54 protein-coding genes, 1 tRNA gene, 1 other RNA gene and 1 pseudogene (2 of these 57 cut by a window edge) are annotated in these 57,671 nt (G+C 54.8%); 32 read left to right on the top strand and 25 right to left on the bottom strand.

The genetic code is table 11. The features are described from left to right. From J8G15_RS03450 to J8G15_RS03430, 5 genes are all read left to right on the top strand, one after another. Positions 1-474, top strand: partial view of a PAS domain-containing sensor histidine kinase gene (locus tag J8G15_RS03450; RefSeq protein WP_210546167.1) — the 3' end only. Its footprint begins 2,055 nt before the window's first position; only the last 474 of its 2,529 coding nucleotides appear in the window; its start codon lies beyond the left edge, outside the window; its stop codon occupies positions 472-474. 2 nt (positions 475-476) lie between these two features. Then, a complete protein-coding gene (locus tag J8G15_RS03445) occupies positions 477-1,103 on the top strand; it encodes a response regulator transcription factor (RefSeq protein ID WP_210546164.1) in 627 nt (208 codons plus the stop codon). Between the two features lie 74 nt (positions 1,104-1,177). Beyond that, positions 1,178-2,038, top strand: coding sequence for a bifunctional methylenetetrahydrofolate dehydrogenase/methenyltetrahydrofolate cyclohydrolase FolD (gene folD, locus J8G15_RS03440; protein ID WP_210546163.1), 861 nt, complete (start codon positions 1,178-1,180; stop codon positions 2,036-2,038). Between the two features lie 67 nt (positions 2,039-2,105). Beyond that, positions 2,106-4,148, top strand: coding sequence for a M3 family metallopeptidase (locus J8G15_RS03435; RefSeq protein ID WP_210546161.1), 2,043 nt, complete (start codon positions 2,106-2,108; stop codon positions 4,146-4,148). A 54-nt stretch (positions 4,149-4,202) separates the two neighbouring features. Then, positions 4,203-4,808: a glutaredoxin family protein gene (locus tag J8G15_RS03430; protein WP_240538538.1), complete on the top strand. Its 606-nt coding sequence runs from the start codon at positions 4,203-4,205 to the stop codon at positions 4,806-4,808. A gap of 12 nt (positions 4,809-4,820) precedes the next feature. Here the strand turns inward: J8G15_RS03430 and rpiA are convergent, their stop codons facing one another. Beyond that, the gene (gene rpiA, locus J8G15_RS03425; RefSeq protein ID WP_210546159.1) at positions 4,821-5,525 is read right to left on the bottom strand and encodes a ribose-5-phosphate isomerase RpiA; all 705 of its coding nucleotides are present in this window, start codon (positions 5,523-5,525) and stop codon (positions 4,821-4,823) included. A 58-nt stretch (positions 5,526-5,583) separates the two neighbouring features. On the opposite strand from rpiA, the gene J8G15_RS03420 reads away from it, so the two are divergent. Beyond that, positions 5,584-6,660 carry a quinone-dependent dihydroorotate dehydrogenase gene (locus J8G15_RS03420; protein ID WP_210546157.1) on the top strand — a complete coding sequence of 359 codons (1,077 nt, stop codon included), beginning with the start codon at positions 5,584-5,586 and terminating at the stop codon, positions 6,658-6,660. A 296-nt stretch (positions 6,661-6,956) separates the two neighbouring features. On the opposite strand, the gene phaP is transcribed toward J8G15_RS03420, so the two are convergent. The 3 genes from phaP to J8G15_RS03405 form a co-directional block, all read right to left on the bottom strand. Then, positions 6,957-7,499 (bottom strand): phasin family protein, encoded by a 543-nt coding sequence (gene phaP, locus J8G15_RS03415; RefSeq protein ID WP_210546156.1) that lies wholly within the window; start codon positions 7,497-7,499, stop codon positions 6,957-6,959. A gap of 306 nt (positions 7,500-7,805) precedes the next feature. Continuing rightward, positions 7,806-8,255 (bottom strand): ribonuclease HI, encoded by a 450-nt coding sequence (rnhA, locus tag J8G15_RS03410; RefSeq protein ID WP_210546154.1) that lies wholly within the window; start codon positions 8,253-8,255, stop codon positions 7,806-7,808. Between the two features lie 14 nt (positions 8,256-8,269). After that, entirely contained in the window at positions 8,270-9,052 is a 783-nt protein-coding gene (locus J8G15_RS03405; RefSeq protein ID WP_210546152.1) for a class I SAM-dependent methyltransferase, read from the bottom strand. A gap of 43 nt (positions 9,053-9,095) precedes the next feature. Between J8G15_RS03405 and gloB the strand changes: the two genes are divergently transcribed. Both gloB and J8G15_RS03395 read left to right on the top strand, forming a co-directional pair. Continuing rightward, positions 9,096-9,818 carry a hydroxyacylglutathione hydrolase gene (gene gloB / locus J8G15_RS03400; protein ID WP_370627481.1) on the top strand — a complete coding sequence of 241 codons (723 nt, stop codon included), beginning with the start codon at positions 9,096-9,098 and terminating at the stop codon, positions 9,816-9,818. Next, positions 9,818-11,338, top strand: a complete 1,521-nt coding sequence (locus J8G15_RS03395; RefSeq protein ID WP_210546149.1) for a transglycosylase SLT domain-containing protein — start codon at positions 9,818-9,820, stop codon at positions 11,336-11,338. Before gloB ends, J8G15_RS03395 begins: the two co-directional genes overlap by 1 nt. Before the next feature lie 12 nt (positions 11,339-11,350). Here the strand turns inward: J8G15_RS03395 and J8G15_RS03390 are convergent, their stop codons facing one another. The 5 genes and pseudogenes from J8G15_RS03390 to dnaX all read right to left on the bottom strand — a co-directional run bounded on the left by J8G15_RS03390 (position 11,351) and on the right by dnaX (position 15,885). Next, the gene (locus tag J8G15_RS03390; RefSeq protein WP_210546148.1) at positions 11,351-12,397 is read right to left on the bottom strand and encodes an ABC transporter substrate-binding protein; all 1,047 of its coding nucleotides are present in this window, start codon (positions 12,395-12,397) and stop codon (positions 11,351-11,353) included. 98 nt (positions 12,398-12,495) lie between these two features. Next, positions 12,496-12,908: pseudogene (locus J8G15_RS03385) on the bottom strand (MAPEG family protein). Between the two features lie 23 nt (positions 12,909-12,931). Further along, positions 12,932-13,522: a recombination mediator RecR gene (gene recR, locus J8G15_RS03380; protein ID WP_210546147.1), complete on the bottom strand. Its 591-nt coding sequence runs from the start codon at positions 13,520-13,522 to the stop codon at positions 12,932-12,934. Between the two features lie 40 nt (positions 13,523-13,562). Further along, a complete protein-coding gene (locus tag J8G15_RS03375) occupies positions 13,563-13,895 on the bottom strand; it encodes a YbaB/EbfC family nucleoid-associated protein (protein WP_210546145.1) in 333 nt (110 codons plus the stop codon). Between the two features lie 79 nt (positions 13,896-13,974). Continuing rightward, positions 13,975-15,885 carry a DNA polymerase III subunit gamma/tau gene (dnaX, locus tag J8G15_RS03370; protein WP_210546143.1) on the bottom strand — a complete coding sequence of 637 codons (1,911 nt, stop codon included), beginning with the start codon at positions 15,883-15,885 and terminating at the stop codon, positions 13,975-13,977. A 13-nt stretch (positions 15,886-15,898) separates the two neighbouring features. Between dnaX and J8G15_RS03365 the strand changes: the two genes are divergently transcribed. From J8G15_RS03365 to J8G15_RS03315, 11 genes are all read left to right on the top strand, one after another. Further along, on the top strand, positions 15,899-16,246 hold the full coding sequence (locus J8G15_RS03365) for a DUF1508 domain-containing protein (protein ID WP_240538423.1): 348 nt from the start codon (positions 15,899-15,901) through the stop codon (positions 16,244-16,246). After that, positions 16,206-17,435: an IS256 family transposase gene (locus J8G15_RS03360; RefSeq protein WP_210546141.1), complete on the top strand. Its 1,230-nt coding sequence runs from the start codon at positions 16,206-16,208 to the stop codon at positions 17,433-17,435. Before J8G15_RS03365 ends, J8G15_RS03360 begins: the two co-directional genes overlap by 41 nt. Beyond that, positions 17,410-17,670, top strand: a complete 261-nt coding sequence (locus J8G15_RS03355; protein WP_210546139.1) for a YegP family protein — start codon at positions 17,410-17,412, stop codon at positions 17,668-17,670. Before J8G15_RS03360 ends, J8G15_RS03355 begins: the two co-directional genes overlap by 26 nt. Before the next feature lie 17 nt (positions 17,671-17,687). Next, an RNA gene (ffs, locus tag J8G15_RS03350) (signal recognition particle sRNA small type) lies at positions 17,688-17,784 on the top strand. 242 nt (positions 17,785-18,026) lie between these two features. Next, a complete protein-coding gene (locus J8G15_RS03345) occupies positions 18,027-19,256 on the top strand; it encodes an IS256 family transposase (protein WP_210546137.1) in 1,230 nt (409 codons plus the stop codon). A 627-nt stretch (positions 19,257-19,883) separates the two neighbouring features. Next, on the top strand, positions 19,884-21,140 hold the full coding sequence (locus J8G15_RS03340; RefSeq protein ID WP_210546135.1) for a site-specific integrase: 1,257 nt from the start codon (positions 19,884-19,886) through the stop codon (positions 21,138-21,140). Continuing rightward, the gene (locus J8G15_RS03335) at positions 21,137-21,802 is read left to right on the top strand and encodes a hypothetical protein (RefSeq protein ID WP_210546133.1); all 666 of its coding nucleotides are present in this window, start codon (positions 21,137-21,139) and stop codon (positions 21,800-21,802) included. Before J8G15_RS03340 ends, J8G15_RS03335 begins: the two co-directional genes overlap by 4 nt. Positions 21,803-22,272: 470 nt before the next feature. Continuing rightward, a complete protein-coding gene (locus J8G15_RS03330) occupies positions 22,273-22,518 on the top strand; it encodes a hypothetical protein (protein ID WP_210546132.1) in 246 nt (81 codons plus the stop codon). A gap of 10 nt (positions 22,519-22,528) precedes the next feature. Further along, positions 22,529-22,879: a CHC2 zinc finger domain-containing protein gene (locus J8G15_RS03325; RefSeq protein WP_210546130.1), complete on the top strand. Its 351-nt coding sequence runs from the start codon at positions 22,529-22,531 to the stop codon at positions 22,877-22,879. Next, positions 22,872-23,426: a bifunctional DNA primase/polymerase gene (locus tag J8G15_RS03320; protein WP_210546128.1), complete on the top strand. Its 555-nt coding sequence runs from the start codon at positions 22,872-22,874 to the stop codon at positions 23,424-23,426. Before J8G15_RS03325 ends, J8G15_RS03320 begins: the two co-directional genes overlap by 8 nt. Before the next feature lie 5 nt (positions 23,427-23,431). Continuing rightward, positions 23,432-25,051 (top strand): DUF3987 domain-containing protein, encoded by a 1,620-nt coding sequence (locus tag J8G15_RS03315; protein WP_210546126.1) that lies wholly within the window; start codon positions 23,432-23,434, stop codon positions 25,049-25,051. A gap of 1 nt (position 25,052) precedes the next feature. Here J8G15_RS03315 and J8G15_RS03310 read toward each other — a convergent pair whose 3' ends face one another. The 3 genes from J8G15_RS03310 to J8G15_RS03300 all read right to left on the bottom strand — a co-directional run bounded on the left by J8G15_RS03310 (position 25,053) and on the right by J8G15_RS03300 (position 26,873). Further along, positions 25,053-25,253, bottom strand: coding sequence for a hypothetical protein (locus J8G15_RS03310; RefSeq protein ID WP_210546124.1), 201 nt, complete (start codon positions 25,251-25,253; stop codon positions 25,053-25,055). Between the two features lie 161 nt (positions 25,254-25,414). Further along, complete coding sequence (locus J8G15_RS03305) at positions 25,415-25,855, bottom strand: terminase small subunit (protein ID WP_210546121.1); 441 nt, start codon at positions 25,853-25,855, stop codon at positions 25,415-25,417. Positions 25,856-25,940: 85 nt separating this feature from the next. Continuing rightward, entirely contained in the window at positions 25,941-26,873 is a 933-nt protein-coding gene (locus J8G15_RS03300; protein WP_240538422.1) for an HNH endonuclease, read from the bottom strand. 596 nt (positions 26,874-27,469) lie between these two features. On the opposite strand from J8G15_RS03300, the gene J8G15_RS03295 reads away from it, so the two are divergent. The 6 genes from J8G15_RS03295 to J8G15_RS03270 all read left to right on the top strand — a co-directional run bounded on the left by J8G15_RS03295 (position 27,470) and on the right by J8G15_RS03270 (position 40,304). Beyond that, complete coding sequence (locus tag J8G15_RS03295) at positions 27,470-29,599, top strand: class I SAM-dependent DNA methyltransferase (protein WP_210546119.1); 2,130 nt, start codon at positions 27,470-27,472, stop codon at positions 29,597-29,599. A gap of 100 nt (positions 29,600-29,699) precedes the next feature. After that, positions 29,700-30,755 carry a restriction endonuclease subunit S gene (locus tag J8G15_RS03290; RefSeq protein ID WP_210546118.1) on the top strand — a complete coding sequence of 352 codons (1,056 nt, stop codon included), beginning with the start codon at positions 29,700-29,702 and terminating at the stop codon, positions 30,753-30,755. 18 nt (positions 30,756-30,773) lie between these two features. Next, positions 30,774-32,534, top strand: coding sequence for a DUF262 domain-containing protein (locus tag J8G15_RS03285; protein ID WP_210546115.1), 1,761 nt, complete (start codon positions 30,774-30,776; stop codon positions 32,532-32,534). A 153-nt stretch (positions 32,535-32,687) separates the two neighbouring features. After that, positions 32,688-36,086, top strand: coding sequence for a type I restriction endonuclease subunit R (locus J8G15_RS03280; protein WP_210546113.1), 3,399 nt, complete (start codon positions 32,688-32,690; stop codon positions 36,084-36,086). A 574-nt stretch (positions 36,087-36,660) separates the two neighbouring features. Then, positions 36,661-37,617, top strand: coding sequence for a hypothetical protein (locus J8G15_RS03275; protein WP_210546111.1), 957 nt, complete (start codon positions 36,661-36,663; stop codon positions 37,615-37,617). Beyond that, positions 37,617-40,304: an ATP-binding protein gene (locus tag J8G15_RS03270; protein WP_210546109.1), complete on the top strand. Its 2,688-nt coding sequence runs from the start codon at positions 37,617-37,619 to the stop codon at positions 40,302-40,304. The genes J8G15_RS03275 and J8G15_RS03270 overlap by 1 nt, the downstream gene beginning before the upstream one ends. A gap of 88 nt (positions 40,305-40,392) precedes the next feature. Here J8G15_RS03270 and J8G15_RS03265 read toward each other — a convergent pair whose 3' ends face one another. The 3 genes from J8G15_RS03265 to J8G15_RS03255 form a co-directional block, all read right to left on the bottom strand. Next, positions 40,393-40,545, bottom strand: coding sequence for a hypothetical protein (locus tag J8G15_RS03265; protein ID WP_210546107.1), 153 nt, complete (start codon positions 40,543-40,545; stop codon positions 40,393-40,395). An 84-nt stretch (positions 40,546-40,629) separates the two neighbouring features. Beyond that, positions 40,630-40,842 carry a type II toxin-antitoxin system HicA family toxin gene (locus J8G15_RS03260; RefSeq protein ID WP_240538421.1) on the bottom strand — a complete coding sequence of 71 codons (213 nt, stop codon included), beginning with the start codon at positions 40,840-40,842 and terminating at the stop codon, positions 40,630-40,632. Between the two features lie 95 nt (positions 40,843-40,937). After that, positions 40,938-43,151 (bottom strand): ankyrin repeat domain-containing protein, encoded by a 2,214-nt coding sequence (locus J8G15_RS03255; RefSeq protein WP_210546106.1) that lies wholly within the window; start codon positions 43,149-43,151, stop codon positions 40,938-40,940. Positions 43,152-43,904: 753 nt separating this feature from the next. Here J8G15_RS03255 and J8G15_RS03250 point away from each other — a divergent pair. From J8G15_RS03250 to J8G15_RS03230, 5 genes are all read left to right on the top strand, one after another. Next, entirely contained in the window at positions 43,905-44,180 is a 276-nt protein-coding gene (locus tag J8G15_RS03250; RefSeq protein ID WP_210546105.1) for a hypothetical protein, read from the top strand. A 75-nt stretch (positions 44,181-44,255) separates the two neighbouring features. Beyond that, positions 44,256-44,636, top strand: a complete 381-nt coding sequence (locus J8G15_RS03245) for a hypothetical protein (protein ID WP_210546104.1) — start codon at positions 44,256-44,258, stop codon at positions 44,634-44,636. 143 nt (positions 44,637-44,779) lie between these two features. After that, positions 44,780-45,688 (top strand): ArdC family protein, encoded by a 909-nt coding sequence (locus J8G15_RS03240; RefSeq protein WP_210546103.1) that lies wholly within the window; start codon positions 44,780-44,782, stop codon positions 45,686-45,688. A gap of 195 nt (positions 45,689-45,883) precedes the next feature. Next, the gene (locus J8G15_RS03235; RefSeq protein ID WP_210546102.1) at positions 45,884-46,501 is read left to right on the top strand and encodes a DUF1071 domain-containing protein; all 618 of its coding nucleotides are present in this window, start codon (positions 45,884-45,886) and stop codon (positions 46,499-46,501) included. Further along, positions 46,498-47,355: a lambda-exonuclease family protein gene (locus J8G15_RS03230; RefSeq protein WP_210546101.1), complete on the top strand. Its 858-nt coding sequence runs from the start codon at positions 46,498-46,500 to the stop codon at positions 47,353-47,355. The genes J8G15_RS03235 and J8G15_RS03230 overlap by 4 nt, the downstream gene beginning before the upstream one ends. Positions 47,356-47,489: 134 nt before the next feature. Here J8G15_RS03230 and J8G15_RS03225 read toward each other — a convergent pair. The 10 genes from J8G15_RS03225 to uvrB form a co-directional block, all read right to left on the bottom strand. Beyond that, positions 47,490-47,564: transfer RNA gene (locus tag J8G15_RS03225), tRNA-Val, on the bottom strand. Between the two features lie 39 nt (positions 47,565-47,603). After that, positions 47,604-48,305 (bottom strand): DNA polymerase III subunit epsilon, encoded by a 702-nt coding sequence (gene dnaQ, locus J8G15_RS03220; RefSeq protein ID WP_210546100.1) that lies wholly within the window; start codon positions 48,303-48,305, stop codon positions 47,604-47,606. A gap of 29 nt (positions 48,306-48,334) precedes the next feature. Next, complete coding sequence (gene fdx, locus J8G15_RS03215; protein WP_210546099.1) at positions 48,335-48,673, bottom strand: ISC system 2Fe-2S type ferredoxin; 339 nt, start codon at positions 48,671-48,673, stop codon at positions 48,335-48,337. 22 nt (positions 48,674-48,695) lie between these two features. Next, positions 48,696-50,552, bottom strand: a complete 1,857-nt coding sequence (gene hscA, locus J8G15_RS03210) for a Fe-S protein assembly chaperone HscA (protein ID WP_210546098.1) — start codon at positions 50,550-50,552, stop codon at positions 48,696-48,698. Positions 50,553-50,589: 37 nt separating this feature from the next. Further along, positions 50,590-51,111: a Fe-S protein assembly co-chaperone HscB gene (gene hscB, locus J8G15_RS03205; protein WP_210546097.1), complete on the bottom strand. Its 522-nt coding sequence runs from the start codon at positions 51,109-51,111 to the stop codon at positions 50,590-50,592. After that, positions 51,108-51,431 carry an iron-sulfur cluster assembly protein IscA gene (iscA, locus tag J8G15_RS03200; protein ID WP_210546096.1) on the bottom strand — a complete coding sequence of 108 codons (324 nt, stop codon included), beginning with the start codon at positions 51,429-51,431 and terminating at the stop codon, positions 51,108-51,110. The genes hscB and iscA overlap by 4 nt, the downstream gene beginning before the upstream one ends. 1 nt (position 51,432) lies before the next feature. After that, on the bottom strand, positions 51,433-51,831 hold the full coding sequence (gene iscU, locus J8G15_RS03195; RefSeq protein ID WP_210546095.1) for a Fe-S cluster assembly scaffold IscU: 399 nt from the start codon (positions 51,829-51,831) through the stop codon (positions 51,433-51,435). A gap of 19 nt (positions 51,832-51,850) precedes the next feature. Then, on the bottom strand, positions 51,851-53,071 hold the full coding sequence (locus J8G15_RS03190) for an IscS subfamily cysteine desulfurase (RefSeq protein WP_210546094.1): 1,221 nt from the start codon (positions 53,069-53,071) through the stop codon (positions 51,851-51,853). Between the two features lie 45 nt (positions 53,072-53,116). Next, positions 53,117-53,653: a Fe-S cluster assembly transcription factor gene (locus tag J8G15_RS03185; protein WP_210546093.1), complete on the bottom strand. Its 537-nt coding sequence runs from the start codon at positions 53,651-53,653 to the stop codon at positions 53,117-53,119. Positions 53,654-53,850: 197 nt separating this feature from the next. After that, positions 53,851-55,959, bottom strand: coding sequence for an excinuclease ABC subunit UvrB (gene uvrB, locus J8G15_RS03180; RefSeq protein WP_370627480.1), 2,109 nt, complete (start codon positions 55,957-55,959; stop codon positions 53,851-53,853). A gap of 109 nt (positions 55,960-56,068) precedes the next feature. Between uvrB and J8G15_RS03175 the strand changes: the two genes are divergently transcribed. Beyond that, on the top strand, positions 56,069-57,265 hold the full coding sequence (locus J8G15_RS03175) for an amino acid aminotransferase (RefSeq protein WP_210546092.1): 1,197 nt from the start codon (positions 56,069-56,071) through the stop codon (positions 57,263-57,265). 93 nt (positions 57,266-57,358) lie between these two features. Beyond that, positions 57,359-57,671, top strand: partial view of a Rossmann-like and DUF2520 domain-containing protein gene (locus J8G15_RS03170; RefSeq protein ID WP_210546091.1) — the 5' portion only. 524 nt of this gene lie beyond the right edge of the window; only the first 313 of its 837 coding nucleotides appear in the window; its start codon is at positions 57,359-57,361; its stop codon lies beyond the right edge, outside the window.

Below are 57,671 nucleotides of genomic sequence, written 5' to 3'. Positions count from 1 at the left end.
CTCGCCGAGATGGAAATGCGACGCCGCAATGTGCGTTTGATGCACTATGTCGCACCCCGCTTGCCTCAAACGATGGTCGATCCCATCTTGATTGAGCAGGTATTGTTAAACCTGCTGAAGAACGCTGCAGAGTCGGTAGACGCCGCGCAACGCCCCACCGCACACCGCCTTGTCAAGCTCCGGGTTGCATCCGCTCAAGTCGAGGGAAAACCGGTGATTGAGTTCATGGTGACCGACTCAGGTAACGGCATTTCGGCAGAGGCCATGCCCCGCCTTTATGAAGCCTTCTACTCCACCAAATCCGACGGCATGGGAATTGGTTTGAGCCTGTGCCGCTCCATCGTTGAGTCGCATCAGGGAAGGATGAAAGCGGAGAACCTCTACAATGGTGCAGAAGTAACAGGGTGTAGCTTCACGTTCTGGATCCCCATCCCAGAGCCCCTGCCCACTGAAAAACAAGGACGTCAGAGCTGAATATGAGTTTGATACCTAAAAAAGGAACGGTTTACGTTGTTGACGATGACGAAGCCGTTCGAGATTCGCTACAGTGGCTATTGGAAGGCAAAGATTACAGGGTTCGCTGTTTTGAATCAGCCGAATCCTTTCTGAGTCGCTATGACGCCCGTGAAGTCGCCTGTCTGATTGTGGACATTCGGATGGGTGGCATGACCGGGCTGGAGTTGCAAAACCGCCTGATCGAAAACCGCTCCCCCTTGCCCATTGTGTTTATCACCGGCCATGGCGATGTGCCAATGGCGGTCGACACCATGAAAAAAGGCGCGATGGACTTTATCCAGAAGCCTTTCAAAGAAGAGCAATTGCTCAGTTTGGTCGAACGAATGCTCGATCACGCCACCGAAGCCTTTGCAGACTACCAAATAGCCCAAAACCGAGACGCCTTGATTGCCCGCCTCACGCTGAGGGAATCTCAAGTGCTGGAGCGCATTGTTGCGGGACGCCTGAACAAGCAGATCGCCGATGACCTTGGTATCAGCATCAAGACGGTGGAAGCCCACCGCGCCAACATCATGGAAAAGCTCAACGCCAACACCGTGGCCGACCTGCTGAAAATCGCTTTGGGCCAAACACCTGCCAAGGCATAGCGCTATCTAATTTATAGCTGCCCGCGCTCCTTTAACAAGGGCTGGCGGGCTTTTTTACTTATGGAACTGAAGTAATGACCAATCAAGTCAGCGCCCAAAACATTGACGGAAACGCGCTTTCCACCCAAATGAGAACCGACATTGCTACCCGCGTGGTTGCGCTGAAATCCAAGGGAGTCACCCCTGGTTTGGCTGTGATTCTGGTCGGCGAGGATCCTGCCAGCGCGGTCTATGTTCGCAACAAAATCAAGGCCTGTGCAGACACAGGGGTGCATTCTGTCTTTGAAAAATATGATGTTGCGCTGTCCGAGGCTGATCTGTTGACCCGTATTGCCTCGCTCAACACCGACCCAACGATTCACGGCATTCTGGTGCAGATGCCACTGCCCAAGCACATCAACCCGCACAAAGTGATCGAGGCGATCTCGACCGCCAAGGACGTGGATGGCTACGCCACCTTGAGCGCTGGCGAGCTAATGACCGGTCAACCGGGCTTTCGCCCTTGCACACCCTACGGCTGCATGAAACTGATCGAAACCACGGGCATCGACTTGCGTGGCAAGCACGCCGTAGTCATCGGCCGCAGCAACACCGTGGGAAAACCCATGGCCATGCTGCTGTTGCAAGCCAATGCAACGGTCACCGTCTGCCACAGTGGCACCGCCGACATCGGATTCCACACTCGCCAGGCTGATGTGGTGGTCGCCGCCGTCGGCAAGCGCAATGTGCTGACCGCCGACATGGTGAAGCCAGGCGCGATCGTGATTGACGTCGGCATGAACCGCAATGACGACGGCAAGTTGTGTGGCGACGTGGACTTTGCGGGCGTGAAAGAAGTGGCAAGCTTCATCACGCCGGTCCCTGGTGGCGTCGGCCCCATGACCATCACGATGCTGCTGGTCAACACCCTGGAGTCAGCCGAGCGCACAGCCTGAATTGGTACGAACGGCGCCTCAACCGGGCGCCTCTTGAATTGACGGTCCTTGCCGCAAAATAGAGCTTATGAACAATCCCCTGCTTTCTTTCACCGACCTGCCACTGTTCGACCAAATCACGCCGGAGCATGTCGCACCAGCCCTGGAGGTTTTGCTGGCAGACGCGAGCCAGGCTCTTGAAAAAGTGACCTCACCAGACTTCCCCGCTGGCTGGGCTGACATATCGGCGGTATTGGACGTCTCGACGGAAAAGCTCGGGCGCGCCTGGGGCGCCGTGAGTCACCTGAACAGTGTGGCTGATACCCCCGAGTTGCGCGCGGCCTACAACGAAGCGCTGCCAAAGATCACCGAGTTTTTTACCCGCCTGGGTGCCGACGAGCGCTTGTTTGCCAAGTACAAAGCGATTGACACAGCTTCGTTGAACGCAGAGCAGCATCAGGCGCATACCTACGCGATTCGAAACTTTGTGTTGGGTGGCGCCGAATTGACAGGCCTTGCTCGTGATCGCTTTGCGGCCATTCAAGAGCGAAGTGCAGAACTGAGCCAAAAATTCAGCGAGAACGCGCTTGATTCCACCGACGCCTTTGCACACTACGCAAGTGCTGATGAGTTGAACGGTGTGCCTGACGACGTGAAGCAGGCCGCACGCGCAGCCGCGAAAGCGGAAGGCAAGGAAGGCTTCAAGCTCACCCTGAAACTGCCCTGCTACCTGCCTGTCATGCAGTTTGCCAAAAGCAGTGCATTGCGAGAAATACTTTACCGCGCCTATGTCACGCGGGCATCGGATCAATCTGACGAATCGACCCGCAAGTTTGACAACTCGGCCTTGATCAACGAAATGTTGGCTTTGCGACTCGAGGAGGCTCAGTTGCTGGGCTACCGCAACTTTGGAGAACTGTCAGTAGCGCCCAAAATGGCAGAATCGCCCGAGCACGTCATCACCTTCCTGCGAGATCTGGCCATCAAAGCACAGCCCTTTGCAGAACAAGACTTGGCTGACCTGCGTGAATACGCCAAGGAGCACCCTGGCCTCCCAGAGCCTCAGCCGTGGGATTGGTCTTACATCGGTGAAAAGCTTAAAGAAGCCCGCTACGCGTTCAGTGAACAAGAAGTCAAACAATACTTCACAGCGCCCAAGGTCAAAGCAGGCTTGTTCAAAATTGTTGAAAGCTTGTTTGAAGTGAAAATTGAGCGGGGCACCACTCCCGTTTGGAATTCAGGCGTCGAGTTCTACCGCATTGAGCGTGCCGGCCAGCTGTTGGGGCAGTTCTATCTGGACTCTGCCGCGCGCAAAGGCAAACGCGGTGGCGCGTGGATGGACGACGTTCGGGGCCGCTGGATGCGACCCGACACCCACCAGTTGCAAACCCCTGTGGCGCATCTGGTCTGCAATTTCGCGGACGGAGTGGATGGCAAACCGCCACTGTTAACCCATGACGACGTGACTACTTTGTTCCATGAATTCGGTCACGGCCTGCACCACCTCTTGACCCAAGTGAATGAACGGGATGTCTCCGGTATCAGCGGCGTGGAATGGGACGCCGTGGAGCTACCCAGCCAGTTTATGGAAAATTTCTGCTGGGAATGGGAAGTTCTCAAGGACATGACCGCCCATGTTGACACCGGAAAGGCCTTGCCACGCGCGCTTTTCGACAAAATGTTGGCGGGTAAGAATTTCCAGAGCGGCATGCAAACGCTGCGACAAATTGAGTTCTCCCTGTTTGACATGCTGCTGCACACGACCCACAACCCGACACATGACGTGATGCCATTGCTGAACCAGGTTCGCAAAGAGGTCGCAGTGCTTCAGCCGCCGAGCTGGAGCCGCCCGGCCCACACATTCAGCCATATTTTCGCTGGTGGCTATTCGGCCGGCTACTACAGCTACAAATGGGCAGAAGTGTTGAGCGCCGACGCCTATGCAGCATTTGAGGAAACCATTGGGAAGGACGGCTTGCCAAATGCCGAGACTGGTAGAAAATACCGGGAAGCCATTCTGGAGGCTGGCGGCAGCCGCCCGGCAATCGAGTCGTTCAAAGCTTTTCGTGGTCGCGAACCTGCCCTGGACGCCTTGCTTCGCCACCAAGGCATGGCAGCAGAACAAACCTGATGAGGACACGCTTTGAAAAACGCAATGAAGACTACCGCGCGAATTGCTCTGGTCATGATCTTGACTGCATGGATCTCTGTCGGGCCAGCGTCGGCCCAAACGATTTACCGCGTGGTGGGCCCTGACGGAAAAGTGAGTTTTTCGGACAACCCCCCCGCCAATATTGGCAACGCCACGACCCAAGAGATCGGGGCCAACGCCGCTGACAACGCAAACCCTGCCCTCCCCTTTGCTCTTCGTCAGATTGTTGCGAAATACCCGGTGACTTTGTACTCTGCTGACAACTGTGGCCCTTGCGGATCAGGACGGACATTGTTGATCAGTCGTGGCGTGCCCTTTACCGAGAAGACGGTTAACACCAACGATGACGCCGAGGCCTTGCAACGAATCAGCGGTACCAATACCATTCCATTTGCAACCATTGGTGGCCAGCAATTGAAGGGCTATTCAGACTCCGAGTGGACCCAGTTCTTGAATGCGGCGGGCTATCCGAAGACATCCGCCCTGCCCGCGAACTATAAGAATCCGGCAGCAACCCCACTGGTGGTGGTTAAAAAACCGGCGACCCCAACTGATGTAAAAGAAGCAACCGCAGCGCCAAGAGCTCGATCTACTCCCGCACCAGACACCAGCAAGAATCCCGCTGGCATTCGATTCTGAATTGGTTGAAAGTTAGTAGGTAATTGTTTTGACTCCGCTGGCGGTGCCCAACAAGCACACTTTGGCCTTTTGGAACGCAAACACGCCAACGGTGACGACGCCTGGCCACTGACTGACCTTGGCCTCAAAAGCCAAGGGGTCGGTGACAGTCAGGCCAGTCACATCCAGAATCCACTGTCCGTTGTCCGTCACCAGCGGAGCGTTGCCTTTGAGTCGTACTTTCGCTACCCCACCCATCACTGAAAATTGGCGAATTAGCTGCTGCGCGGCCATTGGAATGACCTCGACAGGCAGGGGAAACCGACCCAATGTCTCAACCAACTTCGAATCGTCAGCAATGCACACGAACTGGCGAGATTGGGCCGCCACAATTTTTTCACGAGTGAGCGCAGCGCCACCGCCTTTGACCATATGACCTTGTCCGTCAATTTCATCGGCACCGTCAATGTACACAGACAGCTCAGACACCTCATTGCAATCGAAGACGGGGATGCCCAATGCCAGCAAACGCTCGGTACTGGCAACCGAACTCGACACCGCGCCTTTAATCTGATCTTTCATCGTTGCTAACGCATCAATGAACTTATTGACCGTTGAACCTGTTCCAACACCGACGATTTCGCCGGGCACTACATACTTGAGCGCAGCTTTCCCCACCAATGTTTTAAGTTCATCTTGAGAAAGAAGCGGGGTGGATGGTGAATTTTGATTGGTCATCTGGGAAAATCGGGTGTGTTGCGGAAACGTAGTTCAAACCTTAAGGAGGAATTATCCAATGTCTCTCGTCCCCTATGCATTAGCCCGCCCGTTTTTATTCAGCCTGGATCCTGAAACCGCTCATGAAATCACCTTGCACGGCCTTGCAGCGGCGCAAGGCACCCCATTGCAGATGGCCTATTGCAATGGTCGCATCGAAGATCCGGTTAAGTTGGCGGGACTGACCTTCCCCAATCGCGTCGGACTGGCTGCGGGCTTGGACAAAAACGCTCGGTGCATCGATGGCCTGGGCGCCATGGGGTTTGGTTTTGTTGAGGTCGGAACTGTCACACCAAAAGGTCAACCAGGCAACCCAAAACCCAGAATGTTTCGCCTGCCCAAGGCCAATGCGCTCATCAACCGCCTTGGCTTCAACAACGACGGCCTGGAGGCCTTTATTGCGAACGTCAAGCGATCGACCCACTACGCACAACGCCAGAAAAATGCAGGGACTGGGCCTGCCATGCTGTTGGGACTCAACATTGGCAAAAATGCCGCAACACCCATCGAGAACGCCACAGAGGACTACATAACCTGTCTAAATGCCGTCTACCCGTACGCGGACTATGTGACGATCAACATCTCCAGCCCCAACACGAAGAACCTCCGAGCACTTCAAGGTGATGAGGCCCTCGATCAACTTCTTGGCGCATTGGCCCAGCAAAGAGAGAAATTAGCGGCCGAGCACGGCAAGCGAACGCCCTTGTTCGTAAAGATTGCCCCTGACTTGGATGAAGCACAGGTGTCCGCTATTGCCGCAATACTTCAGCGTCATGCCATGGATGGCGTGATCGCATCCAACACCACGCTAAGTCGAGATGCTGTCAAAGGCATGACACATGCCGAGGAAACCGGTGGACTCTCAGGCGCACCTCTCCTGGCCATGAGCAATCGCGTTATCGCTCAACTGCGCGCCGCGCTTGGCCCTGCGTTTCCTATCATTGGTGTTGGCGGAATCCTAAGTGCCGAAGATGCGCTCAGCAAAATCAAGGCTGGCGCAGACGTCGTTCAAATTTACACAGGCTTAATCTACAAAGGCCCGACATTGGTCAAGCAATGCGCTGACCTCATTCATCGTACGGTGAAGGGCAAATAAGTCGGTGTAGGTCCGGTCATGAGAATGCCCCACTTCCCGGCTATTTCCATCAACCCAAGAATCATCCAGCAATAGACTGCCGACCCTGGTTCAAACAAAAAAAGGGCTAGTCTTGCGACTAGCCCTTAAGGAGTCCCTGAACCTGAAGGTTTCGAAAGGACCCGAGGAGACAACCAATACACCGTGCTCAAAAGAACAGGTTTATTAAGTCTAGTATGTCAGGGTTTTCCCTATTTTTCTAGGGTTTGATGCCCATTTTTTCCCTGACAGACAAATATTTGTCCGATTGTTGTAAATCAGCGCTTTTTCGCAGTCGGCTTAGCGACATCAGCGGCGGACGTGGCCACAGACTTGAAGTTGGATTCAGCAACCTCAGTGGCTTGTTTGACTGCATTTTGGACTGACTCCAAGGCACTATTGGCAGCCGTGACCGCATTGCGCATCACAGCGACGGCGGACTCTGATCCGGCTGGCGCATTCTTGGCAGTGCTGTCAACCAAATCCATGAACTTTTGCTGCGCTTCGGCTGCTTGACCTTCAAAAGCTTTACTGAACTCAGCGCTTGAGCCGGAGGCAATGTCATACAAGTGCCGGCTGTAGGCTGCGGACTTTTCAGCCAAGGGTTGCAGCATGGCTGATTGAAGTGCAATCAACTCTTGCGCATCTTTAGCGCTGAGCAGGGCTTTCGCATTCTCACTGGTCTCAGCGAGCGCGGCTTTGGAAGCGGTCAAATTGAGTTCAACAATCTTTTCCACGCCTTCGAAAGCTTTGGAAGTCAACCCAAGCAGTGTTTCAACGTTTGCCTTGTGGGAAGCCATGATTTGTTCGACGGTCAACATAAAAATATCTCCAATAGAGGTAAGTCAAAAAATATCTGCGCCGAAACCAACTCTTTGTTTAATTATTGTTGCAGTGCAGCATGATTAAATTATAGGGGGACCGCGCATCAATGCAATATTTTTGTTGCAATGCAACATAAATATTCGAGTTACCAAATATAAATAAAAGAGGAGACTTTTGCTTATCCCAGTTGCCTTGGTAAGGCAGTTGGTACACCAACCATCCACTGATCTTTAAGGCTTTTCAGAATGGAACCCCGCAATGCGCATCGGTCCATACCATCTATTCGCGCCAATCAGGCGTTCCTAGCGCTGATGAAGGACTTGCGCCACGCCTCTATTGGCCAACATATCGGCATGTTCATTGCCTGGGTCGCCATTGTGGCCACGAACCCAACGCCAATCAATCGTGTGTCCAGATGTGCTAACCAAGTCATCTAGCCGTTGCCACAAATCAACATTCTTCACTGGCTGCTTTGTCGCCGTTTTCCATCCCCTTGCTTTCCAGCCTGACACCCATTCCGTGATCCCCTTAAGCACATACTGGCTGTCGACATGCATCGTCACGTTACAAGGCCTTTTCAACGCTAACAGGGCCTCAATGACGGCCATCATTTCCATTCGATTGTTGGTGGTTTCCAATTCGCCACCAAACAACTCTTTTTGCGCGTCTACAGATTTCAGCAAGACACCCCATCCACCCGGTCCGGGATTTCCTTTGCATGCTCCATCGGTGTAAATTTCAATTGCGTTCAAACCATACTTCCAATCTAGAATTTTTTACCATCTTTTAAGTGGCCTCTGAAGTTCAACCCCGAGCTGTTCGCAACCGGTGCAGGGGACGCGGCTATTGCCCGCGTGGCCTTCCAGCCAGGGTTCAACAGCGTCATTCCCCGCACCCGCTTCACAGCGACCACAAAGTAAGCGGCGCCCAATATCGGCCACAACCGTTCTCCAGCTATGTCCATCCATGCAAACCGTTCCAGCCAACTCTCACTGGACAGAGCAGGTCGATAGCAGCCAAATCGAAACACTTCGACCTCAAAGCCCAGCAACCTCAACCAATCCTTTAAACGCCAGTGTCCAATGAACTCCCCTGCCTCCGGCAAAAACATGTGCCCAAAGCCCATGCGATGGTACAGGTGGGCGCGCCGCTGTCTCAGTCCCCACAAAGACGCCGGGTTTAACCCGCAAATGACAACTCGCCCCTCCGGCACGAGCACCCGCTCCACTTCCCGGAGTGTCGTGTGCGGATCATGGGCCAACTCAAGTGAATGTGGCAATACCACCAAGTCCAGACTACTTTCAGGAAAAGGCAATGCAGAGAAATCTGTCACCACGTCCGCGCGAGCCGTAGGGATATGATGCGCAAACCAACGATGTGGCATCCGATTGTTACAAAGCGCATCGATCTCAGGCAGGCCAAGTTGAAGAGCATGAAAGCCAAAGATGTCTGACACCGCTTGATCAAGCTGCTCGCGCTCCCATGCGAGTAGGTAGCGCCCGGGTGGCGTTTGAAACCAATGGTGCAAACCTATAATTTCATCGTTCATGCAACTAACTCCCTTACCCGCCTTTACTGACAACTACATTTGCATGTTGCACAACGGCCACCAAGCTTTGGTGGTTGATCCCGTTGATGCACATCCCGTTATGGACGCTTTGAAGCGATTGGGGGTCACGCTCGAGCTCATTCTAGTCACGCACCATAACGCCGACCACACCCGTTGTGGTGTTGCGTTGCGGCTACATACAGGGTGCAAAGTTTTTGGCCCCGCCCTGGAGCCAATGCCGGAGTCGCTGACTCGGCTGCCTGAATGTGAGCAGGTCCATGCGTTGGGACTGACTTTTAACGTCTTGGATGTGCCAGGACATACTTCAGGGCACATTGCGTACTATTGCCAACAGGTCAATGGGGCTCCGCTTCTGCTTTGTGGTGATACGCTGTTTATCGCCGGATGCGATCGACAACTCGAGGAGACGGCGGCCCAAATGCTGCAGTCACTTCGGAGCATGTCCGACCTACCAGAGGACACCCCGGTTTGCTGCACTGACGAATACACATTGAGCAACTTGGATTTCGCTGCTGCAGCGGATCCAGAAGACAGTTATTTGATTGACCACACGACTAGTTGCCGATGGCTGAGGGCTGAATTTCTCTCCACTCTCCCGAGCAACATTCGGACTGAGAAACTAATCAATCCTTTTTTAAGAGCCCGCAAATCTACACTGATTTCGGCCACACAAACATTTGCCGCCACGGCCAAAGACGACATCTGCGTCTTTGCTGCACTTCGGCAATGGAAGAATCCTTTTTAATGAAAATTCTCAAATTACTTTGCCTCGCCAGCCTACTCTGGTTAACTGGCTGCGCCAGCGTTGGCCCAACCGTTGATGAAAGCGCCGACCCGTCTGCAGTGTCACCACAATCTCGTACAGCGCCGCAAATACGCAAACCACTATTTCCATCTGGGGACCTTCAGCCCATCACGCCAATTCGCACACAAGCGAATGCTGTTGCCCCGTTGGCGCCGCCAGCAGACCTGTGGGAAAGAATTCGTGGCGGATTCGCCATGCCTGACCTGCAGCAAGATCTGGTGTCCGACAGGGAAACCTGGTATGCATCCCGGCCAGACTACATCTTGCGAATGACTGAACGCTCCAGAAAGTACATGTTTCACATTGTCGAAGAGTTGGAGCGCAGAGGAATGCCAAGCGAACTGGCCTTGCTTCCTTTTGTGGAGAGCGCGTTCAACCCTCAGGCGGTTTCTACCGCCAAGGCTGCAGGCATGTGGCAATTCATGCCCGCTACGGGGAAGTATTTTGAACTGAAACAGAATGCTTTTCGAGATGACCGGCGTGATGTTCTGGAGTCGACACGCGCCGCGCTTGATTATCTGGACAAGCTACACGGGATGTTCGGCGATTGGCATCTCGCGCTGGCCGCTTATAACTGGGGTGAGGGCAGTGTCAGCCGGGCCATAGCAAAAAACAAGCGGGCCGGACTGCCAACTGGCTACTTGGACCTGACGATGCCCATGGAAACTCGCTTTTACGTTCCAAAGCTCCAAGCCATCAAAAACATTGTCGCGCGCCCCAGTGCGTTCAACGCCAAACTGCCCAACATCGGCAACCATCCCTTTTTCAAAATGGTTGACATTCAGCGCGATATTGACGTTGCACTGGCGGCCAAACTGGCTGAAGTGTCATTGGATGACTTCAAGGCATTGAATCCGTCAATCAATCGACCTGTCATTCTGGCAGCTGGCACCCCGACCATTCTTTTGCCGTGGGACACCGCCAGTGTCTTTCAACAAAACTTGCAGGCCTATGGGGGTACCGGTTTGGCCAGTTGGACTGTTTGGGTCGCGCCACGTACGATGAAGCCCGCCGAGGTTGCGAGCCAAGTCAATATGAGCGAGGCACAATTGCGCTCTATCAACAACATCCCCCCGAGAGTCGTAATCAAGGCGGGATCCAGCCTGTTGGTGCCCCGGCCAGAAAAGCTACTCACCGACGTCAGCGAGCGCATTGCCGACAATGGCCAAATCACTTTGGCGCCGGAGGTTCAGTTGCGACGGCAAATTAGAAAAGCTGGCAAGCGGGACTCGGTCGCCAGCTTCGCCAGGCGCCACAATGTAAGCGCGGAGAGTCTGGCTGATTGGAACAAGATCAGTACCTCCAGCATTTTCAAGTCGGGGCAAAACGTTGTTCTGTACTTGCCATTTCAAAGTAACACGCGCTCTAAAAGCGCGGTCAAAAGCAAAACTCGCGTAAAAACCGCGACGACAGCACAGTCGTCCTCCAGCAGTCAATCCAAACGAAGACCAAAAAAATAATGCTGCAGGTGGTCAGACCTTGAAATGAGCCTTGGCCACCGCTGCAAATTCATTGGTATACGTTTTGCTGAGGTCAATGCGCTCGACACCGAAACCAGGCTCAACCTCGGAAAATACTCGAAACGCAGACATTGGCCCGGATTTTGGCATTACTCCATCGGGAGACACCGCCTCACGGCCCTTGCCAATCGCCGTCAGGTAGAGCGCACGGTCCCCAATCATAAAAGGCTCGGGAATCACCTTCATCAAGTCACTGGGACCTGCCGTTTGAATCCACCTCAACGCGCGAACAACGGCCAAGGTCATCGCTTGCGCAGTCAATGGATTTTGTTGAACAAACGCACTGTGAGCATAGAGACACGATCCGGGCAACGGGCCGCCAAAAAGCGCTTGCCTCCCTTTCATGGTACGCGAGTCCGCAACGAGGTGCAGAATCCGTTTTTGCTCCAACATTGTCACGATGGGATCGCCGTAGCTGGTGGCGTCTATTTGATTGAGTTGAAAGGCCGCCAAGGCCTCTGCCGCACCGCCAAAGTGAACTAGCATGACATCACCCTGTGTCAAACCAGCGCGCGCCATGACCCAATGGGCGATGGCGTGTGAGGCTGAACCAGGGGCACCAACCCCCATTTTCTTCCCCCTCAAATCCGCTACCGTCTTGAAATGAGGCAGATTGCGTATTGACACTCCCACAGCAACAGCGGGAGACTGAGCCATCAGGACAAAGCTTTGCAGAAAATGGCCTCTCGCTGATTGATTCAGAATTTGCTCGTAACCGCTTGCGCTGACATGAACTGCCCCATTGAGAAGCGCCTGAAGAGCGCTTCCTGAACTTGGAAAATCGATAAGTTCAACATCTAGGCCCTCTGCTCGGAAATATCCCAAGCGGTCTGCAATGGCCAGTGGCAGGAGACTGATTTCGGATCGCCCAGCTAGGCCGATCAAGACCTTTGACCGCTCTAGTCGAGTCTGCGCCCAGGCGGGGCGGAATCCAACCGCAGACGCGGCCAAGGTAGCCCTAAATGAGAATTCACGTCGATTGATTCCCTCCGCTCTCATTCACCGCCCTCCTCAATTCACTTTTGTTATGAACTTGAGGATAGTCAACTTGCAGTTGATGACTATCGGGAACTTCCCGAAAGGGTTTACACGGAGGCCTACCGTAAACCGGTAAACAAGATGGCTATATTTGTGGCAAATGCCAATGCCCAGAGAACAGAGCGTGCGTTCGACAAACCCGCGACATAAGTCATCAAAAACATCATGCGCAGCACAATGAACAAAAAGGCAAGTACATCCAGCCTCAGTTGATTGGCACCCAATTGGTGAGCAATGATGACCGCACCAATGAAGAAGGGCAGCGCCTCGAAGCTATTCGAGTGAGCACCATTTGCTCGAGCGCGCCAATCAACTTGGCTGGCCAACCAAGCGCGAGGGTGATTGTTGTCGAAGCCGCCTTCTCGGGCAGGTAGCCCAAACATGCCCATTTCGCAATTCCTGCGCAAAAAATGGGCAAAACGGCGGCGACCAAGACGCACCAATAGGCAACAGTAAAACGAGCGACGGTCATAGATAGAAATCAATAGTCAATGCCTAACGGCGATCCACGAACGCGTGGGCAATGGTGCCCAGGTCCACATACTCCAACTCACTCCCCACAGGGACGCCGCGCGCCAGTCGCGTCAGTCGAAGACCCCGGGTTTTCAGGCCCTCGGTGATCACATGGGCCGTAGCCTCCCCTTCCGCCGTGAAATTGGTGGCCAGAATTACCTCCTGCACCGTACCATCGCTGGCTCGATCGAAGAGTTTTTTGAGGCCAATGTCTTTTGGACCGATTCCATCCAGGGGACTGAGTTTGCCCATAAGCACAAAATACAAGCCCTTGTAAGCCCCAGTCCTCTCCACTGCCGACTGATCAGCCGGCGTTTCGACAACACACAATTTGCTTGAGTCACGCCGAGCATCCAGGCAGGTACTGCAAACCTTGGCTTCGGTGAAGGTGTGACACAACTCACAGTGTTGTACGGACTCAGTCGCCTCCTGCAATGCACGAGCTAGCGCCTGCGCCCCAGGCCGATCATGCTGCAAGAGGTGAAAGGCCATTCGGGTGGCCGACTTTACGCCCACGCCCGGCAAGCGTCGCAACGCCTGAATCAAGGCGTCTAGAGAGTTGTGCTCTGCCATTAACGGCTTGCTTTTCTCGTCGAGCCCATACCGAGCGGAATCAGAACGGGAACTTCATGCCACCAGGCAAGCCAGGCATACCCGCTGTCAGTTTGCCCATTTTTTCGCCGGAAGTTTCCTCCACTTTACGAACAGCCGCGTTGAACGCTGCCGCTACGAGATCTTCCAACATGTCTTTGTCCTCGGCCAACAAGCTGGGATCAATCGTGACACGACGAACATCATGCTTGCAAGTCATGGTGACTTTAACCAAGCCGGCACCAGACTCGCCAGTGACTTCAACGTTTCCGAGTTCGTCCTGCGCTTTCTTCATGTTGTCTTGCATGGCCTGCGCCTGCTTCATGAGGCCTGCGAGTTGTCCTTTGTTGAACATGGGTATTCCTTGCGTTAAGTGTTAAAAATTTGGGTATTGAAATGACGCATCAATGTACACGTCAGCCCTGGTCGATCCATTAACCTGGCTTGATGCTTCCGGGTACGATTTTCGCCCCAAAGTCACGCATCATGGTTTGAACAAATGGATCATCAAAAATGATTTTTTCTGCAACCAATTGTCGTTCTGCGGTTGCTGCTGCATTGCGCCTTGCTGGTGTGTCGGTCACTCGACCGACTTCAACCGCCAGTCGAACTGGAAACCCGGATGCATGCAGAGCCGCCGTCAAACGATCGCGAGTACCCGCCTGATTAAGTGATTCTCGCTCTACACGCAGGAGCCATTGATCCGTATCACGGGCGATTAACTGGGACTGCAGCGCCAACTCCCGTACCAGTGCTGTAATGAGTTCCCGGCCCGCCATATCGGACACCGTTTGGTGCCAGAAGTCACCCTCTTCTCCGGGAATCAGAACTGGCATTACAGAGTGGCCAGCCAAAGCCTCTGTCCTCGAGTCCGCCTGAACCCGTAGCGGAATCGCGCCTATCGGCGTGCTTGCTTGCGCGGCTGGTCCTGAGTTCGGCCGCTGTGCCAGCTTGCCCTGACTTGGCAACTCATCCGCCAAATGGCTGCTAACAACCGCCAATCTTTGCATGGGTCGACTTGACTCAAGTGCTTCTATTTTGATAGCTGGCTCTGCAATCCGCTCGGGGGCTACAGACGCTTTTCCATCGATTTCCGGAGCAAGAACCTTCGGCTGATCAGCGGCCACAACCGACAAAGAGGTCGGAGAAGTCGATACAACCTTCGGCTCAGCCGCCACAGAGAGGCGAGGCGACGGTGCGCTATTCAGAGTTTTTTTTTCCGCCAAAGCGCGTTGCCCAGCGTTTGGCTTGAACGCCAGCAAGCGCAACAGCACCATGGTCAGCGCCGCATACTCGTCCGGCGCCAGGCCCAGTTCACCTCGACCATGCAGGCAAATGCTGTACAAAAGTTGAGTTTCATCAGCCGGCATCACCTGCGCCAAACGGGCCACATCTGCCGCATCCGGGTCCGAATCGTCGGGCTCGGCGTTAGTGGGAACAGCCTGGATCACAGCCATGCGCTGCAACACCATGGACATTTCCTCCAAAGTGGAGCCTGCGCTGAGCCCATTCAGGCGCAATGTTTCGGAGGTCTTGACCACCGACTTGCCATCGCCAATAGCGAGCGCATCAATCAAACGAAAGACGTAGGAACGATCCACGCTGCCCAGCATCTGGCGCACTGCGACCTCCTCCAGTCGCCCTGAGCCGAAGGCAATCGCCTGATCAGTGAGACTCAAGGCATCGCGCATGGAGCCACGGGCCGCTCGTGCCAACAGACGCAGAGCTTGCCCGTCCGACTCAACGTTCTCAGGGACGAGAACCTTCTCCAAATGGCCGCGAATCGTTTCTGGCGCCATGGGCCGCAAATTAAATTGCAAGCACCGCGAAAGCACCGTTACCGGAACCTTTTGAGGGTCTGTCGTTGCCAACACGAACTTAAGGTATTCGGGGGGTTCTTCCAACGTCTTCAGCATGGCATTGAAGGCAGTATTGGTGAGCATGTGAACCTCGTCAATCATGAACACCTTGAAACGCCCCTGAACCGGCTTGTAGACCGCCTGCTCCAACAACGACTGCACCTCGTCAACGCCACGATTTGAGGCTGCATCCAACTCGGTGTAGTCAACAAAGCGCCCCGAGTCAATATCCTTACATGCCTGACAAACACCACATGGGGTGGCCGTGATCCCGCCTTGCCCGTCAATGCCCTGACAATTGAGCGACTTGGCCAATATACGGGACACAGTCGTCTTCCCAACCCCACGCGTACCGGTAAATAGATAAGCGTGATGCAAGCGCTTAGTGAGAAGCGCATTGGTCAACGCTTGCACAACATGGTCCTGCCCCACCATTTCACTGAAGTTTCGGGGACGGTACTTGCGGGCGAGCACGATATAGGACATGCTTGGATTCTAAATGGATGCCAACGGCGGTAGACTGAAGTCCGCCGCGAGCCGGATTCATGTGCATGCGGTTGGTTTTTCAATCATTACCAAGCAGGAGATCACCATGGCGGGCAAGTTTGAGATCAACAAGTCAAAGAATGGGAAGTTTCTGTTCAATTTGAAAGCTGGCAACGGCCAAGTCATTTTGAGCAGCCAAATGTATGAAGCAAAAACCGGTGCGACGCAGGGTATCGATTCTTGCCGCTCGAACGGAGGGTGTAAGAAGTTTTGTGTAAACGGTTATTTGGCAGGAAACTGCTGTCTTGCATGGAGCCGAGATGACCGTAGAGATGAAACCCTTACCCGCCGAGCTGATTGACGCCCTGTTGGCCGACTACAAAAAGCCCGAAGACCTGATTGGCCAGAATGGCCTCTTGACGCAGCTCACCAAAGCCTTGGTCGAGCGAGCTTTGCAAGCCGAATTGACCGGCCACCTGGGTCACGGCAAGAACCAGTTGGTTGCCAATGAAGCGGGCAACACCCGCAACGGGTGCAGCAAGAAAACGCTCAAAGGCGATTTTGGCCAGCTACCCATAGAAATCCCCCGTGACCGCGCCGGCACCTTCGAGCCCCAACTGATTGGCAAACACCAGACCCGCTGGAGCGGCTTTGACGACAAGATACTGTCGCTGTATGCCCGAGGCATGACGGTACGCGAGATTCAAGGCCATCTGCAGGAGATGTACGGCGCCGAAGTGTCTCCTACCCTGATTTCATCCGTGACCGACGCCGTCATGGACGAGGTCAAAGCCTGGCAGTCGCGCCCCTTGGAGGCGCTGTACCCCATCGTCTACATGGACTGCATTCACGTCAAGGTGCGCGACAACGGTACTGTGCGGGTCAAGGCCCTGTACTTGGCCATTGGCGTCAACCTGGACGGCCTCAAAGAGGTACTGGGCCTGTGGATGGCCCAAACCGAAGGGGCCAAGTTCTGGCTGCAGGTGGTGACTGAACTGAAGAATCGGGGCGTGGCTGACATCTTTATCGCCTGCGTAGATGGGCTCAAAGGTTTCCCTGACGCCATTGAGGCAGTCTTCCCCAAGGCGACGGTGCAGCTTTGCATTGTTCACATGGTGCGTCACAGCCTGAACTTCGTGGGGTGGAAACAGCGCAAGGAAGTCGCCGCGGATTTGCGGCTGATTTACGCTGCGCCCACTGAATCCGAAGCTGAGCGACAACTCACGGCATTCGAGGTCAAATGGGACGATTCCTTCGCTCCGATTGGGCGCTCCTGGCGGCGCAACTGGACACACTTGATACCGTTCTTTGAATACCCGCCAGACATCCGAAAAGTGATTTACACGACCAACGCCATTGAGTCCGTGAACATGAGCCTGCGCAAAATAACCAAGACCCGCGGCTCGTTCCCATCTGAGGACGCAGTGTTCAAGCTGTTCTATCTGGCACTGAACAACATCAGCCAGAAATGGACGATGCCGATTCGGGATTGGAAGGCTGCTCTGAACCGCTTTACCATTCAGCTTGACGAGCGCATGCCGCGCGTCTAACTTAACCGCCGTTTACACAAAATTCGGGACACCCTCCTCGAACGGCGCAATTGACGAACGCTTCGAACGTGCCACGTCGTCGGCTGGGCAGCCGTATTTCAATCTAAATGCCGGCAATGGACAAGTCATCGGGCGCAGCGAGATGTACTCGTCCGCCTCCGCCATGGAAAATGGAATAGCCTCCGTGAAAAGCAATGCCCCTGATGCGCCCGTGAAGGACTTGACCGAGTCATAGGCATTACAATATGAGGTGACGGGCCTTCCCGCATGGTAAAGTGGCCAACCGGGTCAGATGGGGAACCAAGCAGCCCTAACTGTGGAGCCAGTGCCGGGGTCAAGGCTCGTCACCTTATTCAATTAAAGTTGTTATGAATCAACAACTTGAGTCCTGACAAGGACTATCACTCCGCTGCTGTATCACTTGCTAGGCGATTGGCTCAATAATGTAATATTACATGTGCCAGAGTTATGGTCGACCAATGTCCACAATCGTGCGACGAATCTGAGCCCCTCTCCAAACTTTTCGAGGGTGTAAGAAGTTTTGTGTAAACGGTTATTTGGCAGGAAACTGCTGTCTTGCATGGAGCCGAGATGACCGTAGAGATGAAACCCTTACCCGCCGAGCTGATTGGCGCCCTGTTGGCCGACTACAAAAAGCCCGAAGACCTGATTGGCCAGAATGGCCTCTTGACGCCGCTCACCAAAGCCTTGGTCGAGCGAGCTTTGCAAGCCGAATTGACCGGCCACCTGGGTCACGGCAAGAACCAGTTGGTTGCCAATGAAGCGGGCAACACCCGCAACGGGTGCAGCAAGAAAACGCTCAAAGGCGATTTTGGCCAGCTACCCATAGAAATCCCCCGTGACCGCGCCGGCACCTTCGAGCCCCAACTGATTGGCAAACACCAGACCCGCTGGAGCGGCTTTGACGACAAGATACTGTCGCTGTATGCCCGAGGCATGACGGTACGCGAGATTCAAGGCCATCTGCAGGAGATGTACGGCGCCGAAGTGTCTCCTACCCTGATTTCATCCGTGACCGACGCCGTCATGGACGAGGTCAAAGCCTGGCAGTCGCGCCCCTTGGAGGCGCTGTACCCCATCGTCTACATGGACTGCATTCACGTCAAGGTGCGCGACAACGGTACTGTGCGGGTCAAGGCCCTGTACTTGGCCATTGGCGTCAACCTGGACGGCCTCAAAGAGGTACTGGGCCTGTGGATGGCCCAAACCGAAGGGGCCAAGTTCTGGCTGCAGGTGGTGACTGAACTGAAGAATCGGGGCGTGGCTGACATCTTTATCGCCTGCGTAGATGGGCTCAAAGGTTTCCCTGACGCCATTGAGGCAGTCTTCCCCAAGGCGACGGTGCAGCTTTGCATTGTTCACATGGTGCGTCACAGCCTGAACTTCGTGGGGTGGAAACAGCGCAAGGAAGTCGCCGCGGATTTGCGGCTGATTTACGCTGCGCCCACTGAATCCGAAGCTGAGCGACAACTCACGGCATTCGAGGTCAAATGGGACGATTCCTTCGCTCCGATTGGGCGCTCCTGGCGGCGCAACTGGACACACTTGATACCGTTCTTTGAATACCCGCCAGACATCCGAAAAGTGATTTACACGACCAACGCCATTGAGTCCGTGAACATGAGCCTGCGCAAAATAACCAAGACCCGCGGCTCGTTCCCAACTGAGGACGCAGTGTTCAAGCTGTTCTATCTGGCACTGAACAACATCAGCCAGAAATGGACGATGCCGATTCGGGATTGGAAGGCTGCTCTGAACCGCTTTACCATTCAGTTTGACGAGCGCATGCCGCGCGTCTAACTTAACCGCCGTTTACACAAAATTCGGGACACCCTCAACTTTTTTCGCTGCTTAATCGCGTCGGCGAAATGACTACCTAGTATCGTGGCCCGGCCCACACCGGGTCAATCCAATCACCTGAGATTAGTGACCACAAAGGCAAGGGTGCCTGCCAACAACACGCAGCAAGAGCATCCACATGCTCTTCCGTATCTTGCTTTTTCGCATAAATCAGGGCATCTTAAATGGGCTGAAAATATGCCTTCATTGAAATGCGATCAGCGTCGACGTCGTCAGCCCTACATCGCGCGAACCGATGCTTTAAATCTGAATCGGACAAACAAAAAGGACTTTCGATTTCTCGAAAGTCCTTGGATTTATTCAGTAATTTGGTGGGCGATGCAAGTTTCGAACTTGCGACCCCTGCAGTGTGAATGCGCTTTTTGCGATATTTGCCGCTGCACGACAATGAACCTCCATCCACAAGAATGGCAAATAACTTCAATCAAAACAACAACTTACAAATTAAACTCAGTAACAACGTTGTTCCCACTGGTTCATTGCGGTGGATTCAGTTAGTGCTTATAGTGTGTCCTCGGACTCAATCATTGCAGTCTGTAAATCAAACAGTGCAGGGGTCACACTATCATGAACGGCAAAATCAACAACACGCTACTCACCACCCTCAAGCCCGCGACGGCCGCGTATGAGGTCAACGACACCGACCTCAAAGGGTTTGGTTTGCGCGTGCAGCCGTCTGGTGTCATGTCGTACTTTGTGCGGTATCGCCTGCGCGGCAAGCAGACGCGCTACGTGATTGGTCGCACCTCCGAATTCAGTCCAGCGCAGGCCAGGGATGTGGCAAGGTCAACACTGGCCGGTGTCAACCTGGGAACCAACCCGCTCGATGATCGCAAGCCCGTGAAGGAAGTCAAGACGCTGGGAAAGTTCATCACCGAAGATTTCAGCCCGTGGGCCAAGACCCACCGCAAGGCAGCCGATGCCAACTTAGCCCGCATCCGCAAGAACTTCGATGCCCAGTGGGACCGCCCCTTATCGGAACTTAACGCGCTGGGGATTGAAAAATGGCGGCAGCAGCGACTGAACCACGCGACTCGACCCGCCAAACCGACCACGGTCAATCGTGATCTTGCAGCACTGAAAGCCGCCATCACCAAGGCGGTTGAATGGGAGTTTCTGGAACAGCACCCGCTTGCCAAAGTCAAAGCCTCAAAAGATGACTCCGATGCCATTGTTCGCTACCTGAGTGATCCTGAACGTGTAGCGTTGTTCACAACGCTAGGTCAGCGAGAGCACACCAAGAAGGCGGACCGGGCCAAAGCAAACGCTTGGCGGCGCGAACGCGACTACCCTGCCCTACCCAGTCTTGACGACCAAGCGTTCTTCGACCACCTGCAGCCTTGCATCATTGTGTCGCTCAATACCGGCCTGCGCCAAGGCGAGTTGCTGTCCTTGAGCTGGTCCGACATCAACCTGCCGGGGCAGCAGTTGGCCATCAAGGGCTCTAACGCAAAGAGTGGTAAGACACGCCACATACCCCTTAATTCAGATGCCATGGTCGCACTGAACCAATGGAGACAACAGTCACCCGTCACAAATGTATTGGTATTCCCAAGCGCCAATGGCCAAAGGATTGTGGAGATCAAGACCGCCTGGGCCAAATTGCTAAGGGACGCCAAGATTGAAACATTCCGCTGGCACGATATGCGACACGACTTCGCCAGCCGCCTGGTCATGGCGGGTGTCGATCTCAACACCGTGCGCGAGTTGCTGGGCCATGCTGATTTGAAAATGACGCTGCGGTATGCCCACCTGGCACCGGAACATAAGGCGAACGCAGTGGAAAAACTGGTCAGCCAACTTGCAAAGGCCAGCACAGAATGAACCCCGCGCCTAAGCTCCGACCCGCGCTTGAGCAACGCCTATCACTTCCCCAATATGACTCTCTCTGGAAGAGCGTAACAACCGCCTTCGCCAATGAATACTGGGAGGACGAACGAGACTATTGGGACTACGCGCTCGGGTTGCGCGATTCGTGGGCGGCGATGTCGAGAGCCCCGGCCAAACAAGTTGAAAAAACGGTGTCGGAAATTGCTGCGCTCGCCCGGTGCCTGGCGATAAAAATCCATACGTACGCCCCAGAACTGAAAACGCTGAAGGGCTACCTTGACATTGACTTGCATTCATTCATGGCCGAGGATTTGGTCCGGTTCGCAGACGGTTTGGATGAGCCGAATTCACCGACCGCCGCGATGAGGTCGCGCCCAAGAAGTATGGCCCTGCCAACCGCAGAGCGTACGTATATAGCTCGGGCACTTACTCATTTCATATTATCTGGCGTCAATGCCGCTGGCAAGCCCATTCGTGGGCGTGATTCGCTTGTGGCCATGACCGTTTGCGCACTGCTAGACATCGGCAAAAACGATGAGTTTGATGGGAAGGACGTCGGCGATGTGACAAAGGACATAGTTGCACACTACAAGCGACGCCCCGAGCCCAGTTGCAGGCCGAAGTCGGCGATCATGCGCGTCAATCTGCCCTCTTGAGCCGCTGCGCTACGGCTAAGGGGCGCGGACCGTTGAACTGAGCTTCTTATCGGTACAGCCCATTTTTTGAGGTCGCCACGCAACCCTCCGCCTTCCGTCAAAAATGGTGAATTACCCGGTGCTCTTGCTCCACAGTGAGCGAAGCACCGGGTTCTTTTTTTGGTGCTTAAATTTATCGTTGACCCCTGGCTGACAACAGCTCAACCCCAGGAGTAATCCATGATAAATGCTGACAAACAGGGACCGAAATCACCTGACCTAACTCGCCCAAATATGAACGAGGCTGACGCAGCGTTCTATTTGGGACTGAGCGTATCTTCTTTACGCAAGAGCCGCATGAACGGCCCCCGCGCCAACCACCTCCCACCACCCCCGTACGTCAAGCTGGGCAGGCGTGTGATCTATCGGGCTGCTGACTTGGCCCGGTTTCTGGAGGCGAACCTCGCTTCAATGCCAGCAGGAGCCACCCAATGACCCACGGCCTCTACTACCCCTACAGCGCCGCCATGAACGCCTGCACCCTGTGCAGCACGCCTCTAAGGGCCATTCCTGGGCTCGGCATCTACCTGGTCGGCCATCGGGGTGCTATCCAGTACCCGCTGTGCCTCAAGTGCATCAAATTGGCCCAGAAAGGGCTGCCGTCCGACCAGCTTCGCCAACTCGACGACAAGCTCGAAAAGCGTGCCACCGAACTCGGCCTGACCCAAACCCAATAACGAGACCGTCATGAAACATATCTCTCGCAAACCTGCGGCATCAAGTCGCACCCCGTCGGGCTATACAGGCTTCAGCAAACGCCCAAGCGCAAAATCGTCGTGGGTCGAAATTGATCCATCCGTCGTCTTCGAAGACCTTTTACCAGATCTCGCCCATGGCAACAACGGATTCGCCTGGGCGTGCTGCGTTTTTCACGACGACAACAATCCCTCACTTTGCGTCAACGTCGAGTCCGGTTGGTACAAGTGCATGTCATCCAACTGCGGTGCAACCGGCTCGAATATTGTCGGTTTTGTCAGTCGTCTCCTCGGGTACGAATATGCAGAAACCCGCGACTATCTGGAGCAGCACTATGGATGACATGCTCCAAGAAGGCCTACGCCTGCGCAAGCTAGGTTTTGCAATCCATTGGCTTCGCCCCAGCACGAAGATTCCCGTCAGCTCTGGCTGGGCCGATGCATCTGTCATGGACGCCGCCGCGCTGAAGTCAGCGTATCAGCCGAGGTTCAACGTTGGCTTCAGACCGGGCAAGTGGTCTGTCGTCAATGGCAAAGAAATCTGCGTCTTGGATGTAGACATACGCGGCGGGGCACGCTATGCCGAAGAAGCCTATGCCGCCGCAGCCGCCATGATGCGTGAACGAAAGTTCACCGTCATCAGCGGGTCTGATGTAGGTCGCCATCGCTATCTCGGGTTTGACAAAGGCACGTCGCCACCCAAGGCAGCCACCACATTGCGTCAGTCGGATATTTGGGTAAACAACGACACCAAAGACATATGCGCTTCCACTGACAAGGACGCCCGTCCAGCCTGGTTAATCGAGATTCTTTCCACCGGAAAAAATGTGGTCATGCCGCCCAGCATCCACCCTGACACCGGCCACCCCTACAAATTTGACATCGAATAATCACCATGAAAATCATCGACGTACCTAAAGACATCCTGGCCCTCTTGGCCCAGGCTGACGACCCCGTGACCGCCAACTGGAGGACGCCAGAGCCCGTTCTGCACGCCACCATACCGGTGCAGCCGTTCACGCCAGACATGTTGCCTGATTCACTGCGCCCGTGGGTCACCGACATCGTTCACCGAATGCAATGCCCCATCGACTTTGTTGCAGCTGGAGCGGTGGTCATGTTGGGTTCGGTGATTGGCACCGGCGCTGCTGTTCGCCCCAAGCAAAACGACGACTGGGCTGTCACCCCCAACATCTGGGGGGCTGGCATCGGCCGCCCCGGTCGACTCAAAAGCCCAGCGATCTCAGCGGCAATGTCTCCACTCTATCGGCTTGACAGCCTGGCCCAAGCTGACTGGAAAGCAGCAACGGCGGCACATCAACAAGTTACTCTCACCAATAAGTTGAGCGCCGACTTGCTGAAAAAAAGGATTGGCAAGGAAAGCACTCCTGATGTGACGAAGCCCAGCGCCGACTTTCTGGAGTACCAACGCCTTTGCGGGTTGTCCAATGATGAACCAGTGGCAAAACGCTATCACACCAATGACTGCACCATTGAATCCCTCGGAGAAATGCTTCAGGCAAACCCTCGTGGCATTCTGGTAGAGCACGATGAACTGACAGGACTTCTTGCAGGTTTTGAGCGCCCAGGCCGTGAAGGCGAGCGCCAAGGCTACCTGACTGCATGGAACGGCACGGGCTCCCATCGGGTGGACCGCATTGCGCGTGGAAACATTTTCATTGAGCGCTTTTGCGCATCCATTTTTGGCGGCATTCAGCCCGACAAGCTGGAGGTGTATCTAGCCGAGGCCCAACATAACCATGGCAACGACGGGTTCATTCAACGCCTTCAAGTCATGGTCTATCCCGACGAGGTGCCGATGGTAGGTGTCGTGGACCAGTCCCCGGACGAGGCCGCCGCCAAAACAGTCATGGACATTGTTCTGCTGCTTGCCAATGACATCAAGAGCCTGGGTGCCAAGCAAGATAAAGAGTACGACATCCCCTATTTTCGCTTCGAGACGAAGAAGGCACAGCCCTTGTTCTTTAAGTGGCTTGTTGAGCTGACCCAACGCATCACAACCGAAGATGACCCGCTGATGCAAGAGCATTTGGGCAAATACCGAAAGCTCATTCCGGCTTTGTCACTCATTTTTCACCTGGTCGAGATGGCCGCAGGCAAGATCAAGCGAGGGAGTTCCATTGGGGTAGAGAGCCTGCAGTTGGCCATTCGTTGGTCGCACTATCTGGAGTCACATGCACGCCGTGTTTACGGCATGGCCACCGACTACAAGGTGCAGGCGGCGCAGCTGTTGGCCACCAAGATTACCGCTGGCCAGCTTGAGGCTGGATTCAGCACCCGCGATATTCAACGCAAGGGCTGGTCACGTCTCAAAGAACTCGATGAATTGAAGGCTGCCTGCGATGAGTTGGAAGCCGCAGGTTGGATCAAACGCCAAGTGGTAGCGGGCAGACGCATTGGTCGCCCATCACAGCACTACGACATCAACCCCGCTGCGTCATCGCCCACGAACACAGGAGCAGTACCGACAAAACCGACAAAACCCAAACGATGAATCAATGCGATGCTGTGTTGCCTTGACCGATCAGGGCAACCAGTTCCGCATCGGTCATCGCAGCGAATTTATCCTTGACCACGCTCTGCCTATCCGTCAGCCTCACACGCGCCACTTCTTCCTGCCGGTAATAGCCACTCATCAAAGCGATTTGTCGCAGGGCCGACACAATCTGCCCCGGCTCCATCATCAATTTGGCCAAGTCGGCCGCCCCCACAAGCTCCGCAATCACCCCCTGGCGACTAACCCCATCTCCCGCTCCACAGCCTCTTCTAGCCCCTCACAGTGGCTGCAGTCTTGGAATACTTGAATCATTTGGAAGCCCGACTAGCAAGGGCATAGTCGTTTACTGAGTAAGGGTGGTCACTGGACCTCTGCCCTCCCCGCCTCAATGATTCTTAGCAGCTCGGCATCAGAGAACCGGTCCAGGCGTCCGATTTCCACCTGCTCCTGGACGTTCAAGTCGACCCTGACCTGCCCGGGCGCATAAAACCCCATCAACTTCGCCACCTCGGCCCACCCCCGGATCATGGCCATAGAGTTACCCTGCTCTCGTGCCTGGTCTACGGCCTCCACAAGGCCATTTAAGACGTCGTCCCGCTGAATGGATAGTCGGGCAGCGTCAGCTGCTTGGCACGCCTGCAGCGCCTTCTGAACGCTAGCATTTCTTAACATCCTGTTCCCGGCGACTGACGCGCCATTGGCGCTGTACCCGGCTTTTACCGCGCTAGCCGACGCGTTCCCACAGGCCAAGTATTCGTGTACCCACTTGGCTTGTTTGGCGGTGAGATCTGTGGTTTGCATATGCCTATATTTTAAGCAATTCCTCTAACATTGTCACCAATATACCGTTTTAACGACACTCTTTGAGCGCGATACTGCAACCAACTTAGGCGTAATGGGCAGCCCGATGGCAGTTAGGACACAAACCCACTGCATTTGCGACAGTGTCTTCCCCGCCAACAGACAGCGGCACCCGATGGTGGACCTCAAGATAAGGCGTTGCATCGTATGCGCGGATGAACGGGGCTGGCTTCTGGCACCCTTCGCAGTGACCAGCCGCTCGCAGCAGCACCTCGGCGATAACGTCCCCGTTGCGTCGATACGCCGTTGTTGTCGTCTGATAGCGCTCAGGCAAAGTGGGCGCCACGGCCAAGCGCGCCGCACGAGCTTCTGAACTATCCGCCAGTGAGCGCGCCACTGCTGCCAGCAAGGCCTCTTCAGTATCGACAGCATCAGGCTGATTAGGTTCAGCTGTGCCGTTGACGACGGCACATGCGTAAGCGTAGAGCGACTCGCAGTGATGCTGTGAATAGTTGGATTTCTGTCGGAGTTTGCCGCTGGACGTGGTGCAGGCCAGTTTCAAGAATTGATGGTGGTTGTCAAGCAGGCTCACTAGATGATCTGCCACCACCGCGCGACGGGGATCTGGACTGGCAGTCGTGCTAACTTGGAACGTACCGTTGTAGCACCAATGTTGCGCACCAACCGACTTGTAGGCCAGCTCGTCAAAATGGCCCTCCTCGCCAAGGTCCTTGATTTTGCCTGGGCAATCTGCCCCTGCCAGCAGGATACGAACGTCAGACAGTAGCGCATCCTGATCTACAGCAGTTTCATTCCCGTCAAAGCGGGTGCAGCTCCACGTCATTGCCTCAACCTGGCCAACGTTCAACCGAAAACCAGTTTCATGAAGCGTAATTGACCAAGCGGCAGAGCCCAATTGCTCACAGAACGTGACGGCATCAAGGAGTTGTGAAAAGACCAGATGTTGATCAGAGCGAAGCGGCAACACTTCATTGAACATAGTGGCAACTTCAGCCACGCTCACATTGCGATCAGGTTTCATGACTAAATCTGCACTTTGCCGGTTATCGGATCAATTGAATTCCGTATTTCGACGGATCACTGCTTTCAGGAGATGTCAGCTCGGCCAGCCAGACAATTTACGTCATCCATCTGGCAGCCAAGTGACGATGTTACTGAAGTTGTAGCCGCAAAATCCCCTGCATCCGGCCAGTATTACGTGTGCCCGCGGCTGTGACTGACCTTATTCAGGGAGACACCAATTCACGGCTTATTGGCCAGGGTTTAGCTGACTATGCACAAAGTCACGATCACTATTCATCATGGTTGAGGGTCTGACGTTCGCCTTTGGCGACGCAATCACCAGCTACTTGTGGTCAATTCGGGGCCCGCGCAGCCATCCTCCACAGGAGATGGTGGCTCCAGCGAGCCTTTGGGCGAATTTGGCCAATGGGCAACCCATTCCATCGCCGTGGCACTTCACGCAGTCTCATCCCAAGAATATGCGAGCCGGCCTGGGGCAATTGCCCCATTCGACGGGCCATAATCTGCCCTGCAGGCCGGGGGGACTGCCCCCGGTGCCATGCGCTCATAGACCGAACAAGAATTGCCGAGATGACTGCCAACGCATTCCACAACATCACCAAAGTAGAAGACAGCCTGTGGGAAGCCGCCGATCAGCTCCGCGCCAACTCCAACCTCACCGCAACCGAATACTCCATGCCGGTGCTGGGCGTTATCTTTTTGCGCCACGCTACCAACCGATACGAGTCAGCGTTAAAAGCCATTGAAGCGGACCAGGCTGCAGGCACCATGCCCAAGCGCCCCTTGGGCAAGGCCGATTTCATCAAGCGCCGCGCCCTCTTGCTGCCAGAGGTGGCGCGATATGACACGCTGCTCAAGCTCCCCTCCGGTGCCAGCCTGGGCGGAGCCCTTGTCATCGCCATGAACGCCATTGAGGCGGACTTCCCCCCGCTACTGGGGAGCTTGCCAAAAGACTACGACCGCTTTGACAACAAGCTGCTTGAAAACCTGCTGCGTTGCTTCGACTCGCAAGCCCTGCGCACTGCCACGGGCGACGTGTTTGGCCGCATTTACGAATACTTCTTGATGAAGTTCGCCATGCAGGGCGCCCAGGACAACGGCGAGTTTTTTACGCCTCCCTCGCTGGTGCAAACACTGGTTAACGTCATTGAGCCTGACCATGGCGTCGTGGCCGACTTGGCCTGTGGCTCGGGTGGCATGTTCGTGCAAAGCAGCCACTTCATTGAGCACGAAGGCTTCGAGACCATGAAGCGCGTCACCTTCTATGGCCAGGAAAAGACGCCTGCCACCATTCGCCTTGCCAAAATGAACCTGGCCGTGCATGGCCTGGAAGGCGACATTCAAGAGGCCAACACCTTCTATACCGACGCCCACCGCCTTCAAGACGGCCGCCCACTGTGGGGCAATGTTGACTTCATGATGGCCAACCCGCCCTTCAATGTGGATAAGGTCGATGCCGAGGCGGTCAAGACCGACCGCCGGCTGCCCTTTGGCTTGCCCGGCGTCAACAAAGACAAGCAGGTCTCCAACGGCAATTACCTGTGGATCTCCTACTTTCACAGCTACTTGTCCCCCACAGGACGCGCAGGCTTTGTCATGTCGTCTCAGGCCAGCAGTGCAGGCCATGGAGAAAAAGAGGTGCGCCGCAAGCTGGTGGAAACCGGCGACGTGGACGTGATGGTCGCCATCCGCTCCAACTTCTTCTACACCCGCACCGTGCCATGCGAGCTGTGGCACTTTGACCGTTCCAAACCTGAAGCGCGCAAAGACCAGGTGTTGATGCTGGACGCCCGCAACGTCTACCGCAAAGTCACCCGCAAGATTTACGACTTTTCACCTGAGCAGCAGGCCAACCTGGCTGCCATCGTGTGGTTGTACCGGGGCCAGAAAGAGCGGTTTGTGGCGTTGGTGGGCGAACACATCAATAGCTCGGTCAACAGCGCGCAGGCATGCTTTTTGGACGAAACTGGTGATCAGAAGTGCGAGCCACTTGACGAATTTTGCGACGCCTACACCCGCTTGCGTGCACTGATCGACCCACTGGTAAAGGCACAGGGTAAGGACTCACCGCACACCGCCCTACTGGCCGAGTTCTACGACAGCGACATGGATCCCCTTGGCCCAGTGGAAGCCTTCAGACTGCTGACCAGCGAGGCGGAAACGCACTGCACCTACGGGGGCATGGCCGGGGCAATAGATTTCCATGACAACCGGCTCAAGGCGTTCGCCGCGCAAAGTCATGGGTTGATCGCCACGCTGGACCTGGCCTTCAAGGTTCTTTCGCGCACCATTGATCTGTGCGAAAAAGACTTAGCCGCTAAAGACAGTCCAATCTGGGACAGTCGCGACATCAACAAAGCGCGCAAGGTTGCGGATGCGGCACGACATGAAGTCGTCACCCGTTTGAAACAGGTTCGGTATTTCCAGCGCCAAGCCGCCTGGTTGATCGAGCGCTTCCCCACTGCCGAAATGAAAGACGTGCTAGGCCTTTGCAAGGTTGTGTCTCGTGCCGACATTGAAGCCGCCGACTGGAGCCTGACCCCCGGCCGCTTTGTGGGCGTGGCGCCAGCCAAGGTGGACGAAGATTTCGATTTCGAGCAATCTCTGCGCGAAATCCACCTGGAACTGGCGGATTTGAACCGCGAGGCTGTGGATTTGGCCCTGAAGATTCAGACCAACTTTGAGGAGTTGGGAGTATGAGGACTGTAATTTGTTATTTTTTGAATAGGGATGTTCGCAGCTCCAGAGCGGGTTATAGGCAGTTTTTACTCATGACTATTGCAGAAAAGGCATCTCAGCGATGAGCTGGAGAATTTGTCAACTCGGTGACGTGATTGAACTGCGATACGGCAAGTCACTCCCAGACCGCGATCGAAAATTTGGCGACATCCCCGTCTATGGGTCCGGTGGCATTGGTGGTTGGCATGATATTGCGCTGGTTTCTGGTCCTGGCGTCATCGTTGGCCGCAAAGGGTCTGTTGGATCGGTTTTCTATGAAGCTCGCAATTTTTTCCCAATCGACACAGCGTATTACGTTGTGCCCAAAGATGGAAGAATTGATCTTCGCTATGCGTACTACCTTCTGAGTAGCCTGCCGTTGGCATCCATGAACAGTGATGTTGCTGTACCTGGCCTCAATCGTGATCGCGCTTTGGGGCTTGAAATAAGCGTGCCTAGTTACGCCATTCAACTATCGATTTCCAACATCCTCTCCACCTACGACGACCTGATCGAAAACAACCGCCGCCGCATGGCCCTGCTAGAAGAGTCCGCCCGGTTGCTCTACCGAGAATGGTTCGTCCGCCTGCGCTTCCCCGGCTATGAACACACCCCCATCGTGGATGGCGTGCCACAGGGTTGGGAGCGCAAGACGCTGGGTGACTCGATCATCCTTAACTACGGTAAAGCATTGAAGGCTGAAATTCGTGTCGAAGGCGACTTTCCGGTCTTTGGATCAAGTGGCATCGTCGGCACCCACGAAAAGGCCTTGGTACAAGGCCCCGCCATCGTTCTCGGCCGCAAGGGCAATGTCGGCAGCGTGTATTGGTCAAGCAAGAGCTTTTACCCCATCGACACGGTCTATTTTGTGACCCCGGAAAGTAGCAGCCTGTACCTTTTCTACGCGCTAAAGAACATGCACTTCATTAGCACCGATGTCGCAGTTCCAGGTCTGAACCGGGATTTTGCGTACAGCCGACATTTGCTGCACCCGCCGCTTTCATTGCTGCGTTCATTTCATGAAACGGTTGAGCGGATCCATGCGCAATTGGACAAACTCGACGAGACAAATAAGAAACTACGCGCCGCCCGCGATCTACTGCTGCCGCGGCTAATGAGCGGCGAACTGGCCGTCTAGAAACACTCAGGGAAAACAATGAACGACACGACACAAACCACACCTGCCACCGCTCCGGAAAAGCCGGTGTTGCTGCAGCCAGACAACCACAATAAAAAGTATGAAGCGCTTTTTGTTGAAATCGATAGCGGGCAAATCAAGCTACCCATGTTTCAACGCGAGTTTGTGTGGGAGAAAGAGCAATCGGCCAAGCTGATCGACTCCATCCTTAAAGGCTTTCCAATCGGGACCTTCATTTTCTGGAAGACCAAAGAAGAGCTACGCAGCTACAAAGAGGTCGGCAACCATAAGCTGCCAGAGACCGACAAGGGCGACTACGTGCAATACATCCTTGACGGACAGCAGCGCATCACCTCGTTGTATGCCATCCGCAAAGGCATTCGCATCACCAAGGACGGCAAGGTCGTTGATTACCGCGACATCTTCATCAACCTGGACCATGACCCGGAAAACGATGAGCAAATTGTGGTGACAGAGCAGCAAGCGGGTAAGCGCTATGTGTCTGTGCACCGCGTGCTGACCAGCCAGGTGACCGATTTATTGGATGAGTTCCCCGCTCGTGAAACGCTCAAAAAAATTGAATTTTACAAAAATAAGCTGACCAACTACGACTTTTCGACCATCACGATCAAGGACTACCCCATTGAGGTTGCTTGCGAGGTGTTCTCGAGAATCAATACAGGAGGCAAGTCGCTCACAGTCTTCGAGATCATGGTGGCCAAAACCTATGACGAGATCAAAAAATTTGACCTGGTCGAAAAGTACGAGTTATTGCGGGATGGGTCGGATAGTAAAAAGGAATGCCTGGCCGTTGCTAAGTTCGAGACGCTGCCGGAGTCCACCATCATGCAGTGTGTGGCGGCCATTACTTTGCGGGCGGTGAGAAGCCGGGACATTCTAAAGATTCGGCGCGAGACTTTTATTGACAAATGGGCGCCGATGGAGGCGTCATTGTTTATGGCGATTGACTTCATCCGTTCTGAACTGCGCGTTCCGGTATCGCAACTGGTGCCATACCCAGCGCTGGTGGTCCCGTTGGTCTATTTCTTCAATGCCACCGCCAACAAAAAACCCAGCAAGACCCAGGTACAGTTACTCGAGCAATTTTTCTACTGGGCAGGGCTGACTGAACGCTATGGCTCGTCAACCGAGTCCAAGATGAGTGAAGACTTTAATAAGATGGATGCCATTGCAAAAAGCGTTGGACCGGTCTACCCCAGCACCGAGCTGTCGATTTCAGCCCAGCGAATTGCGGAAACCTGGTTCTCTTCGGGCAATGGGTACTGCAAGTCAATTTTGTGTTTGTTGGCCTATCAACAACCGAAGTCATTTGATACCAATGGCCTCGTCATCCTGGACAACAGCAATCTCAAAATTGCGACCAGCCGCAACTACCATCACTTTTTCCCCAAAGCCTACCTTGAAAGTGTCGGCAAGGGTCAACAGCCGAATTTGATCGCCAACATAACGCTTATCGACGGTTATTCCAACAAGCACCGCATTGGCAAGAGAGCGCCGAGCGACTACATCAGCAAGTTCGCCAATACCAACGACACGCTGGCCGCGACCTTGAAAACACATCTTGTGCAGGATATCGAGGGCTATGGGGTAATTGCAGACGATTACACGCTGTTCATCGAGCAGCGTTCAAAAGCAATCGCAGATGCGCTCAATGCCAAGCTCTTGTCAACTGCCAACGTAGTAGAGCTTGAGGTCGACCAGGTTGCGTCATTGGAACCCGTGGCAGTGTTGATGTCGACGGCCCCAATAGCGGGCTAATTAGTCACAGACCCAAATGATGGGAGGCAGTTTCATGAAAAAGAATGGCTATAAGCTGCGCATGAGTTCTGAGTGGTTCATTTTTAATAGTTTCCGCAAAGTGCAGGCAATACCCTTTGCCTTTATGGCCCGTAGCTTTGTCCGATAGAGACTATGGCCTACACCGATATCAACAGCGAAGACCGCTTGGTTCAGGCTACCTTTGCGGAGCACCTGGAGTCGGTGCTGGGTTGGGACAGCGTTTATGCCTGGAACCAGGAAACATTTGGACCTACCAGCACCTTGGGTCGCAAAAACGAGCGCGACGCCGTGCTGGTGCGGGACCTGCGCTCTGCCTTGGTCAGGCTCAACCCCCAGCTCCCTGCCCGGGCCATTGAAGAGGCCATCACCAAGCTAACGCATCATGACTTTTCGCGCTCGCTGTTGCAGCACAACCAGGCATTTCACACGCTGATCCGCGACGGCGTTCCGGTCAGCTACCGCAACGCCCAGGGGCAATTGAGCCATGCGCAGGCAGCAGTGATCGACTTTCGCAACCCGGCCAACAATCGTTTTTTGGTGGTACGGGAGCTGAAACTCACCGGACTGCGCACCCCCAACTACAACCGCCGGGCCGACCTGGTGTGTTTTGTAAATGGCCTGCCACTGGTATTCATTGAGCTCAAAGCGGTGTACAAAAACATCCGCGCCGGCTTTGACGGCAATCTGCGCGACTACATGGACGAAAACGTGGTGGCCCACGCCTTCCACCACAACGCCTTTTTGATTGTCAGCAACGGCGACAACGCCCGCTTTGGGTCCATCACCAGCACCTGGGAGCATTTTGGAGAGTGGAAGCGCCTGCATGAAGCCGACGTTGGCAATGTGGCGGCTGAGGTGCTACTCAACGGTATGCTGGCGAAAGACCGTTTGCTGGACATTCTGGAGAATTTCATCTTGTTTGACGCCAGCAAGGCGGGTGCCGTGCGCAAGGTCGTGGCGCGCAATCACCAAATGTTGGGCGTGAACCGGGCCGTGGCCTCAGTGGTGCACCAGGAGGCTTTGAAGCGTGAATTCCCCACCAACAAACGCCTAACCCACCGCACCATTCAACTGCCGTACGTCGAGGCAGCCAATGAGGCGTTGGCACCGTATCCGATGGCTGCCGAGCAAACACCACAATACCTTCAGATCATTGAGCGAGCCCACCCAGACTTAGGTCGCTTGGGCGTGGTTTGGCATACGCAAGGCAGCGGCAAGTCGTATTCAATGGCCTTCTTTGCCGAGAAGGTGCGGCGCACCATACCCGGGAATTTCACATTCGTACTGATGACCGACCGGGACGATCTGGACAGCCAGATTTACAAAACCTTTGTCGGTTGCGGCGTCGCCGACGAGCAAACCCCTCGGGCAAGCTCCGGGCGCGAGCTGCAACGCCTGCTGTCTGAAAACCATCGCTATGTGTTCAGCCTGATTCACAAGTTCAACCAGGAAGTCACGCCCGACGCGCCCTACAGCGAGCGCGATGACATCATTGTGGTGTCAGACGAGGCGCACCGCACCCAGTCTGGCAAGTTGGCTCGCAACATGCGAATGGCGCTTCCCAATGCGGCGTTCATCGGCTTTACCGGCACACCGCTGTTCAAGCACGACCAGCTCACCAAACGCATCTTTGGCGACTATGTGTCGCGCTACGACTTCAAACGCAGCGAAGAAGACGGCGCCACCGTCAAGCTGGTGTATGAAAACCGGGGCGAAAAGCTGGGGCTGGCCAAGCTAGATCTGAACGAACGCATTGCAGCGGCTGTGGATGCGGCCGACTTGGATCCAGACCAAACGGCTTTGCTGGAAAAGCTGCTTGGAAAAGATTACGAAGTCATTACCGCTGATGAGCGCTTGGACCGAATAGCCAACGACTTTGTGGAGCATTGCAGCACCCGCTGGGAAGCGGGCAAGGCGATGATGGTGTGCATCGACAAAATTACCTGTGCCCGCATGCTCAAGCTGATTGGGCCGAAGTGGACAGCCAAGGCCTCGGCCGTCAGAGCCGAAGCGCAGGCCAAGCTCGCAGACATTGCTGCAGCGGCCGATGACGAAACCCGCCAATTTTTGCATGCGCAGCGCGACCGACTGCTAGCCAAAGGCGTTTGGATGGATGAAACCATCATCGAACTCATCATCAGTGAAGCCCAAAACGAAGTGGTTGACTTCAAGAAATGGGGTTTTGACATCATCCCCCATCGCTCGGTCATGAAGCTTGGGTTTGAGACGGCCGATGGCCAGCGTGTGGATGTAGAAACTGCATTCAAGAATCCAAAGCACCCGTTCCGTATCGCTGTGGTCTGTGCCATGTGGCTGACTGGCTTTGATGTGGAGTGCTTAACCACGCTCTACATCGACAAGCCCATGCGGGCGCATACGCTAATGCAGGCCATTGCCCGCGCCAACCGCGTGTACCCCGGTAAAGACTTTGGCTTGATCGTGGACTACAACGGCATGCTTAAAAGCCTACGAGAGGCTCTGGCGCAATATGCACTGGGAGATGATGGAGGCGAAGCTGAGATTGTGGCGCCCATAGAGGAGCGCGTGGCCGCCTTGGCCGATGCGATTGCCGTTACTGAGGCACACCTGCGCGGGTTGGGTTTTGAGGCCGAAAGCCTGCCAGGCTCCACGGGGTTCACCCGCATCCAACTTTTGGCCGATGGTGTCGAGGCGGTGTACACCAGCGACGAGTCCAAACGACGTTACGAGATTTTGTGCCGCGTCGTGTTCACCCGATTCAAGGCGCTGCTGGTGGAGCCTTCCGCATTGATCTATGCCGAGCGGCACGACAACCTCGAAGCCATCTACAAAAAGCTGAGCGAACGACGCGACACCGCTGACGTCAGCGAGTTGCTCAAAGTGCTTCACCGCATCGTCAATCGGGCCATTGCGTCCCACGGGGCTGGTGGCGACCAAGCCAATGGACTGACGGTAGACCTGTCGCAGATAAACATGGAAAAGCTACGCGACGAGTTTGCCAAAAAGGTCAAACGCAAGGCGACAGTGATTGAGGATATTCGCCAGATTGTGGAAGAAAAGCTGGCTCAGATGCTGGCCCGCAACCCGCTGCGTATGAACTACGAGAAGAAGTACCAGGAAATCATCGCTGCTTACAACCAGGACAAAGACCGGGCGACGGTGGAAGACACCTTCGCCAAATTGATGGATTTGGCAAACAGCCTAAGTGAAGAACAACGCCGCGCTGTAGATGAGGGTCTGACCGAAGAGCAATTGGCTCTATTTGACCTGGTACAGCGCGCCGATTTGACCAAGGTGGACCGGGAGCGGATCAAACAGGCCAGCCGTGAGCTCTTGGCAGGCCTGCTGGCCGTCATTGCCCCACTCGACCATTGGACCGAGAAGGAGCAGACGCAGGCAGAGGTGGAAACCTTCATCTTGGACCACGTGTACCAAACCTTGCCCGAACCACCCTACACCCAAGATGACAAAGCCGAGGTCGCGCAGCTGGTGTACTGGCATATCTGGCAGCAGAGTGTTCGGCATCACTTACCAAGTGGCGGAGTCTTGTGACACGTCGAAGTGAGATGCGGGCTGAAGCCTACCAACTAGCACCCATGGTATGGATTGCCGATGGGCAAAAATCAATCGTTACCTTTCAGGTGTCCGGTGGTTTTGAGCGAAGGGTACAAGCGCTAGAGTCTGCCGTGCGCTGTTCACGCAGGACGGAGACGACGAGTTTCTATGGCTATATAGCGAATGCTTTCAGAGTTGCAATTATTCGTCGCGCAATCGCCCAATGGAAGTTTGACTGGACACTCTCGGGATGCGAAGTCAAAAAGATGAACTGCCTACAAAGGCTATCTTGCCCGGGGGCTGATATGAGTACTGGTTCAATGCCGGATCTCAAACAGGGTGACCTTATTGCGGCCCTATCCAGTCGCGAGCCATCGCCTCGGATTACTCTGAACCCTGCCATTCACTCCCTGTTTGGCCGAAACACGTTGCTCAAGGCAACGTCGCATGCCTGGACATTAGGTGATCATTCCGATATCGACGACCCCAGTCGCAGGGGCGCTGATGTAATCGACGTTTCCCATTGGCTCAAAAAAAACAACTTCTGGTCCCAATTGGGCCAACAATAACAATGAATACTCAACACCCAGTTATCGTCCTCATGTCCGTCAACGATACGGAAACCCATGCATTGCTGGATGCCTTCATTGGCTTGGGTCTACCGCCGGTGCAAGTGACCAAGGGCGGCAGAACCTACAACGATTTAGGCATTCACGGTGGCTGTAGCATCGTCCATACGATCTGCGAAATGGGTGCGGGAGGCGTGGGCGCCTCCCAGCAGCGCACGTCAGAGGCAATCGAACACTGGCAGCCTAAGGCGATCATTGCCGTTGGCATTGCTTTCGGAATGGATGAGAAGAAACAAGCCATCGGTGACGTTTTGGTCTCAACACAAATCCAAGACTACGAACTGGGCCGCTTGAATGAAGATGGAACGCTGACTCCGCGAGGGGACAAGCCAAGCAGTTCTGACACTCTCCGCAACCGGTTCCGTCAGACTGACAACACCGAATCGCGCCGTGTTGGGGACTGGCCAAAAGTTCGGTTTGGACTTCTGCTTACCGGTCAAAAACTCGTCGATAACAAGGACTACCGAGAAAGCCTGAAGGCCATTTCACAAGAAGCAATTGGTGGCGAAATGGAAGGTATAGGGTTATATGTCGGCGCCGAAATCGCCAAAGTTGATTGGATCATCGTCAAAGCCATTTGCGACTGGGGGCACAACAAGAGCCGTGCGGAAAAAGACGCCTGGCAGAAAGTCGCAGCCAAGAATGCGGCACGGGTCGTCAAGACAGCACTTGATGTCGACGGCCTTTATGGCGGCGTTACAGCCCATCCAGTTTCGTCATTGCAGGCAATAGTCGCAGAGGCAAGGCCAAATCCAATTGCATTGGGTCTTTGGCAAAAAAAATTGGCATTTCTACAGCAAGAAGAAGCGCTGGCGGTGGATCCAGTTCAGAGGTTTTCGATTCTGCAGCGAATCGAAGAAGCAAAAGCCAAGATTCAAGAATTCGGCGGTTGTCTGTGATGGGTACTGCTTTAGATGCCTGGGTGAGGAAGCTGGAACATTTATTGACACAGGAAGCGATCGTCGCCGATCCAGCCCAGAAATTTGCTCTCATAGAGCAAGTGGAGGAAGCAAGAAGAAAGATAGCAGAACTCAGCGATAGTTCGGAGAATCGAACTGGCAAGGCCACAGCTGACTTTGCACGCGAAATCTCCCGAATCGTCAAATACGCACCAGAACATCTCATCGGTCGTGAAGATGAACTGGCTTTACTCAGCGAAGCATGGAGCAAAGTCCGCCGCGCAGAGTCTCGACGACCGCATATCGTTACCTTCGTGGCTCTAGGAGGCGAAGGAAAAACATCGCTAGTGGCCAAGTGGACTGCAGAATTGGCCCACCAAGGCTGGCCGGACTGCGACGCGGCGTTTGCATGGTCGTTCTACAGCCAAGGCTCGCGGGATCAGTCGGCTGCTTCCAGCGACTTGTTTTTAGCAGAAGCCCTACGATTTTTTGGCGATGCGGCAATGGCGAAAAATAGTCAGAGCGCGTTCGATAAAGCCCGACGACTGGCCCAACTGGTGGGTGAACGCCGCGTACTTCTCATTCTGGATGGCGTGGAACCGCTCCAATACGCGCCCACATCGCCAACACCGGGAGAGTTGAAAGACCAAGGCCTAGTCGCATTGCTCAAAGCACTAGCGACCAATAACCGGGGCCTGTGCGTCCTGACCACCCGCTACGCAATACCCGACTTGCGCGCCTTTAGGCAAACCACGGCTCCCCAGCTAGAACTCAAACGTCTAACTAAACGAGCCGGGGTGGCTTTGTTACAGTCGCTGGGAGTAATCGGTACACAGCCCGAGTGGGAGAAGTTGGTGGAAGATGTGCGCGGGCACGCACTTACTCTGAACCTGATGGGCAGCTACCTTCGTGACGCCCACGGGGGCGACATTCGCAAGCGCGACCTGGTAAATTTAGAAGAGGCTGATGCTGAAAGTGAGCAGGGAGGTCATGCATTTCGCGTGATGGATGCTTATGTTCAGTGGTTTTCCACCGGCGGAAAAAGTGGTGATGACCGAAGGCGTGGTCAACGTGCCATTGTTGTACTTCAGTTGCTCGGCTTGTTCGATCGACCCGCGACATCAGACTGCTTGGCCGCGTTACTGAAAACGCCTGTTATTCCGAACTTGATCGAGCCCCTCGCCGCGCTCACCGTGGCCCAACGGCACATGGTCTTCGCCCGGTTGGAGTCCGCAAACTTACTCACAGTGAACCAAGATGCTGGCGGCAACCTGATTTCGCTTGACGCCCACCCATTGCTACGAGAATACTTTGCCAAGCAACTCGAAGCAACGCAGCCGACCGCTTGGCGCGCCGCGCATGCGCGGCTTTATGAACACCTATGTTCGACTACAAAGGAGGGAAAAACGCCTACGCTGGAAGATCTACAGCCGCTTTACCAAGCTGTGTCTCACGGTTGTCAGGCGGGGGCAGAGCAGGATGCATGCGTTCGCATCTTTCGCGGTCGAATTCAACGGTCTCAGGAGGAATACAGTACGAGGAGACTTGGCGCTTTCGGTTTTAACATGGGCGCTCTCGCCTGCTTCTTCGACGTGCAGTGGACCGATGTCTCGCACGCACTCAGCGAAAGCGACCGTGCGTGGGTAATGGCCGTAGCTGCATACACTTTGCGAGCATTGGGTCGGCTGACCGAGGCAGTCCAACCGTCACAATCTGCTCTAAGCATGCGCGTTGAAAAAAGTGACTGGGCCCAAAGTTCCATTAGCGCCAGCAACCTAAGCGAGTTAGAGTTGACATTGGGAAGCACGGACTCCGCAATTGAGAATGCAGAACTGTCGGTGACCTATGCCCACCGCAGCGGAGAACCGTTCAGGATTGTCGTAGCGCTCGCGAAGGTGGGTGACGTCCTACATCAGGCTGGCCGTCGCTCCGAGGCTGAGAAGCGCTTTCGTGACGCGGAAGCGCTACAAACCAAATGCCAACCGACCTTTCCGTTTTTGTATTCAGTACAAGGATTCCGATTCTGCGATCTATTGTTGACTGGGGCAGAGCGCTCAGCATGGCGGATCTACCTGAAGCAAGGTGAGGACAAAATCCACGAAATGGTGCCTGACGGAGTCGCGCGGCGAGCCGCCGAGACGCTCCGTTGGTTGCAGAATGATCCACACATGGCATTTCTAAGCATCGCGCTGAATAAACTCACTTTGGGTCGTGCAGCGCTTTACACGGCAATTCTGGCGGCTACGACAAAAGACGCGCTGCGGGGTTCATTCGACGAATTGAAAAGCATTTCAACTGAAATTAGCTCGGCGGTAGACGACTTGCGCATCGCAGGTGACATCGTATACCTCCCCTACGGCCTAATTACACGAGCCTGGGTGCGCTGCATACTAGGCCACACCATTGGGCTCGAAAGCGCGAAAGCTGACCTAGACGAAGCATGGGAGATTGCAGAAAGGGGCCCCATGCCCCTGTTTTTGGCCGACATTCACCTGCACCGCGCCAAGCTGTTCCTTCACGCAACAGACTACCCATGGAATGACGTTGCGAACGGTAATCAACGAGGCCCGGAAGACGATCTGCGTGACGCCCGCCGCTTGATCATCAAACACAGCTATCTGCGCCGGATAGAAGAACTCGAAGAAGTCGAAGCTGTGGTGGCCGATTTTCCGGAATGCACTTCATAAACAGAGAAGTGAAAAAATCTCGTCTGGCGTCACTCGACCTATATATACACGGACCGCGTCAGCTCAGCGTGCTCATGCTGCGCTTCGGTCAGCGCTTCCAGATTGCCAAATCCGAAGGCTGCACCGACAGCGCCTTGAGTCGCTTAGTCTCCATATAAGAGTCCCCGGAATTGACGCCGGGGGGTAGCGGCGTTTTGGCCGCCATGGGCGCGTCCTGCACATCCGCAACAAGTCGGGCCATTGGGATCCAACCCAGCCTGAATGGCACTCTCCAAAGCGGCAGCTAAAAACTCCACGCTAAGACTGACCAAGTGGGGTATACAAATTAACGCGTACTCAACTGCCGTCGAATGTCACGTTTCAGATTCAGGATCGCCCGATAGTCACTCGGGGTGTTCGGTATGGTAACGAAGCCAAATCCATCCGGCTTACGCAACTTTCCATGCCGTCCTTTGGTAAATTTCCATCCCTGACGAACCATCCCGGCCACCAGTTGATTGATTTCTTTGTCGTGGCAGTAGCGCATTTCAAATCCCAAGTTGAATCCAGCTTCTGAGGATCCAACTTTGGAGCGGCATTGTCCCGACATGCAACCGAAGGCATTTTTTGAAAAGTGCGCTGACGTTCCAGAACTCAGCGCGGAGATCGTTGTCGTCGCTTTGTTAGAAAATCCACAATGGCGTGCCGGCCATGCGCGATGGCTACCCACAATGCGTCCTGCCGTTCGAGTGAGGACGACTGCATCAACGTGAGGTCGGGATTTCCCCCGTTTTCAATTAACGCCTCGAAAATACTAAGGTCGCCGACTTGGGCCGCGAACAGCGTTGGCGTCCATTCGGCAATGTGATGCGTTTCGACTTTGTACCTGCGGTTTGCATTTGCTCCACAGCGAAGCAGGGCATGGATGACTTTGCGGCAATCGTCGGGGGGGCGAATGAAATATCTTTTGATTGCATTGAAGATGTCCAAATAATGTGGGGCCGAATGCAACTTTGCCAGAAATGGTTGGCGTCGCGCAGCCAGGTCGATGTCCAGCACGGCACCATCCTTCGCGTCATAGACATCGGCGCGCCCCTTGCCCGCCAAATAGGCCTGTATCTGAGTCGGGTCCTCCGGGAAAAGGCTTCCATGCAAAAGCAGCATGGCGTAGCACAGGGCCGAAGGTTGGTGGTCGCACCTCGCTTCAACATCTGCATCTAACTCAATTAGCCGTTCAACTGCTGTGGCGTCCGCCATCTCAATGGCTATCTTCAGAGGGGTTTCCCGCTTTGTGGACGCTTGTCGATTGACCGTTTCTGGCAACAGGTCAAGGCTTAACAAGTGCGTCATGATGAGAGGGTCTTTGCGATCGCAGGCGCGACGCATCGCGTATGAGAGTGGCCCTTCGCCAGACTCCTTGATGTAATCATTGGGGTCACCGCCAGCTTCTAAAAGCTGCTGAACATCACGCAGAGTGCCATCGCGAATCGCTTCCATCAACGGCGTGCATCTAATCCGTCCCTCGGCATGTTTGACCTTACTGTTGGGCTTGGTCAGTGCTTGAGGGCTGTTCTCGAATTCGCCTTCCGTCAAAATTACTCTGAATTTTGGGGGGATTCTTGCTTTGGCCTTTTGCGGGGAAAACATCTTCTCGAAACCAAACGAGATACGTCTCATTTCCTGCTCATCCAGCGGGCGCTTGGGCCATTTGTTCAACCCCAACAGAAATGTCTTGTCCCAATAGCTTTCGGCAATTACTTTTGCCCCAACACCGACGGCGTACACCATTGCTTCGTTGACGATCGGGTGCTGATTGGCGCCGCCATACCACCAAACACCGGTTAGGGCGGCATCGTAAAGTCTTAGTGCTTCAGCCTCTTGGCCGGCAATACCTGCCAGGCGCGCGGAGAACCAGTGATGCATGTATTGGTAAGGGCGCTGCCAAAAGGAGGTTTCCTGTTCAATCAGCACTTGAAACTCACTCAAGCTTTTCTGGATCTCAACCTTATTCTGTGGCCGAATCGAAAAAAGAGACTCAATCTTCTGAAGGAGCGGGACGGCTTCTGAGCGTATTGGACGATCCCCTTGAACGAAGCCATGCTTGTTAAGCATGAGAATCGTTTGCTCCAACGACCACGGTTGTTGTGATCGCAATTTAAAGTCGCGGCGTATGCGATCGCGAAGCTCAGATGGCAATGACTGAAATCCAACCGTCACAACCAACCAGCCGCACAGTTGATCGATTCCGCCTCCCTTAAGGCGTTCAGACGCATTTTTGCCGAGCGCCTCCTCCACCGCAGCCCGGTAAGGCCAGCGTAACCCGCCCGTGGGATCACCCGCCATCCATCGCTCAACTGACCGAGGGTCAACCTCGAAGTGGTTGCCCAAGTTCGCCAGAATGAGTTCGGTGCTGATATTTGCTTTGACGGCTGCCCATTGAATCCAACTGGCAAATGGCTTATCCCACCATTGGTCATCAATAGGACCTGTCTGCTGCGACCTTGCAGACAACAGCAGTTCCGAAAGCATAGGAATAACGCAAGAACGAACGATTCCTTCTTGCCCTTGCTCATTCGCCATCGGACTGGTGTCTACGCCGCAACTCAAATGCTGAATCGTATTTTTGCTATACGACCAAGCCACTGTGAAGAACTGCGCCCATTTTCCTCCGCATTCAATGCCGAGTTGTTTGCTGCAGGCGCTTTCGATTCCCAGCATCAAATCAGCTGTTGACGAGGGCCTTGCCTCGGTTGCTATGTCATCAAGGTCTTTGTCTAGGCCAAGTGTTGCAATGAATCCGCGATATCCAGCGCGCGTAATCGCCGTTCGTAGCAGTGCGCCTAATTTGGGGATGATGGTCTTTGTCATTGGTGTATTTCCTTAAAGGCGGGCTGAAAAGCCCGCCTACTCCCTGTATTAGCGTTTGCCGCCTTTGGTTGCAGCACTTTGTGCGCGTGCCGCAAAGCTGCCTTTAGCAACGCCGCCGCCATTGGCCCGAGCTTGGGCGCCTTGAATCCTACCTGCTGCTGTGGGTCTCATCGGAGACTTTGGTGTTGCGGGTGTGGGCGTGCTGGAAATGTTGGCTTTCATATGGATCTTTCAAGATTTGACGTGCCAAAAGTGGCACATCGGCATCTTGCAACTCACCGTTCAAATGGTCACGACACAGCACCGAAGAAATTTATTGATTTGTTTAGCGGGAGAGTAAGGACCCCGTTGAAACGGTTGGCTATGTGACATGGTTGGCCTTCAATACACACGTTTTCCAAGGATGAGGTGATGTCTTAGAGGCGCAAGGAGTTCACATTGCAACGGAAATTTTTCTGAAAAAATTTTTAGGGATTTTTTTAGAAAACCGCCTCATCCGGGGGCACGGGTCCCCTGTCCCCCGGGTCAAATAAAGCCCTGCCACTTCGGATTCCGTTTCCCTGCCCCGGCCAGAGGGGACCCTAGGCCCTGAACTCCCGGCAGCCGCTGAGTACAGCGCCTGCATCGGTCACCGTGTTCGTCTTCAGTTCTTGAAGACGCCAACCCATGAAGCCCAACAGCCACGACGACCGAGGTCGTCGTCCTGCTTGAGCTTTGTGGATTCACCTTGATCCGTCACTCAGGAGCTCCCTCATGTTTATCACCGGCTTTGCCATCTTCCTCGGTCTTGTCTTCATCTTCATCAAGCTGCCTCGGCGCACCATGCTGCGCTGGCTGAACTACGACGTCGTCCTCGACGTGGCCGTCACCCTGATCGTGCTGGTTGTTCACTTCGGCACCTTCTCTGGCGTCATGGCCGCCACCTTTGCCGGTTTGCTCACTTCCGTGGGCACCAGCCTGGCGAAGCGTGCTTTTGGGCACATCAAGGGCGATCTGTACTACCCAGGTCTCATCAGGCTCAAGGTGTAAGCACCTGCCCTGTGCCCCACCGATTAGCTGCTTGACAGCCTCAATCCCCCCTCCCCTCATTTATTGGAGTTATCCATGTCTACTTCACGTCGCAATACCCTCATTCGCACCATCGCCGCTCTCAGCGGCGACTTCGCCGCCGGCTTTGCCGTGGCTGCTGCCTGCGTCTGGCTGATTGAATATGCCGCCCTGGGACTGTTTCTGTCCTTTCTTCTGTGGCTGCTGGCCGTCATCGTGGCGCTGGCGCTTAGTCAGCATGTCATTCACCCTGCGGTGACGCTGTTTTTGTCCAACCAAAAGCTCGATGTGGCCGTTCAGGCCGCCTCGACGTTGGCGGATGCCATTGGCATCACCGGCGAGCAAGTGGCCCTGGGGCTGGCGCGGTACGGCCGTGCCACCCTGTCCAGGGTTCTGGCTTGGTCTTCAAGCGCAAAGGCACACGCCTGCCCAATTTGACCCGTCAACCCTCAGTTGACCGGGGCTGGGGCTGGCTTTCTGCCTCAGTGGTTCAACCACCCTGCCCCTTCAGTTCTTCGTCATTCAACTCCGCCCCTGCCTGGCTCGTCCATCAGGGGCTTTTTTACGTCTGGAGCTTTGTCATGAAATCGACTATCGACCTTTATCAGTCCGTCACGGACGCCATCATTACCGCCCTAGAAGCGGGCACACCACCTTGGGTTTGCCCCTGGAATCAGGTGCAGGGAAGCCTGCTGCCAGCCAATCTGAGCACCGGGCGCCAGTACCGTGGCATCAACACGCTGCTACTCAATGTGCAGACCATGACTCAGGGCTATGCCCTGAACCGCTGGCTGACCTTTCAGCAAGCTCGCGCTCTGGGTGCCTGTGTCCGCCGTGGCGAGACGGGCAGCCCCATCGTGTTCTTCAAGATGCTGGAGTGCGATGGCACCCCACGCGCTGCCAACGACACCCCCGCCCGCAAGGTGATCCCGCTGCTGCGCAGCTTCACCGTTTTCAACGCCGCTCAGGTCGATGGTCTGCCGGAGGCACTGACTGCCGTACCGGCACCGCCGGAGGATTGGAGCCCCATTGACGCCGCTGAAACGCTAATGGCGCGATCAGGGGCGGTCATCCGTCACGGGGGTGACCGGGCGTTTTACCGTCCGGGCGACGACGTGATTCAGTTGCCACTCCCCGCTCAGTTCCCCCAAGCCAGTAGCTATTACGCTACGGCCCTGCATGAGCTCAGCCATTGGACGGGTCACCCGACTCGTTGCAACCGGGTTCTATCGGGGCGTCAGCACATCGAAGCCTATGCCTTTGAGGAGCTGGTGGCCGAGATGGGTTCTGCGTTCCTGAGCAGTCATTGCGGGCTACCGGGTGAGTTGCAGCATGCGAGTTACATCGCCAGCTGGCTCACCGCCCTGAGCAGTGACAAGCGTTTGATCTTTAGGGCGGCCTCACTGGCACAAAAGGCAGCTGACTTTCTGCTGCCAGCCCAAGCCACCGAGCCCAACCCACAAGCCAAGTCGGCAACGGCCCTGGCTTAAACCAAATCAGCACCCGGCATGGCCATGCGGGGTGTCTGCGTTTCCCTAAGAACAAGCCTAGTTGGCGACATTGTGTGGGCAAAAAACTGACAACATCGCAGGCACAGCGGGCATGCCTTATCTGGCCCCACCCCGCGCCAGCCATGAATTCTTGGCTGGCGCTCTTTCTTTCCCCTTATCTGACTGGAGATCATCATGAACATCAACACGGGCAATTACTTTGCCACTCTCAATGCCATCAACGTCTCGGCGCATGTCGAGAAGAAAGGTGGCTTTAGTTACCTCAGTTGGCCAATTGCCGTGGCCCAACTGCGCCTGGCTGATCCCACGGCCACCTGGGAGGTGCGTCGCTTTGACGGGCTGCCCTACCTGGTCACAGACGCTGGCGTGTTCGTTGAAGTGGCCGTGACGGTGCAAGGCGTCACGCTGAGCCAGATTCACCCCTGTCTGGATGGGCGCAACCGCCCCCTACTGGCACCCAATTCGTTCGAGATCAATTCCAGCCTACAGCGCTGCCTGGTCAAGGCCATTGCACTGCATGGCTTGGGCTTGTACATCTATGCCGGCGAAGACCTGCCGCAACCAGTAGCCGATGCAGCCAATGATCCGGCACCAGTCACTCGCGCGGATGCCAAACGCACAGGGCCGACGATCTCAGGCCCCCAACAGGCCAACATTCACAAACTCGTGATCGAGACCGGCACGGACCTGAATCGCCTGCTGGAGCACTTTGGCGTTGCATCGCTCAAGGACTTGCCCAGCGCTGAGTTCAGCCGGGTCGTTCGTTCATTGGAAAAAAGGAGAGTCGCATGAAGATCATTCAACTGACCCAAGGCAGCCAGGCCTGGCTGGATTACCGGCGCACCATGCGCAATGCCAGCGAAACCGCTGCCGTTCTGGGCGTCAGCCCATGGTGCACTCCGTACCAACTGTGGCTACTCAAGACAGGCCGGGCTCAAAACCCGACCAATGTCGCGATGCAGCGTGGCACCGACCTAGAGCCTGCGGCTCGATTGGCCTACGAGGCCGAGACGGGCAACATCATGCAGCCGCTCGTGCTGCAGGATGGTCTCTACTCAGCCAGTCTGGATGGCATGACCCTGGAGGGAGACCTGATCGTGGAGATCAAGTGTCCGTACCGGGGACAAGACTCCGCGCTGTGGCGTGAAGTCAAGGCCGGCTACGTGCCTGACCATTACGCGGCGCAGATACAGCATCAGATGATGGTGTCCGGTGCAACACTGGCGCATCTCTATGTATTTGATGGCACCCAAGGCCTGCTCAGGCCAGTCGCCCCCATTGACCATGCGGTGCAGCGTATTCGGGATGGTTGGGATCAATTCCAGATCTACCTGGATACGGATACACCACCGCCATTGACGGATGCAGACACGGTGCAGCGGGAGGATGCGGACTGGGTTGCGGCTGCGACCGCCTTCTCTGCCGCCAAGCTGGCCGCTGATCTGGCTGATGACGTGGTGGCCAAGGCCCGTGAGGCATTGGTGGCGCTTGCGCAACACCCCAAGGAATCGGGTGGTGGAGTGTCGGTGACGAGGTTCTGGAAGCAAGGCAGCGTCAGCTATGCCAAAGTGCCAGAGCTCAAGGGTATCGAGCTGGACAAGTACCGGGGCAAGACGCGGGAGGATGTGAGGGTTAGCCTTAACTGAACCAACCAAGAAGTCTCATCAGTGACTTCTTGAGATGTGCTTATAGTGTGTCCTCAGCCTAAATTCAAAACTTTATTGGCAACAAAAAAGGACTTGCGATCACTCGTAAGTCCTTGATTTATAACCAATAAATTTGGTGGGCGATGCAAGTTTCGAACTTGCGACCCCTGCAGTGTGAATGCAGTGCTCTACCCCTGAGCTAATCGCCCTGAATTCTTATCAGGTAAGCCTTGAATTATGCCATATTTTCAACAGCCAACTCTCCAATAAGTTTTCCCACCACTCGATTTATCAATTTCTGTGAGAACCTGTTCGTGTGCCAAATTCTCTTGCTCATTGGCGGACAGGAAAGGCGGAGCAAAGGCTCGCAAATCAACGGCGATCACATTCTCACGGGCGACCTCATTCGACCCCACCTCCATTAGCAAGGCCTCTTGGCCACGGGTCATATTGATGTAGACGTCAGCCAAAAGTTCGGCATCCAACAACGCGCCATGCAACGCTCTACCCGAATTGTCGACTTCCAGTCGCTCGCAAAGTGCGTTCAGAGAATTGCGCTTGCCCGGATACATCTCCTTGGCCATGACCAACGTGTCGGTCACACTCGCAACAAATTCCTTGAATTTGAGTCGTCCAACCAGCTCCAACTCCTTGTTCAGAAAGCCGACGTCGAAGGCCGCGTTGTGAATAACAATTTCGGCCCCTGCCAAATAAGTCATCAGCTCATCAACTACCGCGGGAAACTGGGGCTTATCTTTCAGAAATTCATTGGTGATCCCATGAACTTTAAGCGCTTCCTCGTGGCTCTCGCGCCCTGGATTCAGGTAGAAGTGCTTGTTGTTGCCGGTCAGCTTTCGGCTGATCATCTCCACACATCCAATTTCGATAACCCGGTCACCACCATCCGCAGACAGGCCCGTGGTTTCTGTATCAAGAAAAATTTGGCGCATAAACAATTCAATCGGTCGATCAGAATCGGTCAGTGATTTTCTTTGGCGTGATTCACGGAGTACTTGGGGATTTCCACCACGACATCTTTATGGGCCAAAAATGCTTGACAGCTCAAGCGAGAGTTGGGCTCCAGTCCCCAAGCGCGATCCAGCAGATCCTCTTCATTTTCATCCAACTCGTTCAACGAAGAGAGGCCTTCGCGAACAACCACGTGACAAGTGGTACAGGCGCAACTCATGTCACAAGCATGCTCAATGTTGATGTGGTTGTCGAGCATCGCCTCACAAATAGAGGTGCCTGCGGGCGCGGAGATTTCTGCACCTTGGGGGCAGTATTCGGGATGGGGCAATATTTTGATAATGGGCATTGTTCAAGTCGTGTTGTCTGGGTCAGACGGATTCAATATTTTTGCCAGCCAATGCTTTTTGAATGCCTCGATTCATGCGAACCGCCGCAAAAGCTTCCGTGCCCTTGGCTAGAGCTTGAGTCACGGCTTCGATCTGCGCCGCGTCGTCCAAGGGGCGAGACGCCTTCGAGGAAGCGATCAGCCGGTCGATGTCAGCGCGCTCGGATGGAGATAGCAAATCGCCATCTGCCGCCAGAGCGCTTTCAATGGCGAGGACCATACGATCGCTATCGACACGCGCTTCAACCAGCGCTCGTGACTTCATGTCCGCCTCTGCCGTAGAGAAGCTGTCCTGAAGCATGGCCGCGATCTGATCGTCACCCAATCCGTAGGATGGTTTGACATCAATTCGAGCCTGCACTCCGCTGATTTTCTCCAATGCATTGACGCTCAACAAACCGTCTGCGTCGACAGTGAAGGTCACGCGAATCCGGGCTGCACCAGCCGCCATCGGTGGAATTCCACGCAATTCAAAACGCGCAAGACTGCGGCAGTCAGCCACCAGATCTCGCTCGCCTTGGACCACATGCAGAGCTAGCGCCGTTTGACCGTCAATGTAGGTGGTGAAGTCCTGAGCCTTCGCCGTGGGAATCGTTTCATTGCGGGGAACAATACGCTCAACCAATCCACCCATGGTTTCGATTCCAAGAGACAGCGGAATGACGTCCAGCAACAACAAATCACCATCCGTATTGTTGCCCGCCAGTTGATTGGCCTGAATCGCTGCACCGAGCGCAACAACCTCGTCTGGGTTCAAGTTGGTTAGCGGCTCACAGCCGAAGAACTCTGCAACCGCTTTTTGAATCTGAGGCATGCGAGTTGAGCCACCAACCATGACAACGCCCTCAATGTCGTCGACGGTCAGTTTGGCGTCACGTAGGGCCTTGCGGGCCGCTGTGACGGTACGCTTGGTCAAGATGAGAGTTTCCGCCTCAAACCTAGCAACATCAACATCCACGGCCAAGTCTGCGTTGGTCAGTTGCGCCTTGAATGTCACAGTATCTTGGGAGGAAAGGGCCTCCTTGCAGGCTCTGGCTGCAACTTTCAGCGCCGCCTTGTCAGCTGAAGTCAGGGCCGTGCAGCCACTTTGCGCAATCACCCAATCCACTAGAGCGTGATCGTAGTCGTCGCCCCCCAGCGCGGAGTCCCCTCCGGTTGCCACGACTTCAAAGACCCCTTGTGTCAGCCGCAAGATGGAGATGTCAAAGGTACCGCCACCGAGGTCGTAAATGGCGTAAACACCCTCGCTCGCATTGTCCAGCCCGTAGGCAATAGCGGCGGCAGTGGGCTCATTTATCAGACGAAGAACGTTCAGCCCGGCCAATTGGGCAGCATCTTTCGTCGCCTGGCGTTGAGCATCGTCAAAATAGGCAGGAACCGTGATTACGGCCCCGTACAAATCATCGTTGAAGGTATCTTCGGCACGGTAACGCAGCGTTGCCAAAATATCGGCACTGACCTCAACCGGTGATTTTTCACCCTGAATGGTCTGCAATCCCAGCATGCCAGAATGATCGACAAAGCGGTAGGGCAACTTTTCCGGACTAGCAACATCCTTCAAACCCCGCCCCATAAATCGCTTCACCGACGCGATGGTGTTCTCAGGGTCTTGTGCCAACGCAGCCTGTGCGTCGAATCCAATTTGACGAGCGCCTCCATCCTGATAGCGAACAACGGAGGGAAGAATCACCCGCCCTTTGTCATCGGGCAGGCATTCCGCTACGCCATGACGCACGGATGCGACCAAAGAATGAGTTGTGCCCAAGTCAATGCCAACCGCAATACGCCGCTCATGCGGGTTCAGGGATTGGCCAGGTTCAGATATTTGTAAAAGCGCCATGTCTTATTTGTTCGGATTCAAGAATCCATTGTCCCAGTTAGCCGACGTCTATACGGTCGATACGGTTTTCCACATCACTGGCGAAGCGCTCAATGAACATCAGTGCCCTCACCTGTTGAGCCGCCTCCTGATAATCATGCGTTGAGTCAAGCAACTGGCCGCAATGCTCAAGCATGAGCCGACGCGCAGCAGACACCTCTTGGTCCAGCTGCTCCAGATCAGATACGCTGGTCGCATCTTCCAACGACTCTCGCCATTCCATTTGCTGCATCAGAAATGGCGTGGGCATTGCCGTGTTGTTTTCAGCGTTGATGAGTACACCGTTCAACTCGCACAAATAGGCCGCACGTTTCAGAGGATCCTTCAGTCGCTGATAAGCCTCGTTGATTCGAACTGACCATTGCATGGCGATTCGCTGTGCGGCCGCGCCCTGGGTTGAAAATTTATCCGGGTGTGCTTCCTTTTGCAGCTCCTTCCAGCGTGCATCAATGCCCTCACGGTCTTGCGAAAAGGTAAGGGCAAGACCGAAGAGCTTGAAATCATTGGTTTGGAGATTCACACTCGAAAGGATTCACCACAACCGCAACGATCCCGTTCGCGGGGATTGTTGAACTTGAATCCCTCGTTGAGGCCTTCGCGAACGAAGTCCAACTCGGTTCCATCAAGGTAGGCAAAACTCTTGGGCTCAACCAGAATTTTCACTCCGTGACCTTCAAAAACAATGTCCTCCGGGGCCACTTCGTCCACGTATTCAATCTTGTACGCCAGACCCGAGCAACCCGTTGTTTTGACACCCAGACGCACACCGACACCCTTGCCACGTTTGGCAAGGTATCGATTAACGTGCCGGGCGGCAGCCTCAGTCAGGGTAACAGCCATATCAATTGGTCTGGGCTACGCCGTGCTTTTGACGGTAGTCGTTCACTGCGGCTTTGATGGCGTCTTCAGCCAGGATTGAGCAATGAATCTTCACAGGTGGCAGGGCCAGTTCCTCAGCAATCTCGCTGTTCTTCAACGCTGCAGCCTGATCCAGTGTCTTGCCCTTCACCCACTCAGTAACGAGCGAAGACGAAGCGATAGCTGAACCACAACCGTAGGTTTTGAATCGAGCATCCTCGATCACACCCGTCACAGGATTCACTCGAATCTGCAGTTTCATCACGTCACCACAGGCGGGGGCACCGACCATGCCGGTACCTACAGACTCGTCACTCTTGTCGAAAGAACCGACGTTGCGGGGGTTTTCGTAGTGGTCAACGACTTTTTCTGAATATGCCATTTTATTTACCTCTTTTGGTTTAGTGGGCAGCCCACTGAATGGTGCTGATGTCGATACCCTCTTTGTACATGTCCCACAAAGGGCTCAAATCACGCAGCTTGGCCACATTGAGCTTGATGGTCTCCACCGCATAGTCGATCTCGGCTTCTGTGGTGTATCGCCCAATCGTCATGCGCAGACTGCTGTGCGCCAACTCATCGCTGCGGCCCAAGGCACGCAGTACATAGCTAGGTTCAAGGCTGGCGGAAGTGCACGCCGAGCCGCTGGAAACAGCCAGACCCTTGATACCCATGATCAAGGACTCGCCTTCCACATAGTTAAAACTCATGTTCAGGTTGTGTGGCACCCGTTGATCAACGTGGCCATTGATGAATACCTGCTCCACGTCTTTGAGGCCCGCTAACATGCGGTCATGCAAAGCGAGAATACGGACATTCTCAGCGGCCATTTCTTCTTTTGCAATGCGGTAGGCCTCGCCCATGCCCACGATTTGGTGCGTGGGCAGCGTGCCTGAGCGCATACCGCGCTCATGGCCACCGCCATGCATCTGGGCTTCAATACGAATTCGCGGCTTGCGACGCACAAACAAAGCCCCTATGCCCTTGGGGCCGTAGGTTTTGTGCGCGGTTAGGCTCATCAAATCGACAGGCAACTTGTTCAGGTCGACATCTACTCGGCCGGTCGCCTGGGCTGCATCAACATGGAATATCACCCCTTTTTCGCGGCAAACTGCACCGATGGCGGCAATATCCTGAATGACTCCAATTTCATTGTTGACAAACATGACGCTGGCCAAAATGGTGTCGGGGCGAATTGCTGCCTTGAAGACTTCCAAATCCAGCAACCCATCTTCTTTCACATCCAGATAAGTCACCTCAAAACCCTGACGCTCCAACTCACGACAGGTGTCCAAGACCGCTTTGTGCTCGGTCTTGACCGTGATGATGTGCTTACCTTTGGTCTTGTAGAAGTTTGCCGCGCCTTTAAGGGCCAGGTTGTTTGACTCTGTCGCACCCGAGGTCCACACGATTTCGCGCGGGTCGGCGCCAATCAGTGCTGCAACGTTCTCGCGCGCTTTCTCAACAGCGGCCTCAGCCTCCCAACCCCAGGCGTGACTACGCGACGCGGGATTACCAAAGTGTTGGCGCAACCACGGAACCATGGCGTCCACCACTCGTTCATCACAAGGGTTGGTGGCGCTGTAATCCATGTAAATGGGGAAATGCGGTGTTGTATCCATAGCTAACTCACTACTGCTGTGTTTATTAAAATATCAATGGTCAATTCACGACTTGGAAAATGCATTCCCAAGGGCAAAAACCGAGTTCGGCACATTCAACCGTACGGGCTTCACCACAGGCATGCTTGAGATGGCACGCTTGAGCGATGGCCCTTCTTCGATCTGCAACCCTTTTGCCAATTGCTCATCCACCAATTTTTGCAAAGTCACCGAGGCCAAAAACTCAACCATTTTGGTATTCAGGGACGCCCACAAATCATGGGTCATACATCGAGCACCTTCGCCCAAACAATTTTCTTTCCCTCCACATTGAGTGGCATCGATGGGCTCGTCCACAGAAACGATGATGTCAGCGACTGTGATCTCGGAAGGCTTTCTGGCCAAGGTGTAGCCGCCGCCGGGACCACGAGTGGACTCCACTAGCTCGTGACGACGCAACTTGCCAAACAACTGCTCAAGATAGGACAGCGAAATTTGCTGACGCTGGCTAATGGCCGCCAGAGTGACCGGGCCGCCACTTTGACGCAAACCCAAATCAATCATCGCTGTGACCGCAAAACGGCCTTTGGTAGTAAGACGCATGGCAAACTCCTTGGAATTGGTTGATCAACTGCAACACCATCCGGTCTGCGCGTAACATTGCCTCTGTTTAGTTGCGCCACTGGACTTGCATAAACCCGCTTTAGACGGGTTTGGCTAATTATAGCAAGAATCCGATCAAATTACTCGGGTACCTAGACTCACCAGTCACCTTCTGACCTTTACCAACCAAATCAGGGTTATGGCTGGAAATTACTACCCGAGGCGCCAAAGGCTTGCGTCTTCAAAATGCCCAGTTGATCCCGCACCCGTGCCGCTTTTTCAAACTCAAGGTTGCGGGCGTGCTCCAGCATCAACTTCTCCAAGCGTTTGATCTCGCGGGAAATATCTTTCTCGCTCATGTCTTCCACCTGGGCTCTCTGCAGTGCATCGCGCTCCAGCTTTTCGGCTTCTTTTCCGGCTTTCTCGCTGTAAACACCGTCAATCAAGTCCCTGACCTGTTTAACGATGCTGCGAGGCGTGATGCCATGGGACTCGTTGTGCGCTAACTGCTTGAGTCGACGCCGCTCAGTCTCGCCAATGGCTCTCTGCATTGAGTCCGTGATTTTATCGGCGTACAAAATGGCGCGGCCATGCATATTGCGGGCTGCCCGACCGATGGTTTGGATTAAAGATCGCTCTGACCGCAAAAACCCCTCTTTATCGGCGTCCAAAATTGCCACGAGGGAAACCTCTGGAATATCCAGTCCTTCTCGGAGCAAATTGATTCCAACCAAAACATCAAAGGTGCCCAAACGCAGGTCCCGCAAAATCTCAACGCGCTCGACCGTATCGATGTCGCTGTGGAGGTAACGAACCTTCACGCCGTTGTCGCTCAGGTAGTCGGTCAACTGCTCGGCCATCCGCTTGGTCAGCGTCGTGATGAGAACGCGCTCGCTCTTTTCAACCCGAATTCGAATTTCTTGCAGTACATCGTCAACTTGGCTGGTGGCTGGTCGCACTTCCACCTGCGGGTCGACCAAACCAGTGGGGCGTACCAACTGCTCAACGACCTTGCCCGTATGGTCTTTTTCCCATTGGGCTGGCGTGGCGGACACAAAAACGGCCTGGCGCATCTTGGTTTCAAACTCTTCGAACTTCAGCGGGCGGTTGTCCAGTGCGCTGGGCAGACGAAATCCATACTCCACCAAGGTCGTCTTTCGGGAGCGGTCGCCGTTGTACATGCCGCCAAACTGCCCAATCAGCACATGGCTCTCGTCCAGAAACATCAGGGCATCGTTGGGCAAATAGTCCGTCAATGTGGCGGGTGGCGCACCCGGCGGAGCGCCACTGAGATGGCGCGAATAATTCTCAATGCCTTTGCAGTGCCCTACCTCGCTGAGCATTTCAAGGTCAAACCGGGTGCGCTGCTCCAGGCGCTGGGCCTCAACGAGCTTTCCCTGGCTGACAAACTCCTTGACCCGATCCGAGAGCTCCACCTTGATGGTCTCCACAGCCGCCAACACCTGCGCACGGGGCGTTACGTAATGACTGCTGGGGTAGACCGTAAACCGGGGAATCTTCTGGCGAATGCGCCCCGTCAGGGGGTCAAAGAGCTGCAGGGACTCAATTTCGTCATCAAACAGCTCGATTCGGACCGCCATTTCACTGTGTTCAGCCGGAAACACGTCAATCGTGTCGCCCCGAACACGGAACGCGCCTCGCGAGAAGTCAATGTCATTGCGCTGATATTGCATTCGAACCAGCTGGGCAATCATGTCCCTCTGACCCATTTTGTCACCTGCCCGCAAAGTCATCACCATCTGGTGATAGGCCTCTGGCTGACCAATACCGTAGATCGCCGACACGGTGGCGACGATAACAACATCCCGCCGCTCCAACAAACTTTTGGTGCAACTCAAGCGCATCTGCTCGATGTGCTCATTGATCGCCGAATCCTTTTCGATGAACAAATCGCGCTGCGGCACATAGGCTTCAGGTTGGTAGTAGTCGTAGTAGCTGACAAAGTATTCCACCGCGTTCTTTGGGAAAAACTCACGAAACTCGCTGTACAACTGCGCGGCCAAGGTTTTGTTGGGGGCGAAAACGATCGCGGGCCGCCCCAAGCGGGCAATCACATTGGCCATGGTGAAGGTCTTGCCGGACCCCGTGACGCCCAATAACGTCTGAAACACCTCTCCGTCATTGATCCCGTCAACCAGCTGCTCGATGGCTTCAGGCTGATCTCCCGCTGGAGGATAGGGCTGAAATAGCTCAAACGGAGAATCCGCAAAGTGCACGAACGTGCCCTCGGGTGTTGGCGGCGCATCATCAGCCGGCGCCGGAATTGGCATGTTTTCAGTGAGCATTGGCATAACCTGACGATTTAAACCCGGGTCGAAGCTACTAAAATATTCCGCATCTAGACCCAGCCCCCTATTCTCGTTTCTCTCTGACTTCTTTTCACAGGACTCTCTCATGTCACTTTTTTCTGCCGTCGAAATGGCCCCTCGCGACCCAATTTTGGGCTTGAATGAACAGTTCAATGCGGACACCAACCCAGCCAAAGTCAACCTTGGCGTAGGCGTTTATTTCGATGACAGCGGCAAACTTCCGTTGCTGCAATGCGTCCAGGCCGCCGAGAAAACCATGATGGAAAAGCCAACCGCGCGTGGTTACTTGCCCATTGACGGCATCGCCGCATACGACGCCGCTGTTAAATCGCTGGTGTTTGGCGCTGAGAGTGAACCCGTCACCACGGGCCGTGTTGCCACAGTTCAAGGCATCGGTGGCACTGGCGGTTTGAAAGTTGGCGCGGATTTTTTGAAGAAGCTCAACCCCGATGCAACCGTTCTGATCTCGGACCCAAGCTGGGAAAACCACCGCGCCCTCTTCACCAACGCCGGCTTCACGGTGGACAGCTACCGCTATTACGACGCCGAAACACGCGGCGTTGACTTTGACGGCATGCTGGCCGATTTGAACGCTGCGGCTCCCGGCACCATCATCTTGCTGCATGCCTGCTGTCATAACCCAACGGGCTATGACATCACAGCGGCCCAGTGGGATCAGGTGATTGCAGCGATCACAGCCAAAAATCTTGTGCCCTTTCTGGACATGGCCTACCAGGGGTTTGGACATGGCATTGCCGAAGACGGCGCGGTCATCGGCAAGTTTGTGGCCGCAGGACTGGACTTTTTTGTCTCCACCTCGTTCAGCAAGAGCTTCAGCTTGTATGGCGAGCGTGTTGGCGCGTTGTCGGTGGTTTGCGCCAGCAAGGAAGAGGCAGGACGCGTTTTGAGCCAGTTGAAGATTGCGATCCGGACCAACTACTCCAACCCACCGATTCACGGCGGCGCCATTGTGGCTGCCGTTTTGGGCAACCCAGAACTGCGCGCCCTGTGGGAAAAAGAGTTGGGCGAGATGCGCGTTCGCATCAAAGCCATGCGCCAAAAGCTGGTGGACGGACTCAAGGCTGCCGGTGTTCAACAGGACATGAGCTTCATCACCACCCAGATTGGCATGTTCAGCTACTCCGGTCTCTCCAAAGACCAAATGGTTCGCCTGCGCTCTGAGTTTGGAGTGTATGGAACTGACACTGGCCGCATGTGCGTGGCCGCACTCAACAGCAAGAACATTGACTATGTTTGCGCCGCCATTGCCAAAGTCATCTAGTTTACGATTTTCCGATGATGAAATAGACCCCATACGCGCTTGCAGCAAGCGTAAGGCGCTGCATCATCAATAGCACCATTAATTCTCACACGTATGAAAAAAATCAACCTCATCGGTAGCGGTCGGGTTGGTTCAACGCTGGCGCGTTTGTGGCAAGACCAAGGCACGTTTGAGGTTCAAGATGTGCTGACGCGCGGGCTTGCGTCGGCTCAACATGCAGTTGACTTTATCGGCGCGGGTCGGGCCACTGGTTCACTTGCGGATATGCGCCCCGCCGACCTCTGGATGTTGGCGGTGCCGGATCGAGAGATATCAGGCGTTGCAATAGCTTTGAGCCAAGTGACTCCGGCACATCCTGCGAGCCTTGCGTTTCACTGTAGTGGCGCACTTTCGTCTGAGGAGTTAG

It is taken from the genome of Rhodoferax sp. PAMC 29310 (genome assembly GCF_017948265.1).
Lineage (GTDB): Bacteria > Pseudomonadota > Gammaproteobacteria > Burkholderiales > Burkholderiaceae_C > Rhodoferax.
Note: the sequence above shows the minus strand (reverse complement) of the source record. Positions and strands in the feature narration are given on the sequence as shown.

Coding starts and splice junctions, on each gene's coding strand:
- J8G15_RS03445 (WP_210546164.1), top strand. CDS start 477: ATGAGTTTGATACCTAAAAAAGGAACGGTTTACGTTGTTGACGATGAC.
- folD (WP_210546163.1), top strand. CDS start 1,178: ATGACCAATCAAGTCAGCGCCCAAAACATTGACGGAAACGCGCTTTCC.
- J8G15_RS03435 (WP_210546161.1), top strand. CDS start 2,106: ATGAACAATCCCCTGCTTTCTTTCACCGACCTGCCACTGTTCGACCAA.
- J8G15_RS03430 (WP_240538538.1), top strand. CDS start 4,203: ATGATCTTGACTGCATGGATCTCTGTCGGGCCAGCGTCGGCCCAAACG.
- rpiA (WP_210546159.1), bottom strand. CDS start 5,525: ATGACCAATCAAAATTCACCATCCACCCCGCTTCTTTCTCAAGATGAA.
- J8G15_RS03420 (WP_210546157.1), top strand. CDS start 5,584: ATGTCTCTCGTCCCCTATGCATTAGCCCGCCCGTTTTTATTCAGCCTG.
- phaP (WP_210546156.1), bottom strand. CDS start 7,499: ATGTTGACCGTCGAACAAATCATGGCTTCCCACAAGGCAAACGTTGAA.
- J8G15_RS03405 (WP_210546152.1), bottom strand. CDS start 9,052: ATGAACGATGAAATTATAGGTTTGCACCATTGGTTTCAAACGCCACCC.
- gloB (WP_370627481.1), top strand. CDS start 9,096: ATGTTGCACAACGGCCACCAAGCTTTGGTGGTTGATCCCGTTGATGCA.
- J8G15_RS03395 (WP_210546149.1), top strand. CDS start 9,818: ATGAAAATTCTCAAATTACTTTGCCTCGCCAGCCTACTCTGGTTAACT.
- J8G15_RS03390 (WP_210546148.1), bottom strand. CDS start 12,397: ATGAGAGCGGAGGGAATCAATCGACGTGAATTCTCATTTAGGGCTACC.
- recR (WP_210546147.1), bottom strand. CDS start 13,522: ATGGCAGAGCACAACTCTCTAGACGCCTTGATTCAGGCGTTGCGACGC.
- J8G15_RS03375 (WP_210546145.1), bottom strand. CDS start 13,895: ATGTTCAACAAAGGACAACTCGCAGGCCTCATGAAGCAGGCGCAGGCC.
- dnaX (WP_210546143.1), bottom strand. CDS start 15,885: ATGTCCTATATCGTGCTCGCCCGCAAGTACCGTCCCCGAAACTTCAGT.
- J8G15_RS03365 (WP_240538423.1), top strand. CDS start 15,899: ATGGATGCCAACGGCGGTAGACTGAAGTCCGCCGCGAGCCGGATTCAT.
- J8G15_RS03360 (WP_210546141.1), top strand. CDS start 16,206: ATGACCGTAGAGATGAAACCCTTACCCGCCGAGCTGATTGACGCCCTG.
- J8G15_RS03345 (WP_210546137.1), top strand. CDS start 18,027: ATGACCGTAGAGATGAAACCCTTACCCGCCGAGCTGATTGGCGCCCTG.
- J8G15_RS03340 (WP_210546135.1), top strand. CDS start 19,884: ATGAACGGCAAAATCAACAACACGCTACTCACCACCCTCAAGCCCGCG.
- J8G15_RS03335 (WP_210546133.1), top strand. CDS start 21,137: ATGAACCCCGCGCCTAAGCTCCGACCCGCGCTTGAGCAACGCCTATCA.
- J8G15_RS03330 (WP_210546132.1), top strand. CDS start 22,273: ATGACCCACGGCCTCTACTACCCCTACAGCGCCGCCATGAACGCCTGC.
- J8G15_RS03325 (WP_210546130.1), top strand. CDS start 22,529: ATGAAACATATCTCTCGCAAACCTGCGGCATCAAGTCGCACCCCGTCG.
- J8G15_RS03320 (WP_210546128.1), top strand. CDS start 22,872: ATGGATGACATGCTCCAAGAAGGCCTACGCCTGCGCAAGCTAGGTTTT.
- J8G15_RS03315 (WP_210546126.1), top strand. CDS start 23,432: ATGAAAATCATCGACGTACCTAAAGACATCCTGGCCCTCTTGGCCCAG.
- J8G15_RS03305 (WP_210546121.1), bottom strand. CDS start 25,855: ATGCAAACCACAGATCTCACCGCCAAACAAGCCAAGTGGGTACACGAA.
- J8G15_RS03295 (WP_210546119.1), top strand. CDS start 27,470: ATGACTGCCAACGCATTCCACAACATCACCAAAGTAGAAGACAGCCTG.
- J8G15_RS03290 (WP_210546118.1), top strand. CDS start 29,700: ATGAGCTGGAGAATTTGTCAACTCGGTGACGTGATTGAACTGCGATAC.
- J8G15_RS03285 (WP_210546115.1), top strand. CDS start 30,774: ATGAACGACACGACACAAACCACACCTGCCACCGCTCCGGAAAAGCCG.
- J8G15_RS03280 (WP_210546113.1), top strand. CDS start 32,688: ATGGCCTACACCGATATCAACAGCGAAGACCGCTTGGTTCAGGCTACC.
- J8G15_RS03275 (WP_210546111.1), top strand. CDS start 36,661: ATGAATACTCAACACCCAGTTATCGTCCTCATGTCCGTCAACGATACG.
- J8G15_RS03270 (WP_210546109.1), top strand. CDS start 37,617: ATGGGTACTGCTTTAGATGCCTGGGTGAGGAAGCTGGAACATTTATTG.
- J8G15_RS03265 (WP_210546107.1), bottom strand. CDS start 40,545: ATGGCCCGACTTGTTGCGGATGTGCAGGACGCGCCCATGGCGGCCAAA.
- J8G15_RS03255 (WP_210546106.1), bottom strand. CDS start 43,151: ATGACAAAGACCATCATCCCCAAATTAGGCGCACTGCTACGAACGGCG.
- J8G15_RS03250 (WP_210546105.1), top strand. CDS start 43,905: ATGTTTATCACCGGCTTTGCCATCTTCCTCGGTCTTGTCTTCATCTTC.
- J8G15_RS03245 (WP_210546104.1), top strand. CDS start 44,256: ATGTCTACTTCACGTCGCAATACCCTCATTCGCACCATCGCCGCTCTC.
- J8G15_RS03240 (WP_210546103.1), top strand. CDS start 44,780: ATGAAATCGACTATCGACCTTTATCAGTCCGTCACGGACGCCATCATT.
- J8G15_RS03235 (WP_210546102.1), top strand. CDS start 45,884: ATGAACATCAACACGGGCAATTACTTTGCCACTCTCAATGCCATCAAC.
- J8G15_RS03230 (WP_210546101.1), top strand. CDS start 46,498: ATGAAGATCATTCAACTGACCCAAGGCAGCCAGGCCTGGCTGGATTAC.
- dnaQ (WP_210546100.1), bottom strand. CDS start 48,305: ATGCGCCAAATTTTTCTTGATACAGAAACCACGGGCCTGTCTGCGGAT.
- fdx (WP_210546099.1), bottom strand. CDS start 48,673: ATGCCCATTATCAAAATATTGCCCCATCCCGAATACTGCCCCCAAGGT.
- hscA (WP_210546098.1), bottom strand. CDS start 50,552: ATGGCGCTTTTACAAATATCTGAACCTGGCCAATCCCTGAACCCGCAT.
- iscA (WP_210546096.1), bottom strand. CDS start 51,431: ATGGCTGTTACCCTGACTGAGGCTGCCGCCCGGCACGTTAATCGATAC.
- iscU (WP_210546095.1), bottom strand. CDS start 51,831: ATGGCATATTCAGAAAAAGTCGTTGACCACTACGAAAACCCCCGCAAC.
- J8G15_RS03190 (WP_210546094.1), bottom strand. CDS start 53,071: ATGGATACAACACCGCATTTCCCCATTTACATGGATTACAGCGCCACC.
- J8G15_RS03185 (WP_210546093.1), bottom strand. CDS start 53,653: ATGCGTCTTACTACCAAAGGCCGTTTTGCGGTCACAGCGATGATTGAT.
- uvrB (WP_370627480.1), bottom strand. CDS start 55,959: ATGCTCACTGAAAACATGCCAATTCCGGCGCCGGCTGATGATGCGCCG.
- J8G15_RS03175 (WP_210546092.1), top strand. CDS start 56,069: ATGTCACTTTTTTCTGCCGTCGAAATGGCCCCTCGCGACCCAATTTTG.